General features: G+C 57.5%; 45 protein-coding genes and 6 pseudogenes (1 of these 51 running past the window's edge). 24 read left to right on the forward strand and 27 right to left on the reverse strand.

The genetic code is table 11. The features are described from left to right. The 7 genes and pseudogenes from C492_RS08340 to C492_RS08365 all read right to left on the reverse strand — a co-directional run. Positions 1–608, reverse strand: a pseudogene (locus tag C492_RS08340) (IS630 family transposase); the annotation flags it as partial. A gap of 618 nt (positions 609–1,226) precedes the next feature. Then, positions 1,227–2,504, reverse strand: a complete 1,278-nt coding sequence (locus C492_RS23600; RefSeq protein ID WP_152424848.1) for a HEPN domain-containing protein — start codon at positions 2,502–2,504, stop codon at positions 1,227–1,229. Positions 2,505–2,618: 114 nt separating this feature from the next. Beyond that, positions 2,619–3,008 carry a hypothetical protein gene (locus C492_RS08345; RefSeq protein WP_008422370.1) on the reverse strand — a complete coding sequence of 130 codons (390 nt, stop codon included), beginning with the start codon at positions 3,006–3,008 and terminating at the stop codon, positions 2,619–2,621. Positions 3,009–3,038: 30 nt separating this feature from the next. Then, positions 3,039–3,410 carry a Rid family detoxifying hydrolase gene (locus C492_RS08350; RefSeq protein WP_049892875.1) on the reverse strand — a complete coding sequence of 124 codons (372 nt, stop codon included), beginning with the start codon at positions 3,408–3,410 and terminating at the stop codon, positions 3,039–3,041. Between the two features lie 126 nt (positions 3,411–3,536). Continuing rightward, the gene (locus C492_RS08355) at positions 3,537–4,346 is read right to left on the reverse strand and encodes a creatininase family protein (protein ID WP_049892876.1); all 810 of its coding nucleotides are present in this window, start codon (positions 4,344–4,346) and stop codon (positions 3,537–3,539) included. Next, a complete protein-coding gene (locus C492_RS08360) occupies positions 4,343–5,506 on the reverse strand; it encodes a mandelate racemase/muconate lactonizing enzyme family protein (protein WP_049892877.1) in 1,164 nt (387 codons plus the stop codon). The genes C492_RS08355 and C492_RS08360 overlap by 4 nt, the downstream gene beginning before the upstream one ends. A gap of 102 nt (positions 5,507–5,608) precedes the next feature. After that, a complete protein-coding gene (locus C492_RS08365) occupies positions 5,609–6,976 on the reverse strand; it encodes a GntP family permease (RefSeq protein ID WP_049892883.1) in 1,368 nt (455 codons plus the stop codon). Between the two features lie 461 nt (positions 6,977–7,437). Here C492_RS08365 and C492_RS08370 point away from each other — a divergent pair, with 461 nt between their 5' ends. Continuing rightward, on the forward strand, positions 7,438–8,199 hold the full coding sequence (locus tag C492_RS08370; protein WP_049892884.1) for an IclR family transcriptional regulator: 762 nt from the start codon (positions 7,438–7,440) through the stop codon (positions 8,197–8,199). 1,883 nt (positions 8,200–10,082) lie between these two features. Here the strand turns inward: C492_RS08370 and C492_RS08380 are convergent. The 3 genes from C492_RS08380 to C492_RS08390 form a co-directional block, all read right to left on the reverse strand. After that, a complete protein-coding gene (locus C492_RS08380; RefSeq protein WP_008422384.1) occupies positions 10,083–11,066 on the reverse strand; it encodes an ornithine cyclodeaminase family protein in 984 nt (327 codons plus the stop codon). Positions 11,067–11,157: 91 nt separating this feature from the next. Further along, complete coding sequence (locus C492_RS08385) at positions 11,158–12,606, reverse strand: aldehyde dehydrogenase family protein (protein ID WP_049892878.1); 1,449 nt, start codon at positions 12,604–12,606, stop codon at positions 11,158–11,160. A 216-nt stretch (positions 12,607–12,822) separates the two neighbouring features. Beyond that, positions 12,823–14,445, reverse strand: coding sequence for a BCCT family transporter (locus C492_RS08390; protein ID WP_008422388.1), 1,623 nt, complete (start codon positions 14,443–14,445; stop codon positions 12,823–12,825). Positions 14,446–14,669: 224 nt separating this feature from the next. Between C492_RS08390 and C492_RS08395 the strand changes: the two genes are divergently transcribed. Further along, complete coding sequence (locus C492_RS08395) at positions 14,670–15,806, forward strand: dipeptidase (protein ID WP_049892879.1); 1,137 nt, start codon at positions 14,670–14,672, stop codon at positions 15,804–15,806. 106 nt (positions 15,807–15,912) lie between these two features. Here C492_RS08395 and C492_RS08400 read toward each other — a convergent pair whose 3' ends face one another. Beyond that, positions 15,913–16,887: a hypothetical protein gene (locus tag C492_RS08400; RefSeq protein WP_152424849.1), complete on the reverse strand. Its 975-nt coding sequence runs from the start codon at positions 16,885–16,887 to the stop codon at positions 15,913–15,915. After that, the gene (locus C492_RS08405) at positions 16,887–18,593 is read right to left on the reverse strand and encodes a hypothetical protein (protein WP_008422391.1); all 1,707 of its coding nucleotides are present in this window, start codon (positions 18,591–18,593) and stop codon (positions 16,887–16,889) included. Before C492_RS08405 ends, C492_RS08400 begins: the two co-directional genes overlap by 1 nt. Positions 18,594–18,871: 278 nt before the next feature. On the opposite strand from C492_RS08405, the gene C492_RS08410 reads away from it, so the two are divergent. Continuing rightward, on the forward strand, positions 18,872–19,639 hold the full coding sequence (locus tag C492_RS08410) for an IclR family transcriptional regulator (protein WP_049892885.1): 768 nt from the start codon (positions 18,872–18,874) through the stop codon (positions 19,637–19,639). A 519-nt stretch (positions 19,640–20,158) separates the two neighbouring features. Here the strand turns inward: C492_RS08410 and C492_RS25545 are convergent. Both C492_RS25545 and C492_RS25550 read right to left on the reverse strand, forming a co-directional pair. After that, positions 20,159–20,815, reverse strand: coding sequence for an IS630 family transposase (locus tag C492_RS25545; protein ID WP_152424850.1), 657 nt, complete (start codon positions 20,813–20,815; stop codon positions 20,159–20,161). Further along, positions 20,715–21,275 (reverse strand): IS630 family transposase, encoded by a 561-nt coding sequence (locus tag C492_RS25550; RefSeq protein ID WP_152424851.1) that lies wholly within the window; start codon positions 21,273–21,275, stop codon positions 20,715–20,717. The genes C492_RS25545 and C492_RS25550 overlap by 101 nt, the downstream gene beginning before the upstream one ends. A 59-nt stretch (positions 21,276–21,334) precedes the next feature. Between C492_RS25550 and C492_RS25235 the strand changes: the two are divergent. After that, a pseudogene (locus C492_RS25235) lies at positions 21,335–21,463 on the forward strand (IS1595 family transposase); the annotation flags it as partial. A 163-nt stretch (positions 21,464–21,626) separates the two neighbouring features. Here the strand turns inward: C492_RS25235 and C492_RS08420 are convergent. Beyond that, complete coding sequence (locus C492_RS08420) at positions 21,627–22,394, reverse strand: IclR family transcriptional regulator (protein WP_008422394.1); 768 nt, start codon at positions 22,392–22,394, stop codon at positions 21,627–21,629. A gap of 164 nt (positions 22,395–22,558) precedes the next feature. On the opposite strand from C492_RS08420, the gene C492_RS08425 reads away from it, so the two are divergent. The 6 genes from C492_RS08425 to C492_RS08455 all read left to right on the forward strand — a co-directional run bounded on the left by C492_RS08425 (position 22,559) and on the right by C492_RS08455 (position 28,675). Next, positions 22,559–23,278: a metallophosphoesterase family protein gene (locus C492_RS08425; protein WP_008422395.1), complete on the forward strand. Its 720-nt coding sequence runs from the start codon at positions 22,559–22,561 to the stop codon at positions 23,276–23,278. Between the two features lie 193 nt (positions 23,279–23,471). Beyond that, positions 23,472–24,566 carry an alcohol dehydrogenase catalytic domain-containing protein gene (locus C492_RS08430; RefSeq protein ID WP_008422397.1) on the forward strand — a complete coding sequence of 365 codons (1,095 nt, stop codon included), beginning with the start codon at positions 23,472–23,474 and terminating at the stop codon, positions 24,564–24,566. Between the two features lie 156 nt (positions 24,567–24,722). Continuing rightward, on the forward strand, positions 24,723–26,150 hold the full coding sequence (locus tag C492_RS22610; RefSeq protein WP_083898800.1) for an aldehyde dehydrogenase family protein: 1,428 nt from the start codon (positions 24,723–24,725) through the stop codon (positions 26,148–26,150). Positions 26,151–26,239: 89 nt separating this feature from the next. Beyond that, a complete protein-coding gene (locus C492_RS08445; protein ID WP_152424853.1) occupies positions 26,240–27,685 on the forward strand; it encodes an aromatic ring-hydroxylating oxygenase subunit alpha in 1,446 nt (481 codons plus the stop codon). Between the two features lies 1 nt (position 27,686). Next, on the forward strand, positions 27,687–28,214 hold the full coding sequence (locus C492_RS08450) for an aromatic-ring-hydroxylating dioxygenase subunit beta (RefSeq protein WP_160166976.1): 528 nt from the start codon (positions 27,687–27,689) through the stop codon (positions 28,212–28,214). Continuing rightward, on the forward strand, positions 28,211–28,675 hold the full coding sequence (locus C492_RS08455) for a hypothetical protein (RefSeq protein WP_008422407.1): 465 nt from the start codon (positions 28,211–28,213) through the stop codon (positions 28,673–28,675). The genes C492_RS08450 and C492_RS08455 overlap by 4 nt, the downstream gene beginning before the upstream one ends. A gap of 31 nt (positions 28,676–28,706) precedes the next feature. Here the strand turns inward: C492_RS08455 and C492_RS08460 are convergent, their stop codons facing one another. Beyond that, on the reverse strand, positions 28,707–29,138 hold the full coding sequence (locus tag C492_RS08460) for an NUDIX hydrolase (protein ID WP_008422409.1): 432 nt from the start codon (positions 29,136–29,138) through the stop codon (positions 28,707–28,709). A gap of 246 nt (positions 29,139–29,384) precedes the next feature. Here C492_RS08460 and C492_RS08465 point away from each other — a divergent pair. The 7 genes and pseudogenes from C492_RS08465 to C492_RS08485 all read left to right on the forward strand — a co-directional run. Next, positions 29,385–29,750: pseudogene (locus tag C492_RS08465) on the forward strand (transposase); the annotation flags it as partial. Between the two features lie 289 nt (positions 29,751–30,039). Next, on the forward strand, positions 30,040–31,911 hold the full coding sequence (locus C492_RS08470; RefSeq protein WP_008422411.1) for a PEP-utilizing enzyme: 1,872 nt from the start codon (positions 30,040–30,042) through the stop codon (positions 31,909–31,911). Positions 31,912–31,913: 2 nt separating this feature from the next. Then, on the forward strand, positions 31,914–33,017 hold the full coding sequence (locus C492_RS08475) for a PEP/pyruvate-binding domain-containing protein (protein ID WP_008422412.1): 1,104 nt from the start codon (positions 31,914–31,916) through the stop codon (positions 33,015–33,017). Positions 33,018–33,345: 328 nt separating this feature from the next. Further along, positions 33,346–34,095, forward strand: a complete 750-nt coding sequence (locus C492_RS23610; protein ID WP_152424854.1) for a hypothetical protein — start codon at positions 33,346–33,348, stop codon at positions 34,093–34,095. Next, the gene (locus C492_RS23615; protein ID WP_152424855.1) at positions 34,095–34,967 is read left to right on the forward strand and encodes a metallophosphoesterase family protein; all 873 of its coding nucleotides are present in this window, start codon (positions 34,095–34,097) and stop codon (positions 34,965–34,967) included. The genes C492_RS23610 and C492_RS23615 overlap by 1 nt, the downstream gene beginning before the upstream one ends. Before the next feature lie 89 nt (positions 34,968–35,056). Next, positions 35,057–36,230: pseudogene (locus C492_RS08480) on the forward strand (IS701 family transposase). A 328-nt stretch (positions 36,231–36,558) separates the two neighbouring features. Continuing rightward, positions 36,559–37,953: an SLC13 family permease gene (locus C492_RS08485; RefSeq protein WP_008422415.1), complete on the forward strand. Its 1,395-nt coding sequence runs from the start codon at positions 36,559–36,561 to the stop codon at positions 37,951–37,953. Positions 37,954–38,018: 65 nt separating this feature from the next. On the opposite strand, the gene C492_RS08490 is transcribed toward C492_RS08485, so the two are convergent. The 4 genes and pseudogenes from C492_RS08490 to C492_RS08505 all read right to left on the reverse strand — a co-directional run. Beyond that, positions 38,019–39,353, reverse strand: a complete 1,335-nt coding sequence (locus C492_RS08490) for a CoA-binding protein (RefSeq protein WP_008422416.1) — start codon at positions 39,351–39,353, stop codon at positions 38,019–38,021. A gap of 92 nt (positions 39,354–39,445) precedes the next feature. Further along, a pseudogene (locus C492_RS08495) lies at positions 39,446–39,760 on the reverse strand (helix-turn-helix domain-containing protein); the annotation flags it as partial. Positions 39,761–39,768: 8 nt separating this feature from the next. Then, positions 39,769–40,446 carry an IS6 family transposase gene (locus C492_RS08500; protein ID WP_008422418.1) on the reverse strand — a complete coding sequence of 226 codons (678 nt, stop codon included), beginning with the start codon at positions 40,444–40,446 and terminating at the stop codon, positions 39,769–39,771. Between the two features lie 58 nt (positions 40,447–40,504). After that, positions 40,505–40,744, reverse strand: a pseudogene (locus tag C492_RS08505) (helix-turn-helix domain-containing protein); the annotation flags it as partial. Positions 40,745–41,233: 489 nt separating this feature from the next. On the opposite strand from C492_RS08505, the gene C492_RS08510 reads away from it, so the two are divergent. The 3 genes from C492_RS08510 (at position 41,234) to C492_RS08520 (ending at position 43,785) form a co-directional block, all read left to right on the forward strand. Further along, positions 41,234–42,007 carry an IclR family transcriptional regulator gene (locus tag C492_RS08510; RefSeq protein WP_049892881.1) on the forward strand — a complete coding sequence of 258 codons (774 nt, stop codon included), beginning with the start codon at positions 41,234–41,236 and terminating at the stop codon, positions 42,005–42,007. 277 nt (positions 42,008–42,284) lie between these two features. Further along, positions 42,285–43,418, forward strand: a complete 1,134-nt coding sequence (locus C492_RS08515; RefSeq protein ID WP_008422422.1) for an amidohydrolase family protein — start codon at positions 42,285–42,287, stop codon at positions 43,416–43,418. A 4-nt stretch (positions 43,419–43,422) separates the two neighbouring features. Next, positions 43,423–43,785 (forward strand): Rieske (2Fe-2S) protein, encoded by a 363-nt coding sequence (locus C492_RS08520; RefSeq protein WP_008422423.1) that lies wholly within the window; start codon positions 43,423–43,425, stop codon positions 43,783–43,785. Between the two features lie 177 nt (positions 43,786–43,962). Here C492_RS08520 and C492_RS08525 read toward each other — a convergent pair whose 3' ends face one another. Next, positions 43,963–47,043 carry an FAD-binding and (Fe-S)-binding domain-containing protein gene (locus C492_RS08525; RefSeq protein WP_008422424.1) on the reverse strand — a complete coding sequence of 1,027 codons (3,081 nt, stop codon included), beginning with the start codon at positions 47,041–47,043 and terminating at the stop codon, positions 43,963–43,965. 283 nt (positions 47,044–47,326) lie between these two features. Here C492_RS08525 and C492_RS08530 point away from each other — a divergent pair, with 283 nt between their 5' ends. Together C492_RS08530 and C492_RS08535 are read left to right on the forward strand one after the other, a co-directional pair. Next, positions 47,327–47,737, forward strand: a complete 411-nt coding sequence (locus C492_RS08530; RefSeq protein WP_008422425.1) for an acyl-CoA thioesterase — start codon at positions 47,327–47,329, stop codon at positions 47,735–47,737. A gap of 618 nt (positions 47,738–48,355) precedes the next feature. Next, a complete protein-coding gene (locus C492_RS08535; RefSeq protein WP_008422426.1) occupies positions 48,356–49,816 on the forward strand; it encodes a YjiH family protein in 1,461 nt (486 codons plus the stop codon). A 356-nt stretch (positions 49,817–50,172) separates the two neighbouring features. Here the strand turns inward: C492_RS08535 and C492_RS08540 are convergent, their stop codons facing one another. From C492_RS08540 to C492_RS08550, 3 genes are all read right to left on the reverse strand, one after another. After that, positions 50,173–50,550, reverse strand: coding sequence for a Rieske (2Fe-2S) protein (locus C492_RS08540; RefSeq protein WP_008422427.1), 378 nt, complete (start codon positions 50,548–50,550; stop codon positions 50,173–50,175). Then, the gene (locus tag C492_RS08545) at positions 50,547–51,665 is read right to left on the reverse strand and encodes an amidohydrolase family protein (protein ID WP_008422428.1); all 1,119 of its coding nucleotides are present in this window, start codon (positions 51,663–51,665) and stop codon (positions 50,547–50,549) included. The genes C492_RS08540 and C492_RS08545 overlap by 4 nt, the downstream gene beginning before the upstream one ends. Positions 51,666–51,900: 235 nt before the next feature. Further along, positions 51,901–52,704 (reverse strand): IclR family transcriptional regulator, encoded by an 804-nt coding sequence (locus tag C492_RS08550; protein WP_008422429.1) that lies wholly within the window; start codon positions 52,702–52,704, stop codon positions 51,901–51,903. Between the two features lie 1,104 nt (positions 52,705–53,808). On the opposite strand from C492_RS08550, the gene C492_RS08555 reads away from it, so the two are divergent. Further along, a complete protein-coding gene (locus tag C492_RS08555) occupies positions 53,809–55,044 on the forward strand; it encodes an FAD-dependent monooxygenase (RefSeq protein WP_083898801.1) in 1,236 nt (411 codons plus the stop codon). Positions 55,045–55,191: 147 nt separating this feature from the next. On the opposite strand, the gene C492_RS08560 is transcribed toward C492_RS08555, so the two are convergent. From C492_RS08560 to C492_RS08570, 3 genes are all read right to left on the reverse strand, one after another. Then, positions 55,192–55,515: a hypothetical protein gene (locus C492_RS08560; protein ID WP_008422433.1), complete on the reverse strand. Its 324-nt coding sequence runs from the start codon at positions 55,513–55,515 to the stop codon at positions 55,192–55,194. A 331-nt stretch (positions 55,516–55,846) separates the two neighbouring features. After that, positions 55,847–56,032, reverse strand: a complete 186-nt coding sequence (locus C492_RS08565; protein WP_008422435.1) for a hypothetical protein — start codon at positions 56,030–56,032, stop codon at positions 55,847–55,849. 92 nt (positions 56,033–56,124) lie between these two features. After that, entirely contained in the window at positions 56,125–57,204 is a 1,080-nt protein-coding gene (locus C492_RS08570; RefSeq protein WP_049892882.1) for a cupin domain-containing protein, read from the reverse strand. A 182-nt stretch (positions 57,205–57,386) separates the two neighbouring features. Between C492_RS08570 and C492_RS08575 the strand changes: the two genes are divergently transcribed. After that, positions 57,387–57,671, forward strand: partial view of a fumarylacetoacetate hydrolase family protein gene (locus tag C492_RS08575; RefSeq protein ID WP_008422439.1) — the 5' end (the start) only. 591 nt of this gene lie beyond the right edge of the window; 285 of the gene's 876 nt are visible here — the first part of the coding sequence; the start codon lies at positions 57,387–57,389; the stop codon falls past the right edge of the window.

A 57,671-nucleotide genomic window follows, 5' to 3' on the forward strand; every position in this document is an offset into this window, starting at 1 on the left:
AACAGACACGTCCAGTCGCGTTGCCCAGACAGTTCGACGGACGGCCGCGTGCCGCGCGGAAACCACGCGGCACGCGGCTCAACTTGGACAGATTTCTTGGTTTGATCGATACAGACTACTGTGGCGTCCATCTCCCGCCGCTTTTTTGAGTTCTTCGCGGAACGTTTCTTGGTCCTCAGCATCTGATTCGGCGGCTGTAGGACGTGGTTTTTGATAGCTCAATCCCGCTTNTACTCGACATCGTAGGTCTCGTCAAGATACTGCTGGACGAGCGCCGGCGTCCACGCCGGCGCGTCTACCCCAACTTCCTCGGGAGATCCGTGGACTGTGTCTTCGAACTCTTGCTGCTCTTTTTCTGAGAGTTTTCGCTTTCTCCCAGATCGGTGAGCATCAGTGACAGCCTGCTCAAGCGACTCGTCAGTGTCGAGTCGCTTGAGCCAGCTGTAGATTGTTCGCCGGCCGGTGTTATGCCACTCGGCTAGTTCAGTCTGCGTAACGCCGTTTTTGTACGCAATTGCCGCTAACAGTCGCTGTGTCGGCTTTCTCCCCTCGATGTTGTCGAGTGCGTCGTGAAGTTCTTCGACGGAGATTTCGTCGAGATGATCCATTAGAAGCTGCAACAACCTATGGGTGGAAAATTCTAANTCGTGAAGTTCTTCGACGGAGATTTCGTCGAGATGATCCATTAGAAGCTGCAACAACCTATGGGTGGAAAATTCTAACGGTTACTATAGACAGTGCCAAGTAAAGCAATCAATCGAATTTCATAGGCTTGATTAGTACTGTCGGGGATCGGCACTACAATTTTTTCTTGCCTCAGTGTTCCGGAGACGGGGGAGAGAAGATAGAGAGGGCGAGAGATGGCAAAGAACAGTGGGTCTGTGACTGAACAGAGCAGTGAACAAGATGAGTTGAAGGTCTGAAGCCCAACACCCTACCCTCACTGAGTTAGGGTGGTCACACCACCCCCACCCTAACTCAGTGAGGGTAGGGTGGGGGTTGCTGGTGACCAGCAACCTCCTTTGCTGTCTTGGGTCCCAGTAACCGCACTTACAGCTGTTCTATCACCTGTGTATCTTGCTGATCTTTGTACACCACTCTTTCAGAGAGACACTAAAAAAATCTTTCAGCAGATTCTGGAAATAGACACGACCGGGTTTCTTCCGACCGAGGACACTGAGACACTGTTCAATGGAGTCATTCCATAGCCTATTCACATAATTTCCCTAATCTCCGTCCTCAACCAACTCGTCCAAGATATCTATTTCTCGTTCTATTTTTTCTCGATTTAACATTCTTGCTTCTTTTTGTTGCTGAATACGTTCTTCCTTTCCAACTTCGCACTTATGTAGCACAAATTTTATGTCAGACTTACTCCACTCTCCTCTTTTATACACATAATGGCTGATAAGTGATTCATGTAGATTTTTTAATAGATTTAAATCTGCTTGAGAAACGTCAATATCGGTGTTCCCGTGTACCAGTCCATTACGAATATCGACTATCCTATCAATGTGCTTTCTGAAAAATTCCTCATCGTCAGGTCGAATTACTGTAGCCGCTCTATTTGTAATGTCACTGGATGAATCTCCAGGCTCAGATAAGGTTAGAGTTTCTAATCCGCGCCAGAAATCAAGAAACGAACTAATTCTATCTGGGTTTGTTATACCGTCGAAAAAGAAATGTAGACCTGATATTAATTGCTCATCTATTTCGTAGTCTTCATCACAAAACCTAGGAAGATTATCTATTTCGTCCAGTACCCATTGATCAATTATGACTGGGTTTCTGGGACGAGAATCCTCTGAAAATTCTGCCACGACAAATTCTTCGTTACGGAATACTAAAATACAAAAGGGAAAAATGATATCACTCCAACTCTTTGGCCACGGACCTGAACTTGTATTTTCATAATTTATCACAGTTTCTTTATGATGCAGATAGTTCAACTCTGCTAAGAATGTATTTAATATGAATTCCGCTCTCTCTATCGCAAAATATGGATCATTCGAGGGAATATTGATCTTCCAAAATGTGCTTTCTGTAGATACTTCATAGGGAGAGTCCTGGAAACCGGACCCAAATGATATGTCCTTTTGTGCTGTTTCTAAGAGGTCTATCCCCCTCTCATCCTCTATTTGTTTGATAGTTGCTCCATGAAATTCAAACTTATATTTATTAATACTAGATGTTTTTATTGGTAATGGGAATATAACGGAGTATTTCTCTTCTTCACTAGTTCCAAGTTTCCGCTTTAGTTCGTTAATTGATTCCTGAAATTTCGATTCAATGTCTTCCTCTGGATCGATTTGTCCAATTATATTTCTCATCTCATGTTCAAACCTTTTCCCAGATATACCATATCTTCTACGCGGAAAATGCAATTTTTCAATTATAAAAGCGAGTAGTTTTTCAATCCTATTGGAATTCTCAAATGAAGTACGTCCGTTTTCATCTAATACCTCTGCTGCTTCTCTGATGAGTATCTTCAGTTCCTCATCCATACCGACATCAAGAAAATCCTTCTATAAATTCTTTACAAGATTCATAGGACGGTCCAATTTCTCAGTGGCATTCCTGTCTCTTCCTCTGGAGTTTCGGTATATTATAAGCCATCTTCAACGAACCTTTCCAGTCGCCTCGCGATTGATACCGATCCAGTCTCCGAACTCTGGACCCAGCTGTTCGACCAGCAGTCGATCCGTGACCGATTCATCCGTGCCGTCCGCCGGTTCGCTGACGGCCGCACCGTCCCCGAGTGTTACGAGGCCCTCGAGAACCTCGAGGTTGAGAATTGCAGTCTGGTAGATTACGAGTGCACGAGTCTCGTCGATATCAAGATACTGGATGTTGCAGGCCTCGAGCGTCGACAAGAGGTCAACCGGGGATGGAAAGGTTTGCTCTCGAGACGACTCCGAGTCGCTTGACATTAGGTTTTCATTTCTGGTCTGTTCCAATAGCCTCTTCTCTTCGTCCCCGGAGCTGCGAACATTGGACCTCTGCAGCACAACGACGCGGCGTGCTCCGCGTGTTGATCGCTACTCCGCTATCGCCTCGATCTCGACGTCGATCGGGACCGGTAGCGACGTCACTTCGACGGCGCTTCGAGCCGGGAACGGAGCCGTCATGTACTCGGCGTACACCTCGTTGACCGCCTCATAATCGGCCATGTCCGTCACGAACACGGTCGTCTTAACGACATCATCGAGAGAACGGTCGGCGGCGTCGAGTACGGCTGCGACGTTTTCGAGCGTCCGTCTTGCCTGTTTTCGAACATCACCATCGATGACATCTCCCGACGAGGGGTCGACCGGTCCCTGTCCAGAGACGTAGACGTTCGAGTCGGTCACGATACCTTGGGAGAACGGTCCGATACTGTCCGGTGCTGCTGTCGTCGAAATTTCGTCCATAGTGGTGTTGCTGTGATTTGCTGTGGAATCGTCAGATTGATTGGCTATACATGAACCGTCACCGGCGAGGCGATGGATCGCGACCATCGTCTCGAAACGGCAGACGGCGTCCGTCGAGGGAGGAACTCAGTCGGCGTTCTGTTCGTGCACCTCTACGAGGAGTTCTGCAAAGGCCTCCGTCGTCGCCTCGAAGAGTTGTTCGCCGGTGGTCTCGTCCGCGACGTTCGGATCGCCGATCGCACCGCTGTCGGAGTATTCCTCGAACTGGCGATACACCGACAGCGGACCGCCGCTGACGAGGTCGTCCCCACCGAGGTCGTACTGCTCGTCCCAGTAGGTCGCAGGCATCGCGTCGGTGTCGACGAGTTCCGGGTGAAGATACATCATCAGCGATGTCTCGAACTCCCCGCCGTGGGCCATCCCGCCCGTGTCGCTGTCGCGCACTTCGTCTACGAAATCGGTCACCAGCTCGAAGTACGTGACTCCGAGAATCTCGGTCTCCGGGTGTTCGCGTCCAAGTTCCGACACGGCAGCGCCGATGAGCGGAGTGTTCCCGCCGTGGCCGTTCACCAGCAACAGCGCGTCAAAACCGTTTTCAAGCCCGGAATCGGCAGTGTCACGGACGAAATTGAGGAGCGTCTCGAACCCTGCCGAAAGCGTCCCGCCGAGCGAGAGATGATGCGGGGAGTAACCGGGTCTGATCGGTGGTGCGACCAGAACGGGCACATCCTCAGCCGCGTGTTTTGCGCCCGCTGTCGCGACACCGTTCGCCAGCAGCGTATCGGTCATGACCGGGAGATGCTCCCCGTGTTGCTCAATGCTGCCGACTGGAACGACGAGCACGGAGCCGTCGGTCTCGCCGACGCTCGCGATATCGCTCGCGGATTGTGCACCAAGCGAGACCACGTCGTCGAATCTGGCAGTTGGGCACGTCATGCGATGCGGTACTCCTCAATGCTGTCTCGATCGACTTCGACGCCCAGTCCGGGACCTTCCGGCACAGACAGCGCCCCATCAGAGATCTCGAACGGGTCACGGATAACGTCGTCTTCCCAGCCGTAGTAGACCGAATCTGGCGGGAGCGAGAAACCAGGGACGCCATGGACGGAGTGCAGGATCGCGGCCGTCCGGACGCCGAGATCGAACGCGCAATGGTGAGCGGCCGGGATCCCTGCGTCCTCTGCGATAGCCGCCTGCTGGCGGAGCCCCGCGATACCGCCCGCCGGCGTCAGATCGAGGACCGCGACATCGACGGCACCAGCGTCGATGAGCCGGCGCAGGTTGTGCGGGATGTATGTGTCTTCATTCGGTCCCATCGGTTGCCCAGTCTGGTTTTTCAGGCTGGCCATCGATCTATGTGCGTCGACTCGGATCGGCTGTTCCATGTACTGGAGGTAGATCCCGGCATCGGCGAGTTGCGAGCCGACGCGGATCGCCTGATCAATCGTCCAGCCCTGATTGGGATCGAGTCGGAACTCCAGTTCGCCATCGACTTCGTCGTGCATCGCTTTGATGCGGGCGACATCTTCTCTCCAGTCGCGACCGGCTTTTGTCTTCAGCACGGAGTAGCCCGCATCAAGCACCTCGGCGGCACGCCGCCTAGACTGGTCGGTCGGGAGAATACCGAGACAGTACGCCACGTCGATCTCTCGAGCGTCGCCATAGTCGTCCTGATGGTCGCGGTGTCTCACGTCCGTCTGGCTTGGCGTCGTCCAGCCCCCGAGGAGTTCGTACACTGGCTTATCGAGCGACTTGCCCACGATGTCCCAGCACGCTACTTCGACCGGTGCAAAGAACATGTCGGCGTTAGCGTATTCGATGAACACTTGTCGTCGAAGCTTCTCCAGTTCGAACGGCGACTGGCCGACGACGAGCGGGCGGATTCCATCTTCGATGATGGAGACGGTCGCCTCCGGCGTGAGGAAGACGCGGACTTCTCCCCAGCCGGAGACCCCCTCGTCGGTGTCGACCCGGACCAGGACACGGTCCATGTCATCGAGCGAGTTGTGATTCGTTACGTACGGTCCAATGCCTCCGTCTTCGAACGGAACGAGTGGAACGTTGACCGCGAACGCTTGGATATCTGTAATTTTCATGGGTATCTCTGTCAGGTGATTAGCTGTCGAATCGAGTCATAACCGTCGCGCACGGCGACCGTATCGGTGGACTGCATGTGCCCAAATCGGAGTATTCGTCCGTCATGCGAGGGGCATCACCGTTGAAATGGTGAGAGTGAAGACGAGTCCGAAGACCGCTATCAGGGTCGTGACGACCGTCCACGTTTTGAGCGCCTCCGCCTGTGTCAGCCCGCCAATCTCGGTGATGATCCAGAACCCACCGTCGTTGTACCACGAAAGGATGTTGCCGCCCGCACCGATGGCCATTACGAGGTACGCCGGATGAACCGTCAATTGTCCGATGAGGGGCGCTACGATTCCGGCAGTCGTAAGCATCGCGACGGTTGCGGATCCCTGCGCGATACGAACTGCGGCGGCGATGATCCACGCGGTGATGATGAGACCAAGTCCGAGTTCCTGGAGCGCGCTGGAGATGTACCCGCCGACGCCGGCCGCAGCAAGCATCCCGCCGAACGCCCCGCCCGCCCCGACGATAGCGGCGATGTTTCCACCTTCCTTTAGTGCCTCGGTCAGTTCGTCCGCCCACGTCTCCAGGTCGTCCGTGTTCATTCGGTAGAACGTGATGGCCGAAACGAGCGCGGCGACGGTCAGCGCGAAATTCGGATTCCCTACGAATGCAAAGAGCGCGACGAACCAGTCGCCGGACGAGAAGAACGTGTTGGTGATGGTCTGTGCACCTACCAGCACGATGGCGAGCAGGATTGGCAGAGACGCCTCCAGCACGCCCGGGAGGTTCGACGCGGGCTGCTGTGAAATGTCTTTGAGCTCCTCTGTCGTCGTCCCCATTGTGTCGCGGAGTGGAATGTCGATCCGCTTCGCGATGAATTTACCGTAAACCAGCCCCGAGAGCACCGCCGTCGGGAAGCCGACCAGCATCCCGACGAGCATCGTCGTGCCGAGATTCGCCTCGACCTCGGACGCGACGGCGAGCGGGCCGGGAGTGGGAGGAACGAAGACGTGCGTCGTCGCGGCGGCAGCGCAGATGACGACGATAAACAGCGAATAGCTGTGTCCGACTCGTGCCCGCATCGAGCGAGCGAGCGGCGCAAGCAGGTAGAACACGTTGCCGAAGAAGACAGGAATCGCGAGGACGAACCCGCTCCCAAACAACGCGTACTCGCCGTTATCCTCGCCCGTGATCGCCGTAAACGAGCGGATAATGCGCTCAGCAGCACCGCTTTCCAGCATCGTCTTTCCGATCACTGCCGCCATCAGGATGGGGATCCCTACCCCCGCGAACGTATCACCGAACGCTGTCGCGGTTTCGGACGCGATGTCTCCGAGCGGGACCTGGGGCGCTACCGTCCCGACGGCGAACGTCGAAATTATCAGACCGATGAACGCCGGCAATTTGAGTTTCACCAGGAGTAGTACTGTCATCATCAAACCGATTCCAAATGCTACCAGCGGGGCATGTTCGAATGCCATACCCTGGCACATGTATTGAACAAACATAAATTTATTCCCCCAGTTAGACTTATTTTCAGAACTTTTTGACAGAAACGCTTCCGATTGTGCCAAAAACACAGTCCGGGGCCGTGGATTAGGGGATCGCAAGAGGGCGACGCCGTCGGCGGCAAAACTACGTTGTGCAGCCGCTCCGACCGTTTCATCGCAGTGGAACGTCTCCTATTTGAGTACTGCTTTTGCACGTTCCCTGTGGGATCTTCCGATCATGCCGAAAAAGTTTCCGAAGATAGGAAGGAAACCGACTCGATACGTCGCTTGAGCGTTCAGACTGCAGAAGTCGGCAGAACTCCTTAGCAAGCATTGGGTTACCTGTAAAGGTATCCCTGTCGCCGGCCTCAGTTTTGTCTTTTCGACAGAGTCGGAAATCTAGTCGACGATGCAGAAGAGGTTTTTTGCTCATGAACAAACGAGACGGCAGCATGGCTGATGACTGCTCACAGAAGACGATCACCGCGGTCGAGACTTCGTTCGATATTCTGGAGACGCTCGATGATCTGGAACCAGCAGGGGTTTCAGCGATCGCGGAGCAACTCAAAATGTCCACGAGTACCGTTTTCAACCATCTAAACACATTACTCCAACGGGGATACGTAGTGAAAGAAGGTACCGAGTATCGCCGGTCGCTTCAGTTTCTAGCCGACGGCGGGACTGTCAGACAGCGGCGTGACGCGGCATCGTTACTCAAAGAGAAAGTCGAAGCGCTAGCCGGTTCGACGGGCGAAATCGCGGGTGCGGCGGTAGAAGAACGGGGTCAGCGGGTTATTATCGCCCGCAGCTCCGGTGATATGGCCACCGCCGACAAGATCCCGATTGGGAATCACTCGACTATGCACTGGACGTCGCTGGGCAAAGCCATCCTAGCGTGTCTATCCCCTGCTAGGCGCGCCGAGATTATCGACCGTCACGGGCTCCCGCGTGGGACCGAACGAACGCTCACAGAGCGGGACGAACTCGAGGACGCACTCGAAGAGATACGTCGGCAGGGGTACGCGATCGATGATGAAGAGCACCTGCGAGGCGTGAGAGGAATCGCAGTGCCGGTTCTCGACGACGATCAAAATGTCATCGCCTCGATTGGCATTACGGGCCCGCAGAGCAGGTTTCGCTCCTCGTATCTCGCTGATCTCCTCGACTCGCTGGAGTACGCGAAAAACGAAATCGAAGTAAGGACCCGCTATTAGACCTTAGTGCTGTCAGGAACCGATTGATAATGTCTACGAGGATCGAAATTCCGTGTTCGCGGTATTGCTCTACAATATCTGGCGACTCACCGGCTTCCTGCTGAAGGGTGGCATCGATGGCGAGATGGACTACACGTCAGTACTGACAACAGACGAGTGTGTGGAGCTAATCGTGTCAGCGTTGATTCCGCCTGACTGAGGGACTGTACTCTCGCCGGGATTGCTTGCTCAAGAGTGGCGACGCTCTTTGAGGTCGTCTGAATCCACGCAATTTCTCACGGTCACGTGATCCTTTCTTCGCGCGGGCTCTAGATCGAGGTCAACCTTGAGAAGAAATTTCTGTATATCAATATTACCTTTATGAGGGGAGATATGTCATTGGCCCTGGTTTTACAGACCTCGAGATGGCTGTAAGCGGTAATTCATCACTGAGACGAGCGTACTTTTGATTAGTAGTCACAAGTAGCTTTACTAATGGCGACGCCCTCTGCCGAGCCAAGTCGATAGAAATCAACGATTCAGCGGCTACACCCCGGGAACGTCCCTCGAGGACGCCCTTACGGAGTGCCTCGAGTTCAAGCAGGACAAGTCACCGAACTATCGGTAGAATCTCGAGCGCGTCGTCGAGGATTGGATCGACTTCTGCGAGGCGCGGCTGGACGTAACGACCGTCGAAGATGTCGCGAAACACCACATGAGCCGGTACGCCAGCCATCTCGCCCGCCGGATCGAAGCCGGCGATGCTGGCGACAGCGAGATCTCGGCAACGATGGCGTAGACGTACTACGACTACATCTCGGCGTTCCTCGCGTGGACCGTCAAGTCGGACTACCGTGGGGAGAACCCGGCTGAGAAGCCCGAACCCCGTGAATCGCTTTCTGACCACCCCTCGAGCGACGAGTACGAGCGGCAGTTCTGGAACTCAAAGCAGCGCTAGACCATCCTCAATTACGTTCGCTGGCGCGTCGATAGCGCTTACCAAGAGTCGATCGCACCGATGCCGATCTTGCACCAGCGCCTGCGCGATCGCCTATTCTGGGTCTGGGGTGAGGTACTGAAAGATCCGGCCGACATCGGCGCCGCGGCCTCCGGTGGGCTGACGTCGACCTCGATGACGGCATCGCGACGATTCTCGAGACGATCCTTCCCTGCGAGGACCTGCGGATACGCTCCGATTCGAAAATCACGTACAGCGGCCGATTCGACGGCCGCCAAATCGTTTTTAACAGACATACAGGGTGTCATAGAATACGTCTCACACCCGCTATTTGATGATTATAGCAGTCTCATTCTACGCTTCCACCAGCGTTTGAGCTGCTCTCGTGTTTTATCCATCCTACCTGACCGAGAATAATGTTGCTTGAGAACTATTGTATGACACCCTCGACATAATATATTCTAATCAGACAGGAAGATCTGCCATACTCGCGACCGCTGATTCGAATGGAAGAGGAGAAACACCGTCACGAGAGTAGCTAGTTAATTTGAATATTACTAATCTCTATCGAGCTTTTCACACAGTATTTACTTCTATCGACCAATATACGGGAATATATGATTAAGGTGAACTAAAGCCCGACAAGTATTCGAAAGAATTTTTCCAGAAGGCAGAAACGAACGAAGTCGACCGAAGCCGACATAAGATGAGCTATGAGACGAAATATTTCCATAGGGCAAACGACGGCGTTCCTACTCGGACAGTGGCTACAACCCGCTGTTTGGATCAGTTAACAATCGTCAAGATCATAGAGGAACTGATAATTTCCTAAAATCTTCGGCATTCATATACACTGAGATGCCGCCGGACTGCAATCGCGAGCGCTGACGTCCCGTCCTCAGGATGCGACAGCCGATTCCCAAGGACGGAGCTGCCTGGCGACGGCTCAAACGAACGCGAACTCGCCGATCGACCCCCGAGGCACCGACGCAGCATACACCTGCTCGGCAAGCGCGACGTCGACGGCTCCCACGCCTATCGGGACGAACAGCGTTCGGTCGTCGGCCTGGATCACGCCGCTGTACTCGCCGTCGAGGATCTCCCCGATCGTCGCGTCCAGATCCGTTCGCCCAAGGGCGTCCCGCTCGGCCATCGATGCCAGCGCGCCCCGATTCAAACACTGTTGGGCATGATCGACGATCACGTGATCGGCTTCGAGGATCGTCTTGTCCGCGAGTTCTTGGTACGACCCCAGCGCGACGACGAGGTCGGTTTCCTCGAGCCACCGGTCGTCGACGACGGGACTCTGTGCGTTCGTGGCGGTGATGACCGCGTCGCTGCGGGCGGCCGCCCGGGGCCGGTCGGCGACAACAAGGTCGACTCCAAGCTCCGGATCTAGCTCTCGGACGAACGCTTCACCGGTCGCCCGGTCGGTGTCAAACACGCGGATCTCCGCGACATCGAGCAATTCGTCAATCACCGCGACCTGGAACCGGGCCTGAAAGCCGGCACCGAATAGCCCCACGGACGCGGGCGGCGAAGGAGCGAGCCGATCCAATCCGACGACCGACTGCAGGGCCGTGCGAACGCCGGTCAGATACATCCCCTCCATCACGGCCTTAAACACGCCGTCCTCGACGTCGAACAGGAGAATCAGCGAGCTAATCGGGCGATCGGTGTCCCCGTCCCAGGTCGCGACGGCCCACTTCAGCCCGGCGACCTTGAGCCAGTCGACATAGGCGGGCATGTCGATTGCGAACGCGTTCAACTCCGGCCACTCGCCATCGTCGCCCATGTGCATCCCCAGCTTCGGCGGGTTCAACACCCGGTCACGGGCGGCCTCGACGTAGGTCTGTGTTACCGTCTCGAGACTCTCGGCGAAATCGATGCGACGCTCGACGTCGTCCTCGGCAAACAGCTTGGTAGTCATTCCCTGCCAGCAGTTCGTAGGAGCCCCCAATAACGGTTTCGGCTCCCGGCAACGCGGCCACGTCGGAACGGGCGCACAGGCGCTCGATCCGCTATGGATCCGACCGGTAGATTGCCTTCTCGTGGGTGTAGAACTCGTAGGCGTGCTGGCCGAGCTCCTTCTGGGTCTCCGAGGACGACGCCTTCATCCCGCCAAACGGCATCTGGACGTGCGAACCGGTCGTCGTGCCGTTGATTTTGACGACGCCAGCTTCGATCTGTTTGGTGAACGATCGCGATTTGGCCATATTGGTTGTGAAGATACTGGCCGAGAGCCCGTAGTTGACGTCGTTCGCGACGCGCACAGCTTCGTCGAAGTCAGCGACCTCGATGACGCCAAGTACGGGTCCAAACACCTCTTCCTGGGCGATTCGCATCCCAGGCTCGACGTCGGTAAAGACCGTCGGCTCGACGAAGTAGCCTGCCTCGGGCGTAGCCGGCTGGCCACCGCCAGTCTGCAGCGTGGCACCTTCTTTCTCGGCGACCTCGATATACTCGAGGTTCGTTTCATTTTCGCCGGCGGAGACGGCCGGCCCTATATCGGGATCGTCCAGTCCCGGGCCGATCGACAGCGCCTCGGCACGTTCGACGACAGCCGCGGTCAGCTCATCAGCGACGTCCTCGTGGACGATTAACCGGCTGGTGGCGGTACAGGCCTGGCCGCAGCCTCCGAACGCGCCGCTAATCGCGGCGTCGGCAGCAGCCTCCAGGTCGGCGTCGGGAAGCACGACCTGTGGGTTCTTCCCGCCCATCTCGGTCTGGATCGGGATCCCCCGGGTAGCCACCGTCTCGGCGATGTGCTGACCGGTCTCCGTCGACCCGGTAAAAGAGACGCCGTCGACGCGCTCGTCGGTCGTCAGCGCGTCGCCGACCGTCGACCCGGAGCCGACGACGAGGTTGACGACTCCATTGGGCACCCCGACCTCCGCGAGGAGTTCGACGAGTTGCTTTGCGATCATCGGCGTCTCAGAGGAGGGTTTCAGTACCACCGTGTTCCCCGTTGCGAGCGCCGTGGCGAGTTTCCAGCTCGGCGTCGCGATCGGGAAGTTCCAGGGTGTGATCAGCGTTACAACGCCGAGCGGTTCCCGAACGGTGTATGTCAGCGTCTCCGGGTCGCTCGAGGGAATCGTCTCCCCGGTAGCGCTGCGAGCGTAGCTCGCGAAAAACCGGAAGATCTCTGCAGCTCGGCTCACCTCGCCCCGACCCGAGGAGATCGGTTTCCCCTCCTCGCGAGTGAGCGTTTCCGCGAGTGCGTCGCGGTTTGCATCGATGCGTTCCGCGACCTCATAGAGGATCGTGTCCCGATCGTCGGGCGTCGTCGCCGCCCAGTTGTCGCTTGCTGCCGCAGCCGCGCTTACCGCCTCTTCGGCCTGGGTCTCGCTTGCACCGGAAAACGCGACGATCGGGTCTTCGGGAGCGGCGGGATCGCGAACCGTGATCTCGTCGGTGCTATCGCCGTCGGTCCACACGCCGTCGATGTACTGGTAATGTGTCTCAGTCATGGGTAGGTGGGCCGTCGCGTCACCGCTGGCTAGCCAACACGACGCTCGGTTGACCGTCCGAACTGGACCGGCCGTCGGTGCCTACACGGTACCTAAGCTATCGTTTGGCGAACCCGCGGCTTACGCTGAGGCCAGGTAACATATCTGCCACACAACCCCCTAAAGATTGCGAAATCCCGAAAAAGACGCGAAATGAGGACGGATCGGTACGCGTCGCTAATCGTCGGCCGCCGGTTCCTGTGACGCTGACGTCTCCTCGGAGCGACTCGGCTGGCGAACCCAGTTCGCGTCCTCTTGGAAGAGGGAGCTCCCGTGTCTGTCGCCGAGATGGGAAATAAACACGAAGATCGACAGCAGACAGATGACGGCGAACGGGACTCCGGTGATGATCACTGACGAGCGAAGCGCGGCCGCACCGCCGAGGACGACGAGGATCGAGGCGATAATCCCCTGCAGAACTCCCCAGAACAATCGGTTGATTCGGGACGGACGGGCCTTCCCGCCGGTGGTCAACATTGCGACCGCTAGCGTCGATGAATCGGCCGACGTCGCGAAGAACGTGACCACGAGGATGAAAAACAGCCCTATCCAGATCTCGCCAAGCGGGAGGGCACCGAACAGAATAAAGCCAGCGACGCCGTCGCCGTACTCGCCGATCGGACTGAGCAGGTTCGCTGCCCCGCCGTGTTCGAGCAGGACCGAGGTCCCGCCGACGACGGAGAACCAGACGATCGAGACGGACGTCATCGCGACGTATGCCGTAAAGATCACTTCCCGAATCGTCCGCCCTTCCGAGATGCGCGCAAGGAAGAGGCCGACGAAGGGTGCCCAGGCAAGCCACCATGACCAGTAAAAAACGGTCCAGAAGGAGGCCCATGCCGTACCCCCCTCGGTGCCGCTGCCCGAGAACAACATCATCGAAAAGAAGTTGTTCACATAGGTGCCGACTGCCGCCACACCGGTATTGAGCACGCCAAGGGTCGGGCCAAGCACCAGGGCGACGACGAGCAAGATGCCCATAATGCCCAGGTTGAAATCCGAAAGCCGACGAATTCCCCGATCGACACCCACGAGCAACGAGGCGACGAAGACGATCGTGATTCCGACGATGATGATCAGCGTTTCGACGTTCCCAAACGTGGCACCGGTCTGGAACTCGATGCCGGCCAACAGCTGGGTCGCGATAAATCCGAGCCCCGTCGCGATCCCACCAAGGGTGGCGACGACGGCCAAGGTGTCGATCGTCTTGCCAACGACGCCGTCCAGTCCGTCCTTTCCGACGATGGGGTACAGTACCGTCGAGGTACGGAAGGGCGCGCCTTCTCGGTAGACGTAGTAGGCTACAGGGATCCCGATCGCTAGGTATCCCGCCCACGCACTAATACCGTAGTGGAAGATGGCGTACGCGATCGCCGGCACGATCGCCGCATCGGTTTCGGCCTCGACGCCCTCGAACAGCGGCGACGGCGCCGCGTAGTGGGTCAGTGCCTCAACGGGCCCGAAAAAGACGATGCCGGCCGACAGTCCCGCGGAAAAGAACATCGCGAAGTACGAGAAGTAGCTGTAATCGGGATCGCCATCGCCCAGCTTGATCTTCCCGTACTTGCTGCACATGAGCCAGATACCGACCATCGTGATGAGAAACACCGAGCCGAGGTACAGCCAGGCGAGTCCCTCGCCGAACACCTGGAACGCCGTGTCGACCTGTGTTTGGATCCACTCCGTCCGGAGCGCCGCGAGCGCGATAAACGCGAGCGTTAGCGATGTCCCGAGGATGAACGGAATGGGATCGATCTCTTCAACGAAGACTCTAAACGCACTCGTATCCTCATCAACCATATGTGTGTCTTGCTATCACAGTAGCACCCGAGCTGTATATAATTTACTATCATCGGCTATCAGCGCACAACAGCATCGATTCTCCCTATACTACATGGGACATGGCCCGACACTGAGGACGATCGATCGCCGGTATTCGGGGTATCGCGCCTTCTCGGCCCGCTCACTGCTGTCCTCGTTGAACAATGCCAACAACTAATACGGTTCGCTATCTGCTGGAGTATATGGCCGATGAGCAGCCTGTTTTCGACTACGCGGCGTCGGCACCGTGGGAGCAAGTCATCACCGCGTACGGCGACCGTGAGGAACTGAATCGTCATATCAGGGAGATGGTCGCCGCGGGCCACTCCAAGGACGAGTGCTGGGAGACGATCTGGGATTACGAGGTTCGTCAGTTCGAGACGAGCCAACGGTTCCGGACCGAAGTAAAGGACCGGTACGACGACGCAGGCGTGGATCTGCTCAGTGTAACGCCGTGGGTTCACGAGACCGGCGTCTCCGAACGCGACGGTCAGCGCCGGGATCTGTCCCGCTGGCAGGCGCGATTCGACGCGGCCGACTGGCTGCGGAAGGTAACCGCTCCCGCGGAGGCGCGTCGTGTAGCGGCCAGCGACGAGGTCGGGATTGTCCTGAACACCCAGAACGTCGGTGCGGCGATCGAGGGCTCGGTCAACGAGGTCGACGTCCTCTACAACGAGGGTGTGCGGATATTCCAGCTCACTTATAATTACCAGAACGGGGTTGGCACCGGCTGTAACGACCATTCGGAGGGTGGCCTCTCCACGTTCGGCAGGGACGTCGTCGATCGGATCACCGAACTGGGTGGGGTCGTCGACGTCTCCCATTGTGGAAAGCAAACGACGCTCGATACGATCGCGTACGCCGACGCGCCCGTGGCGGTGACCCACGCCGGCTGTCAGGCGGTCGCCGACCACTACCGAGGAAAGTCTGACGAGGAGATCGAGGCGCTGGCCGAAGCCGACGGGTACATGGGGATCGTCGGCCTGCCTTGGTTCATCGCTCCTGGCGTCGACGACCCCACGTTGGACGTGTTTTTCGAGCACCTCGAGCACGCCCGGTCGATTCTCGGAACCGACAGCGTCGGTATCGCGACGGACTTCTACCCCGCCGATACGCAGTTCCCGAGCGAGCTGCTGGCCTATTACAAGGAACACATCATCGGGCTTGGCTTCGACCGGGAGAACGTCGAGCAGCGCACGATCGCCGACGGGCTCGGCATGTTCGAGACGTACACCGACTGGCCTGTCATTCGCGGCGAACTGGAGAACCGGTTCGAGCCGGCGGAGGCCGCGGGGATCCTCGGCGGAAACTTCCTCGAGTACTGGGAACGCGCACGATAATCTCTAATCGGAACGGTTACTCAGTGATCGACAGGCGTCAAGCCAACTTTTGTTTTGATGAGCTGCTGTCGTCGACCCACCGACTCGTCAGATCGACCGAACGGGGTTACTGATCGAGGGAGTTCAAGCCGAATCCAGCTCCCTTCTCGGAGCCCTCGAACGAGGGCGCGAGGATACCGGTACCAAACTCGAAGAGATCACGCCAAACGCGGTGCTCCACCTCGACCCCCTCGGAGATCAGCATTCCGACGGTGTCCTGGACTGCTTGTGGCTCGAACACCGTCATGGACGGTTTCGCGGCACCCTCGTGCTCGCGGATGAACCGCTCGACGACCTGACGAACGCCCTGCGAGTAGCGCGGGTGAACAGGATCGATACAGAGTACGGTCACTCCCGGCTCGATCTCGTCCGTCGCGTCCGGGCGTGGGGTCGTAACCCCCTGGAGCAACCGGTCGAATAGCCGAGCGTCCGCGGCCCCGTCCCGTTCACTCCCGTCGGCCGTAAAGAACGCCTGCGTCAGCGGTGCGTCCCGCTGGTGGTAGCGTCCAGTGCGGACAATGCTAGCGAACTTGCGCGCGCTCTCGGCGGGTGCCTCCAGTGCGACCTCGGCGAGAAGCGGATAGGGTTGTTCGGGCGTGCCCGCGACCGCGGTCGTTGCGCCGTCGCCGTCGGTAGAAAGCACGAGCGCCAGGAACTCTCGCTCGGCCGCCTTGTACGCGAGATGGCCGAGTACGGGGGCACTGTCGTTTCGGTCGCGCGTGTGTGCGTGGACGACCCCGAGGCCCTGCCGGTCGGCGCGAGCACAGGCCAGATCCAGCACCGGGACGCTCGCGACGATCGCCGGCTGGTCCCGCCCCTCGACGACCGACAGTCGCGCACTCCGATCGTCAAGCGACAACGCTGTCGGATCCAGCTCTGGCAGCTCGTCCAGGAGGGTATGTAGCGTCGTCAGTCCCGTTCCCCGGTACGCCTCCGTCCACCAGATTGATTCGGCGTGTGCCCGCGCAGTCCCTTCAGGGAATCCAGCAGCGCCGAAACACCGATCAGCGAGGTCAAGAACCTCCCTAACGCTGACGTGCATCACTGCTCACCCCACTCGTCGGCTCGGTCCGGTTTCTCGGGATACAGCCAGTCCGGATCGGCCCCGTCCTCAAGCTCGGTGGGCAGCGGCGCGCCCTGGAAGAACGTCCCTTTCACCCAACCTTTAGACTTCGGGTGGGCCTTCTGGATTCCCCAGATGGCCTTCAGACACGAGATGAAATGCAGCGGAACGAAGTCGACGTCCAGTGGGTTGGCGCGAATCTCTGCGTAGGAGAGCCCGTGGACGCTCTGGATGCGTTCGACGATGTAGCGATGCTCGGGGTTATGAAACAAAAACTCCGCGACGGTATCCGTACCGGCGAATCGATGGAGATCAGCCTCGAGCTGCTGGACTTGGAGGGCGACGTCGACGGGAAGGGCGTAGTCCTCGTAGCCGCTCTCGCCGCTGATCCCGAGGCGGGGTTCCTCGTTTTCGATCGACCGGTACCAGAAGTGATGCCGGGCGCCGTCTTCGTAGAGATCGATGTCAAGCGCCCACTCGTAGCTCGAGTCGATGATCGAGCGGAGCGTCGAGAGCGGCATCTCGGGGACAACGTCGGTCTTCTCGGAGGTTGTCAACGACGATGCCAAACCCTCACTCACCTGCGGATGCGTATCGATCAGCAGCGAGTGCAGCACCTCCTGAGTTTCCATCGCCAGGTTCGCCTCGGCCCACTCGCAGAGGTCCGCCCAGCGGAACGTCCCGTCGGCGTCCGCGAGTCGCTCGTCGATTCGGGTTAGGCCGCGGGCGATCGTATCTTTCGAGGCGAAAAACCGGTTCGTCTCACTCTCGTCTTCCGCGAACCACCGCGTCGCGTCGGTCAGGATGTCCTTGAACCGCTCGCGATCCGCCGCCGTCGGTTCGATCGCCTTGGCCCGCGCCAGCGCGATCTCCCTGGCCCGAAGCCAGGTGTGGAGCTGCTTCGGATGGTTGACCACGTACATGACGATACCGACTCCAGAGGAGTTCCCCGTCCCCAGGTACCGCTTGATATCGCGATCCAGATCGGGTGCGTCCGGGTTACGCGCTGTCGCCATCCGTTCGATCAGGTCGTAGCCGACGGTCCGCAGCATGTACGCCGAGAGCATTTGAGCCATGTACGGCCGCTTCAACGGGTGGTCACCGTCCATGGCTTTGAACACTTTTGTGCCGTTGAGGCCGTTGCCGTAGTAGCCGGAGGAGCGCATCAGGTACCCTCCTGTAGAGAGATAGTTGATGTCGGGCTGGTGGCCGGCTGCCAACGACTCCACGATGTGGTCGAAAAATCGGGAGCTCCGATTCGCTCGCGTCCAGATCAGTATCTCGGGCGTCGCACGCCCCTCCATGACCTTCGGCAGCTCCTCGTACTGTGCATCCATCAGCTCGGGCGTCGCCTCCCCCTCACATAGAAACGCCCACATGTCCCACTCCTCGGCGATGATTCGGTCTGTGTTCTCGCCCTCGGAGGACTGCCTGGAGAACACGCCGAACGAAAACCGCTTGGAGGGGGTCTCAATCCGGTAGACGATTCGTCCGACCCCCTGGGGATCAAGATCGATACGATCGATCTTGATCCGCCACTCTTCGCGAACCATCTTATCTACCAGCAACCGCGCGAAACTCAGGCGTGTTTGCTTGAGCGCTCCCAACCGCTCCGGCTGCATCAGCTTCGACGGCTCACGGAGCGGCTCGGGTTCGAACTGCTTGGCCCGCTGTTCAGTAACCATCGTTCATGTGATACACACTCGGTAACGAACTAATTTCTTCCGATTCGGTGAACCCACCCCGGCCCTTGGGAGAGGCAACAGTACAGAACCGAATCGACAGGCAACGAACGCGCTACAGCGTCATCGAGACCCACTCGAGTATCGAGCGCTGTCTCCCCTGTCCACAGGACTGGTATCGAAGTCGATAGCTCTGCAAATACCGAATCGAGGTATTGCTCCAGAACCCTACGGCGAGCCTTCTACAAACATATATGATGGTTCGGCGACTGAGTCAGAGTATGGGGCTGGACAAACCGCCGAAACGGTCCGTGAAAACCGCGGACACGATATTCGGAATCATCGAATATCTCCTGGAGACGGGAGGGACAGGAGTGACGGAGATCGCGGCGAGCCAAGACCTAGCAGAGAGCACCGTCCACAGCCACCTGGCGACGCTGCTGAACCACGAGTACGTGGTAAAGGAGGGGACGACCTATCGGATGAGCCTCAAACACCTCGACCACGGGATCCGCACCCGAGAGGAACTCCTGCTTACGCAAGCCGGGCGGCCGGTGATCGACGAACTCTCGAATGATACCGGTGAGGTGGCGTGGGTGTTGGTCGAAGAGCACGGCAAGGCGGTCTATCTGCTGAAAAGTACCGGCGAGAAAGCCGTCCGGACGCGGGGTCGGATCGGGAAGCGGACGTCGATGCACGATATTGCGGCCGGCAAAGCGATGCTCGCGCACCTCCCAGAGTCGACCGTTGAGGACATCATCGGTGAGTTCGGACTCCCGGAACGAACGGAGAACACGATTACCGAACGGGACGAACTCTATGAGGAACTCGAGACAGTCCGGGAACGAGGCTATGCAGTGAACAGGGGTGAGACGATCCGAAAGGTCCGGGCGGTGGCCAGCCCCATCATCTGGGAGGACGACGTCTGCGGTGCGGTCGGGGTCGCGGGACCCAAACACCGCATGAGCGGCGACAGGTTCACTGAGACGCTGCCAAAGAAGGTACTGGAAGCCGCGGATACGATCGAACTGGAGCTCGAATACCGATAACCCGGTTCGGTCGCCGCGTTTGGCGGGTGAGCCACCCCGTGAAACGCGACGCTACACTAGATTATTCGATAACTGCATAGTGGTATCGGATCAGATACGATTACAGCTGTACAGGTGTAAGATTTGTTACGCTCCGCGTTCAGAAGGTTGCGGTCGAGGGCCAGTCGAAAGGCAACCGACAATGGTATTGATGTGACAGCAGTCGGTCGTGCGATGGCTGCCGGCCTCTAATGAAGTCCTTCGAACCGTCAAAAACGCGTTCCACGGAAGTTCGATTGCCACCCGAAAGGTCCACACGCTATGCGGAGAAATTCAGCCCTCCCGGTGATAGTCCCCACCCATATATCGGCAGCCGCTGGTTCCACTCTTCTGGCACTGTCTAGTTATTTGAGGAACAAGCAGGTCGTTGAGCATCCGTGTTCGGTTAAGGAGCCAAACCGACAGACGCCAGCGTCTTGATGAGCTTATTTTCAGAAACCGCGTAGAGAGAGGTTGTGCTACCTAAACTCTCTCCAACACTTATACGCCACCGACTGACTTCTCTCTTCCCGTAGACCTCGTCGGAGGCATCGCGCACGAGTGATCAGCGCAACCTTTGAACATCTGGAAGGAATGTCTCGATCCAACGAAACTCAGCCGATGGCTCAACCGGAGAAATGTCTCGGTGAGGAACGCGCTGAAATGGTCTCGGTCCGCGAAGATCTCTGGCGAGATCTCGCGTTTCAGGTCTTTCCACAGCGGTTCGATGGCGTTCAACGTCGATGAATACGGCGGGATGAAGGCGAACTCGATGTCGAGTTCGTCGGCCCGTTGTTGGGTGAGGTTTGCGTGATGAGAGCCGTAGTTGTCGGCTACGAGCAGAATCCGTCCGACCGGATTCTGCTCGCGGATCTCTTCGAGTGCCTCAATGATCGTCTCTTTGACCAACCGTTCTTTGAACGTGATCACGCTTTGGCCAGTGAGTGCGTAGAACCCGATCGACCGCCGAGGAAACGTTACCAGCGGCTTCTCGATCGTCACTGGCCGATCAAACGACCACATTCGCTGAGAATTGTCGAACGGTTGGGGCCACGCTTCATCGAAAGAATCCGAACACGACCAGTTCTTCTTCTTCCCGTTCCTCGGGGTCCTCGCCGAGCGCCTTGACCAGGCGCTCGGCGAGAATCTCTTCAGCATCGTCGGGTCGTCGTGGATCCATCGGTCGCGGTTTGGCGTAGTTCATGCCTACTTTTCGAAGTTTTCGGCTGAGGTGGGCCGGATGGTACGTGACGTTGTAACGATCTTGGATAAGCGCGTGAATCTCCTTGGGAGTCCATGGTTGCCCCTCTTTGAGAACATCACAGAGTTCGTTCCACTGTTGGGGAGTGAGCTTCGGCGGCTGGCCGCCGCCGAAGCGTGGGCAGAGCCCCTTTACGCCACTATCAGTCCACGCCAGTGCCCATCGACGCGTCGTGGATCGAGAGATCCCGACGCGTCGACCTGCTTGCTCACGCGTGTCTCCCTGATAGAGGTTCTTGATGAAACACAGTCGCCGGACGAGACGGGTCTCGTCCGCCTCCTGAGCCGATTCAATTGCTTGATCGAGTTCTTCCTCAGACAGATGCCGCACCAACAAACCACGCTGACGGTTGTTCATCGAGAAAGATATGCTTCCAAAGGGGTCAACGCTTTCGCAGACCACTCATGCGACGCGTGGCTCTCGCCCACCGAGGCATCTCGAAGGACAAGCTCACACAGTATCTCAGAGCATTCCAACTCTAGCGAGAGCTATACCGAAAATCGGGACGAGACGCCCTCAAACACGCTGCTCAAGCGACACTCTGAAAACAACAATGTCCTACGCAAGAGCGTTGGTGGATACTACAGCGGTAGTCCGAGATCATATGACCCCTCGAGTGACACCGGTTCGATCACAGTTACTCGCCCTGTGTTTACAACTGTACTTGTGTAATAGATGGCCGAGATCAGCAATAGAATAAGACCGTCGTCACGAATACAGTCGGTCGAGTCTGATCTCGTTCGTAACACTTCGCACCTGGTTCGGCAGTTCTTCCTCGAACCACTCTCCGTGCAGTCGGTGTTCCGGGCCGCCGATACTGATCGCACCGAACACCTCTCCTTCGATAACGATGGGTGAACTCACCGCTCTCGTCCCCTCGAGTTGCTCGCTATCGTTTTGTGCGTACCCCTGATCGCGAATCTGCTCGAGTTCTTCGAGGAGTCGCGAGCGGGAAGTGATCGTGTTTTCCGTCATCGCCGGAAGTCCATGGGTATTAATGATTTTATTTACTCGGTCTGCAGGTAAATGTGCGAGAATTGCTTTTCCGCCGGCGTGACAGTGCAAGTGTGATTGCCCGCCGATAGAGTGCGCTGTTTTGATGGATTGATCCCCCGCAGCGTGCTCCAGATAGACGCCCAGCCCGTATTCTTCGATGAGAAACCACACTGTCTCGCCAGTGTCCTCAGCTAATCGCTCCAAATAGGGCGTTACGACACCGGTGAGGGGAATCACCTGCTTCGAACTCGTTCCGAGTCGCACGAATTTCGACCCGAGACGATATTCTCTATCCTCTTTTATTATGTATTGTACTCCCTCTAACGTCTTGAGGTACTCGTATAACGTACTCGTGGCGATCCCCGTTTCGTCTGCGATCTCGGTGAGCGTCGCTTCCTGTAACGCTTCGATCGCTTCGACTACGTCGAAAAGTCTTCGAACGGACTTCAACGGGCCCGAATCCCCTCTGGTGTCCTCCATACCCAATTCTATGGTGCGAGCGTATTAAATCACCCGTACGATATTGTTCCGGTAATCCCGGAATCCGTCTTCGCTTCCTGTCTCTACTTCGGGACGGTACTCGAGTCGATATACGCTCTCAGAACACTCACAAGAGCCAAATACTTCGAAAGAGAAGATTGCGTATGAAGATCGGTTTGATCAGTGATGTACACGGGAACCAACCCGCGTTAACGACTGTGCTTTCGGACATGCCCGCTGTCGATCAGATATACCACTTGGGCGATATCGTCGGTTACAACCCCTTCCCAGGGGAGGTATTACGGACGTTCGAAAAGCGCGGTATCCGTTCGATTCAGGGGAATCACGATCGAAATATCGGCGGCGACATCGACGCGATCGGGTCTGCACCCGAACCGGATACCGAGGATTCTAACACGACCGTTCGACCAAGTGATATCGCTCGTGCTGCCGGTAAATGGACCGTTCGGCGGCTTACCGACGAGCAACGCAGATACATTAGCACGCTACCGGAAGAGCGCACGCTCCGGGGAGGGATCGTCAAATTGGTCCACGGGAAACCGGGCGAACAGGACGGGAGGCTGTATCCGGACGAATACGGTCCGCATCTGTTCGCTGGCGAACGAATACTCGCCCACGGACACACGCACGTTCAACACGCCGAGCGATTCGATGAGAAGATACTCGCTAACCCCGGAAGCGTCGGTCAACCGCGAGACGGTGACCCTCGAGCGGCGTACGCCGTGCTCGATCTCGATTCGAACTCGGTTCAGCTTCACCGCGTCGCGTACCCCATCGAGGAGGTCACGGACGCGATACGCCAAACGTCGATCCCGGACGAACTCTGTTCGTGGCTAGAGCGGGGTGAGATCGTCACGGAATAGCAGTCTCGACTGGCAGGGCGTCGAGTCCCGTGAGGGTGGGTAGTTCGCGGAAGTCGAGTTCGGGCCCAGAACTCGGGTGGGTGCTGTATTTCGACCACCTCACGTGTGAACCGGCCTGTCGGGCGTGTTTCCGGACGGACCCAACCATTTTAGTCAACAGGCGAAAAAGACGGACTGAGTAGTTACAAACCCCATGACGGAAATAACTGCAGCGGTCCTCGAGGGGCCGCGAGACCTGTCGATCGAGTCGATCGAGCTCGCCGAACCGAAGGCTGACGAAGTCCGGGTCGATCTCAAAGCAACCGGCGTTTGCCACACAGATCACCATCGGTACGTCGGCACGTCGGACGCACCGTATCCCATTGTTCTGGGACACGAAGGCGCTGGCGTGGTCGATGCGGTCGGCGAAAACGTCACGTCGGTCGAACCGGGAGATCACGTTGTCCTGTGGGTCCTCCCGTTCTGTCGGGAATGCGCGTTCTGCGAGCGCGGCGACCCCCACCTCTGTTCGCGTCGGTCGGCCGTCAAAGGAGGGACGCTTCTGGACGGCACACGGCGACTCTCGAGGGGCGAGGAGAAAGTGAACCACTTCTACGGGCAATCGTCGTTCGCTTCACACTGTGTCGTCGCCGAGCAGACGGCGGTGAAAATACCCGAATCGCTGCCGTTCCCCGAGGCGTCGCTACTCGGGTGTGGCGCGATAACCGGACTCGGGGCGGTGGTGAACACAGCCGACGTTTCGATAGGAGAACCCGCCGCAGTATTCGGCTGCGGTGGCGTCGGTTCGAGCGCGATTCTCGGTGCGTCGCTGGCCGGTGCGAATCCGATCATCGCGGTTGATATCGAGGACGAAACGCTCGCAACGGTGGCGGATCTGGGAGCGACCCACACTATCAACTCGAGCGAGACTGATCCCGTTCGGGAGATCAGCCGCCTTACAGACGGGGGAGTGAAATACGCTTTCGAGTGTACGAGTATCCCCGGCGTAATCGAGCAGGCCGTCGAAGCGGTCCAACCGGGCGGAACGGTCGTCGCGACGACGACAAGTTCGGCCGATCCCCTGCAAATCGCCCCGGGGGAGTTGACCTACGGAAAGCGGATCGTCGGTAACGTCGGTGGGTCGGCCCAGCCCTCGATCGACATTCCCCGGTTCGCGACGCTCGCGCAGTCGGGTCGGCTCCCATTAGAGAAGCTGGTCAGCCAAACGTACTCGCTAGATCAACTTGACGAAGCGTTTGAAGCGATAGAGAACGGGAACGGTATCCGTGGGGTCGTAACATACGAATAGACGTTTCGACGACTCACTGAGTCCGTGAAGTTCTAAAGCCTGTTCCTGAAGTCGTGCGGTCGATATCAGTTAGCTACCGAGGGACGAGCAGTATCTGGTCGCCGCCCGAAATCGACTGAACAATTATAACGTGGGAGTGCAAACCATCACACGCTGATGAGAGAATACGATCTACTAGTCGGTGGAGAGTCGCCATCGGCCGCTGAACAGACCACCGTAAAAGACCCCGCATCGAATCAGCCAGTATCCCATGTTACGCGTGCTGACGAGACCGATGTCGCTTCCGCAGTCGAATCCGCCAGTGAAGCCTTCGAAACGTGGCGAGAAGTGGATCCAACCACTCGGAGTCAGTACCTCATGGACATCGCCGAGGGGCTGCGAAACAAACAGGACCACATCGCGCAACGTCATACCGAAGAGACCGGTCGGTCAGTGACTGATTCCAAACGAAGCGTCGAGTTCGCAGCGGAGTACTTCGAGTACTACGCAGGACTAACTCACCAGATCAAAGGAGAGACCGTCCCGCTGTCGACCGGCGAGTTCGATTTCACAAAGCGTGAACCGCTCGGCGTTACTGGGCATATTATTCCGTGGAACTCACCGCTCCTATTGGCATCTCGCAGTATCGCTCCAGCGCTGGCGTGTGGAAACACAGTCGTCGCAAAGCCCGCGGAGTTGGCTCCGATGGCGGTTATGGAACTCGGGAAGGTTGCCCACGATGCGGGTCTTCCTGACGGCGTTCTCAATATGGTCCCCGGAGAGGGGACGATCGCGGGCGAAGCGTTAGTCACGGACAAGCACGTGAACGAACTCACCTTCACCGGATCGAAGGAAGTCGGCTTTCACATTCGAGAGACGGTATCCGACCGGTTGATCCCCCTCAATCTGGAACTTGGGGGGAAGAGTCCGAACATCGTCTTCGACGACGCTGACCTAGAGGCTGCCGCCGAGGGCGCGGTCAAACTCTTCAACAATGCCGGACAGAGCTGTTACGCCGGGACTCGTCTGTTCGTCGCGGACGAAATCTACGACGCGTTTATCGAACGCGTGGTCGATCGCATCGAGCGCATGACGGTCGCGAAAGATCCAAACGAGACGGACGTGTCGGCGCTCATTTCGCCCTCGGCCCAGTCCGAGGTCGACGCGTATGTCGAGTCGGCACTCGAGGCTGGAGCGACGGTAACGACGGGCGGGTGTATCCCCTTCGAGGATGGGAATTTCTACGAGCCGACGCTGATCGAAGACGCACCCGACGATGCGGCGGTCTCGTGCGAGGAGATATTCGGTCCCGTCCTGACCGCGTACCGCTTCGAATCCGAACGGGAGGTCGTCGAACGGGCAAACGACACGGAGTACGGGCTGTACGCGGGCGTGTGGACGACTGATCTCGAGAGAGCGAATCGAATCGCAGGACATATCGAAGCCGGAACCGTCACGGTGAACAACTACGCCTCGCCGATCCCTCAGGCGCCGTTCCCCGCGTACAAACAGAGCGGGGCCGGATCGGAGTACGCGACCGCGGCCTTGCGCCATTACACGAAGGTAAAGAACGTCCGAATGGCGGTCGACAAGACGCTTCGCTGAGGGATCACGGGCGAGGAGTGGAGCCGAGATTGAGCCGCAGACCGAAAGGACCGAAACGAATAAATGGACCTATGCTAAACTTGGAATGCATGTCAACCCCAACCGAGGAAGTGTCATCTGAGAATTACAATTCCGCGGAGCACAGCCCACTCCTCTCGGAGATCGAGGCGTCTCTCGAGGACGGGAAACTTCCGCTGAAGGCGTTCAATGACGAGACAGTCCACGAGCTAGAGTTAGAACGGCTGTTTAGTCGAGAGTGGATCTTCATCGGCCACGAGTCGGAAGTTCCCGAGGAAGGTGACTATGCGCGGCGCTACATCGCGGGCGATCCGTTCATCTTCATTCGGGACATGAACGGCGAAATCCAGGTGCTGTTCGATAGCTGCCGCCACCGCGGCACGAAGCTGTGTCGCGCCGAACAGGGGAATACGTCTCACTTCCGATGTCCGTACCACGGGTGGACGTACAAGAACGACGGTGAACTTGTCGGCGTCCCGCAGAAAGAGGTCGCGTTCAAGAATCTCGATCAATCCGAACACGGGCTACACAGCGCCCCTCGAGTGGACAGCTATGCCGGGCTCGTGTTCGCGTCCCTGTCGGACGCCGGGGAAAGTCTCGAAGAGCATCTCGGAGAGTTTACGTGGTACCTCGACATCCAGTTCAAACTTCCCGACGGCGGGATGGAGGTGATCGGCGAACCCCACCGCTGGGTCGCGGAAACGAACTGGAAAACCGGCGCGGACAACTTCGCGGGCGATAGCTATCACACTGGGTTCGCACACCACTCCATCAAACAACTCGGGCTTGGCGGAGACGATACCGTCGGTGTCGCCGGTGCGGGAGAGACCAAAGACCGACACATCCACTGCAACGGTCACACAACCAGTACTCGGATGGTTGAGGGCGAAGACGTGTTCATGACCTACCCCGACGAAATCGTGGATCTATTCAATCCGGATAACGTAACGTCGGAGCAGTACACTGCTGCGAAGGAGGCGCTCTCGTTCACCGGGAGCGTGTTTCCGAATCTGGCGTTTCTCAACTTCGGCGATATCACTGACGACCCGAACAAGGACGTTACCGGCTTCCTCGGCCTCCGGAAGTGGCGACCGCTGGGGCCGAACAAGACGGAGATCTGGAGTTGGGCGCTCGCGCCGAAGCGAGCGTCCGAGGAAACCAAAGAGCGGATCTACAAGGTGTATATGTCTAACTTCGGTCCGACTGGCAACTTCGAACAGGATGACGTCTCGATCTGGAACGGGATCACCGACGTGGCCGACTCGACATTCGCGAGCCAGCACAATCTGGAACTGAACTATCAGATGGGAACGGAGCAGATGAGCGAGGTGGCGTACGACGAGCAGTGGCCCGGTCCGGGCACCGTCTACGCCATCAACCTAGAAGAGGTCGGCATGCAGAAGTTCCACGATCAGTGGTTCGACCATCTTTCGACGCCGCTTGAGACGAGCAGGCGGCCAGAGAGAAGTGAATGTGCGGGATCCAGTGAATGCGAACTGCCCGAGGATGGTGAATAGCATGGCTGTGAACGAAGAGCAAACGGCGGAAATAGAGCAGTTCCTCTGCAAGGAACGTGTCGAACGGTTTCTCTACGAGGAAGCGGCCCTACTAGATCGACGTGAGCAGAAGGCGTGGCTCTCACTGCTCGACGAAGATATCGAGTACAAAGCGCCGCTTCGGATCACTCGAGAGCACACGAACGATAACTTCAGTTCATCGGCGTATTACTTTGACGAAGACTATGGATCGCTGAAGGCACGGGTGCAGCGGTTCGAGTCAGAGTACGCGTGGTCCGAGCGACCGCCGTCTCGAACGCGTCGATTCGTCTCGAACGTTCGCGCCAGTAAGAGAGACGACGGTACCGTCGAAGCGAAGAGTTACCTGCTCCTCTACTATGGGCAGGGCGACTCGGAGTCGTATACGTTCCTCGCTGGTCGGCGAAAGGACGTTCTCCGTCCGGACGGCGAGACGTTCACTATCGCGAAGCGCGACGTGTACCTCGATCACGCGGTTCCGAAAATCGACAAAATTTCCGTGTTCCTATGAACGCACGAACCACCATTGCGTCGGAGTTCGACGTAGGCGACGGCCCCGAGGCGGTCACCGTTCGGAAGCTGCTAACGCCACGAGGCCAACTCGTCGAGATAGAATCGGACAGTGAGACGGGGGAAACAGCGACGCAGATTCGAATCGATGCGCTCGGTCTCGAGAGTCTCTCCTGGCAGACGGAGCCAAACATCGTCGATCGGCTCGATTGTGATTCCTCCGTTCGCGACAAGGGGGAGATCGCGTCGGACTCCGGTGAGTCGTTCGAGATCAGCAACGAGTACGCTGACGTTGAGGTTTCGAAAATACGGACCCCAGCGGGTGAGCAACTTCTCGTGCGGTCGCTCGTCAAAAAAACGGCGCTCCAATTGACTCCTGAGATGCTCAGCGCGCTCTCTCTCCACGAAACCAAGTTGGTTTCGGAGTTCCTGGAGACCCCGCACGGACCGCACGATCACTGACTGAAACGACGATCACTGATCGAAACAAGGGCTATTCTACGACCGACCGAACGACATCTAGGGGGAGTGTCCGTTCGCTGGCATCGGCCACTGCACGGCGCACGTAGGGAGATCGCAGCGTTAACCCGGCGAAGTCTTTCGGATTGACCCACTCGACCGCTTCGACGGTATCCGTGGGAACCGTCCGCGGCTCCCCCGACAGCTCGCCTCGATACGTGACCGCGATAAACGGCCCGTCGACGAACACATCGCTGCCGATGTACGCGCCGACGAATCCGAGCAAATCCACATCAGCACCCACTTCCTCCCCAACTTCTCTCACTGCCGTCTTTGTCGGATCCTCGCCCGCTTCGACCCGTCCGCCGGGCAAATTCCACGTGCCTCGCACCGCTTCTTTCCCTTCTTCTACGAGGAGAACGTCGTTACCAGCCCGAATTACGACCGAAGCGACCAGCGTGTGCATACGAATAATACAGAATTCATGTACTAAGTCTTACTGCTAACGGCAGGGGATCGCCTCGAGCAAAGCAAAAATAGGCTCAGTACTTCACAAAGCCGTTTGGAGTTCCGCGAGATAGTGCTCAAATGTGCCGTCTATAATCTTCGCCGAACAATAGTTATCCGTAGGATCAACCGCTGTATATTGGTTTCTTACCGGCGGCTGGATCAGTGACCACACCGAAATCAAGCCTTGGCTAGCGATCCTACGGAGCAGATTGAACTGGTCGAGACCGGCGAAACGTTTCGGCAGATCGTGTTTGATGACGTGGACGGAGAGGAGATAGCGTATCTAACGGCGCTATCTCCAAAGGAATACGATCCTGTGGACGTGATGAACATCTACACGCTTCGGACATTAATCGAGATTCTGTTTCATGACCTAAAGCAGTATACGAACATCGAGAACTTCCACTCACAATCGGTGAACGGCGTCTTATTCGAATTGCTCTGTACGTTAATTGGCTACGTGCTGGTCGAGTGGTTCTGGCACTGCCACCCACTACGGGGTGGCGTGCCGGAAGCGATCCGCATAATCCGAACACGGTGGAACCCATCATTGCGCTCGTACGGATGAGTTCACCTCAAGCCCGTGGGATCGCCATCGCTTACAGCGGCGGCTCTCTCCACTCTACCGTCTCAGCTTCGAATGACAGAGAAATATGGAGATAGGGAGAGTTTGAGATCATCTTCTCGGTGGCAGGCTGTAGTCACTGGCTCAGAATTCTATTCACCAGTGCCTTCTGCGTCTTACTTGCTCGGTAGCCTTGTCACGTCGAAACGGGACAGCAATGTGCTACGTAAGAGCATCCCAAAAATATAATAGGGAACGGGTACGCTACATATGTAGGGTGTTATAGACAATCATGTCGAATGCCAGCACCAACGAACTAGAGGACCGATTCCCGTGGCCGGACGCCGTTGAAGTGCCCGAGGAGTGTGAGGGCTGGGAAGAAATGTATCCCCGGTACTTCCGGTTCGGGGAATCACCGGAGCGATCGGAACTGGAACGAGATCGATTCTGGTTCTGGGACCAGAAGGATAGTCCAACGCCGCTGTGTCCGTGGGATATCACGCTCTGTGTCGAATCGATTGCGATGCAACTGTCGCAGGCCCAGAGCCGGGTATTCGCAGTTCCGCCGGCGATGGGGATCGACCTTCGAATCATCGCTGGCTACTCATACGCCACGCCCGTCCCGTGTACGGATCCAGACCTGCTCGAGGAACGGGAGTCGGTGTTCGGTGAAAGAAGCGAGTACATCTACAATAACTTCGAAGCGCTCTATGAGGACGAGTGGCTTCCCGCGGTCAAAGAGATTGGACAGGAGATCCGCGATCTCGAGGTCCCCGACCGATTCCCCGAGTACGCCCCCGAGGAGGTTGTCTTCGAATCAAAGGGGCTCCACTCGGAAACTGTCGACGTCCAGAGTAATTACAATCGATTACAGGAGCTGACGCTGCGAGGCTGGCAGCGACACTTTGAGTACCTCAATCTCGTGTATCTGGCGTACCTCTCCTTCAAGCGGACGTGCGACGAACTCTTCCCCGATATTAGTGACAACGCAATCGGAGAGATGGTTACCGGTCTCGAGACCGACTTGTTCCTCGCCGATACGGTTTTGAACGATCTCGCCCATCAGGCGGTAGAACTGGGTGAGGAGGTCCCGGAGATTCTCACTTCAGCGGCCGATCCTGACGAAAAACTCGACCGTCTCGAGGAGACCGACGCGGGTCGCGAGTTCCTCGAGGCCTTCAAGGACGCGAAGGACCCCTGGTTCCATATCACTGTCAGCCGCGGCTATCACAGTGAAGAGGGGTCGTGGCTTGATACCCTCGAGCAACCGTTCGAACACCTAGATAAGAAGGTGCAGGCACTCCAAGAGAACGAAGAAATCCGACGCGATCTCGATGCGCTCCAAGAAGACCGCCAGCGGGTTGTCGACGAGTACCGGGGGTACCTCGACGAGGAGGAACGCGCGCAGTTCGACCAGGCACACCAACTGGTGCTCGACGTCTACAATTACGCCGAGGACCACCAATTCTGGATCGAAAACTGGCTTCACACGATCATCTTCGAGAAGCTCGACGAGTTTGGTGAACTCCTGGTGAACCACGGCCTCCTTGAGACGCCTCGGGATATCACACTGTTCGGTCGGAACGAGGTGCCGGAGCTCCTCGCGGACCTCGCTCTCGTCTGGTCGCAGGGAAAAGGCGCACACATACCGGAGTACTGGGCGGAGGAAGCCGAGAAACGAAAGCGGATCCTCGACGCCGCCAAGGAGTGGTCGCCGCCACCGGCGCTCGGTGAACCGCCCGAAGAGGTCACGGATCCAATGGTAGTCATGCTCTGGGGGATTACGACCGAAACCGTTCAAAACTGGCTCGGTTCCACGCAGGAGGAAGACAGCAATGAGATAGATGGCTTCGCCTCCTCGTCGGGTACGGCCGAGGGGAGGGCGCGAGTGGTCAAGTCCGGAAGCGAACTGAGCGAGGTGAAACGCGACGAGATACTCGTCTCTCCGCTTACGAATCCGGACTGGACGCCGGTCTTCTCCAAAGTGGCCGGAGCCGTTACGGATAACGGGGGCGCGACGAGTCACACCGCGATCGTCTGTCGTGAATACGGGCTCCCGGCTGTTACAGGAACCGGTGCGGCGACGTCGAATATTCAGACGGGCGATCGAATCCGCGTCGACGGGAATACGGGAGAGGTCGAAATCCTCGAGCGAGCGGAATAGGTATGAGACGACTGAACGGCCATTACCAACAAACAATGACTGACCCAACGTACACGCTCCATTTTGACTCCGAGGAGTGCACGAAAGATAATATCGACCTCGTCGGAGGGAAAAACGCTTCTCTGGGAGAACTGATGGATATCGGCAAAGACGTGCAAGTTCCGCCAGGATTCGCCGTCACGACTGACTTCTACGAGGCGTTTATCGACGAACAGGGACTCAGAGGATACATCACTGACCGGCTGTCCGAAATCGATGTCGACGACGAAGGCACCGCAGCCGAAGCGAGCGAGGACATTCGTAAGCGCATCAAAGACGTTGCGTTTCCGGACTTTCTCGTCGAAGAACTCGAGGAGTCGTGGGACCGGCTCCGATCGGATGTGAGTACGAGCGACCTGCGAGTCGCAGTTCGCTCCTCGGCGACGGCAGAGGATCTTCCGGATAGCAGTTTTGCCGGACAGCAGGACACCTACCTCAACGTACGGGACGTAGAATCGATCCTACAACGCACAAAAGCGTGCATGGCCAGCCTGTTTACCACTCGAGCGATCGTCTACCGCGAGGAGAACGGATTCGATCACGACGAGGTCCTCATCAGCGTTGGCATCCAGAAGATGGTCGACGCCCGGACGTCTGGCGTGATGTTCACGCTCAATCCGGCGAATGGCGATCTGTCGAAAGTCCGAATTGAGGCAAACTGGGGGCTCGGCGAGGCCGTCGTAAGCGGTCGGGTCACGCCGGACAGTTTCCTCGTCGACAAACCCGTCTACAAGATCGTCGATCGCGACATCCAGCAGAAAAGCATGATGATCACGCCGACTGACAACGGAATCGAGGAGGCAACCGTCGAAGACGACAAACAGGACGTGCCCTCGTTGACGGCCAACGAAATTATCGACCTGACCGACCTGGCGAAGTCCATCGAAAAATACTATGACGAACCACAGGACATCGAGTGGGCGATTGAAGAGCAGGACGACGACAACCAGGTCTTCATCTTACAGAGTCGGCCGGAGACTGCGTGGAAACAGGAAGACGGACAGCAGAGTACCGACAGCGAACCCGATACGAGCAATGCGGCGCATCAGGTTCTCGACAATCTCTAGTCAGTAGCATGAATCACTATAGTAGAATCTGGAAGTCTTTGCAGTACAAACGACCAGACTCAACTGCTATCTGCCGACGTCCACTGGCTCATCGGTATCCGTGACCAGAAACTTCTGAGGATTACTATAGCTCTTCGAACTGCTCGTTCCTTATCTAGACAGTGCCCTAACCGGCTTTGTGATGTACTGATGATAAATTAGCCGAGAAAACTGGCATATTCCGAGGATATGCAACTAACTTCGGACATCTGCGGTTCAGTACAACTCACGGAGCAATACCTGAAACCACCAAAAATTATTTAATACTAGTCATTGAAGAGTTAGTGCCATGCCAGACAATACCAATAGAAAGAAAACCATCGCTACCCCCTCATTTACGAGAAGATCGACCATGATCGGTCTAAGCTCGCTGTTCGGTGCTACCAGTGTCTCAGGCAAATCTGGTAGGTTAGAGAAGGAAAACACTTCAAGTACTATCACTAGCCAAGATGGATCTATGAAATCCTCTATACAGATTGACGAAGTTCTTCCTGGAGATAAATTCGGTAAAATAGATATTGGTCCGTATTCTCACTCTTTGCAGATAAGTGGGACGAGGCAACCTGCGTGGATGATCCAACCATTCAATAAGGATACAACGGTAGATACTACATCATACAAGGAAACCGGATCAAACATTGGATATGGATCGATTCCGTTTGCACCCGGTCAAGTTCCTATCCTCCGCACTGTCGTTCACTTTGAGGCCGAGCCCTCGTCTACTACAAGTCTTCGTCTTTCTATTGCGAATAAACCGGGTAACGTAGCTGAGTCCGGTGAATTCGTTCCTCTTGACAAAGATCAGTCATCTACAGAGACGATTATCGAATTATCAGGAAAAGGGACGACACAGATATACGACGAAGTGTATCTGACGGAGTTCGAAGATGTTGTTTCGGGTAGTCCGGCGGGAGAAGGTGCCAACGACTCCGAATATCCAATAAATACATTCATTATAGAGGCAAAAACCGACGATCCGAAGACGGCATCAACGATCAAAGGTGCGACTACTGTATCATTAGAACTGGAGGCGCTCTAATGGTTCGAATTGGCTGGCTATCCGATAGTCATGTTGATCCTTTTTCTTCATCTAACGTGGGACGGACTGACCTACCAGGTGCGGGAGAGTGCCTTACAGAAGACATCGTTTCACTCTTTGAAACGTACGGAATAGAAGATCTATTCTTCAACGGAGACGCTGTCTTTCAGAGCGATGCATTTTGGGACAGTGAATATGAACATTCGTGGCCGGCGTTTTATGATCGATTCTGGGAGCTAGTCGATAATAGCGGATATGGTGATAACGTCGTCTGTACGCCTGGTAATCATGATGTTCCGCTACAGTATTTCCTAGAATCTGATGAGCGTGCTCACCTTAAATATAAAAAAGAATATGATGACGTTACAGTGTTGATGGTGAATACTGCCGGAAACGGCTGGGTTAGTGGATCTCCGGAGATGGGTTACGGATGGACGAGCGGCTATGTCCCTTACAAGGACTTACAGTGGCTTGACCGTGAGCTCTCACGGGCGGGAGACAATGCTAAGATCGTCTACTTCCATCATCACGCTTGGTTCACTCCTGGAGATCCCAACGCGTCATCGGAGACAGATAGTCAGAGCGCATCTGAACTCTACTGGGTCTGCCGGAACCACCGAGCGATACACGATATTCTCTCGTCATACGATAAAGTGATTTGTCCGCAAGGCCATACCTCACAGACTCAAACGGAGGGTTCTTCGAACGTAGATGGTGTTGAATACCTATACAAGAAACACTACCACCACGTCTATGACGGAGGCGTAACGACGTACGCGTATCTAGATGTAGACTCGACTGGCGCTATAGTCACTACGGTCGATCATGATACAGGAAAAGAAAACACAATTTTGAACAAAACTTTCGACTGAGGCCGACACTATACGAAGGTAGGCACTGTCTAGTTACTTGACTTCGCACGTTATCTCGTTAGAGCCCGTAGAGAGCGTGTGAAACGTGGATGCTGCCAATAACGTCTTTCCTGTCGTGTACTGAGCCAATCGACCAGTTCGAGTGTTTCTCGACGCGGCAGAAACACCACGCCAAAACCTACGTGACAGGTCTTGTTGCGGCCAGCAACAAGACCGTCCAAGGCATCTCGAATATTGTTCTTCCGGCCAAGAGCGAACGTGCTTTGAACAAGTTCCTCACCGAGTACGACTGGGACGAAGATCAGCTCAACAGAGAACGTCTCGCACTCCTCCAACAAACCGATGACACGAGATGGAGCAGTGAAGGTGTCGTCATTATCGACGACACCTTCACGCACAAAACGGGCAAGAAAATCCCTCAGGCAGGGATAATACTACGACCACGGTATCCACAGCTACATCTGGGGACAGAACATCGTCTACGCACTCTACGCCGACGAGAAAACCACCTACCCACTCGGCTTTCGCCTCTACAAGAAAAACGACAAACGCCGCGTTGAACTCGCTATCGAACTTGTTGACGAACTCATCGAGATAGGTGTCCGCTGGGACACCTATCTCTTCGATATGTTCTACAGTACCGAGGAGTTCGTCACTCATCTCGAAGGATACGGGAAAGAGTGGGTTTCAGCCGTCAAGAGCGATACACGTGTCACCTATGGCGGTGATCGAAACCGTGTCGATGCGCTCAGCCAGTGCATCGACACGGTTCCGCGAACCGTCAATGACGATACCTACCACATCTGGATACAGAAACGTGAGGTCGGTCGTCTTGGGGAGGTAAAACTCCTGATCACCAAGAAAGAATCAAGCGACGAAGACGAGGAACCGAACGTGAAGTGTATCGTGTCGAATAAGATCGACGCGCCAGCAAGCCATCTCATCGAGTTGTACGCGATGAGATGGCGAGTAGAGACGTTCTTCAGGGACACCAAGCAGGATCTTGGTTTTGGCGACTGCGAGTTACGGCACGCCGCAGGTGCCAGTCGGCACTGGCACCTGCTGATGCTGGCCTACAGTCTCCTCAAGTTCGGTGCTGCACACAGCGCCCTTGGAACGATCCTCGGACATGCGAGTTCACTCCGCAACGACATCAAGCGATCCTTCCGCGAAAGCGTTCAGAACCTTCTCCCATGGGCACTAACCAGTCCAGACCGCAGTATCGACGAGCTAATGCACCAGATCGACGGGATGTTCGTCTAACGTGCGAAGTCAAGTAGTTAAGCACTTCTGGTGTAGAACGGCGTTTCAGAGGCTGTCGAAGCGTCCTTATTGAAAGATGAGAGGATCACTTACCTTGGGAAGTGTGTTGAAGTAGTCGAATCTTCGCTGCTCACCGCTCGAGTCTCACTTGTGTTAAAGGGTAGATGGTGGTACGGGCTTCGCTACACATTCACCGTATCGACGTCTTGTGGTTTTCCTTATATAGACAGTGCCACGCCAGCTGAAGTGCTGAACTAGACCGTGCCCAAACGGGAAATATTTCCGTATCCCGATAGATTTAACCTAGCGTTGTGTGAGGGTATCAGTGATGAATCGTCGGACACTGATCGAAAAGGCGCGAGACCCACCGATCGCATTCTTCGTCGCCGTTATCGTTGCCGCGTCGATCTGGGGACTATTCGCCGAAATGGCCGGAATTGCGTGGATGCTTTCGATCACGCTGTTCTGTATCGTCCTCTGGATTCTCACGCCGATACCGCCTGCCTATACGGGGCTGATCGGAATCGGTCTCATCGCCATCGTATTCTCGACCGACCTCGCGCTGACCGGATTCCAAAAGCCGGCGACATGGCTTATCGGCTTCGGGCTACTGATGGGCGAGGCGGCTCGCAAAAGTGGCCTCGCCAATTGGGTCGGGACCAGTATCACGGCTCGGACAGTCTCCGAATCAGCCAGCGCGCGACCGATTTGGACCTACCGCCGACTGCTACTCGCGCTTTCGATCGGGGGCCACGCTCTCGCCTTTTTTATTCCTTCGGCTCTCGTGCGCATCCTCATCATCGCGCCAATCCTCAAGGAGACCGGCGATCTCTTCTCGGATCGCTCGGCGCGGGTCGGACTCTTCCTCGGACCCGCGTTCGCCACGTTCTACGGGTCTTCAGGCATCCTCACTGCTGATCTTCCGAACATCATGATCACCGGTTTCGGCGGATCGATCGCGGACCATCACGTCTCATGGACAGAGTGGTTATTCCACATGTACCCCGTTATGGGTCTGACGCGAGTATTGCTCGTCTGTGGAGTCGTCTATTATCTGTTTCGGCCCGATTCCGACTCGAGGATTGACATACCGGAACTGAACCGGAACGGTGCCACGAGTACTGAAAAACGCATGCTTGCCTTTCTCCTCGTGGGAACGGGGATCTGGGCGACCGACTTCGTTCACGGCATCCACCCGGTCGTCGGCGCGGTCGTTGTCGTCGCGCTTGCTTTCCTGCCGCGGATTGGTGTCGCCGACTTCCAGAACGTCGGCGAGACTGACTTCTCGATCCTGTTTTTCATTGCCGCCGTGTTCGCCATCGGCGATGGACTAACACAGACGGGATTCACCGACGAGGCAGCCGACTACCTGCTTGCGCTGGTACCGACAGAAGCATCGCTAGCGATCATCTTCGCAGTCGTCTTCGGAATCACGTTCCTACTTGCGTTTCTGATGGAAGGATTGGCCGTTGCAAGCGTCCTCACGCCCGTCCTCATCCCATACGCGGAAGCCGCAGGGTTACCGCTGACGCCGGTGCTGATGTCGGAAGCTCTGGCGCTGAGTTCGTACTTCTTCCCCTACCAGTCGGCGGTTCTCGTGGTTATTTTGGCAGAAGGAACCGCCGATACCGGGGAAGTCGTTCGAACGACGGTGGCTTGCTCGCTCGCAACGATCGTCGTCTTGCTCCCGCTGCAGTTCGCGTTCTTCACGCTCCTCTACTGAGTTTCCATTCTATCGAATTCCTCGAGAAGCGAAGGCCGATTCGGTAACCAAGCCGTCAGCCGAACTTACGTGTCGTCGATCGAATCAATCAGTGCCGTAACGGCGTGAGCGCCTCGTTCCGGTCCATAGAACGTCGTGATTCCGAACTCCTCCATCCGAAGGCGTTCATCCTCAAGCGACGACACCGGTCCGGCGACCGTAAAGAAGATTGGCTTGTCGACTTCCTCAGCGAGGGCCTCCAGTTCCTCGAGCGGGTATCCCAGCGAGTCCTCGTAGATCTCGTAGACGACGACAATGTCGACGCTGTCGTCACGAGCAACAGCATCAATGACCTGTCCAAATTCAGGTAGTGGTCGCCCGGTATCGACCGGGTTCTTCGTATAGGTAATCCCCTCTAGAACGTCATCGACCCGCTGCTGGGTCTCGCTTGCGAGGTCGGGGAACTTGGCGCCGCCTTCGTCGAGTTCGTCCGCAATGATAATTCCAGGGCCAGCCTGGGCCGTGACGACGCCGACGTTTCGACCATCCGGAACCGGCGAGTTGGCGATAGCGCGGCTGGCATCCAAGAGTTCGGTAATCGAATCGACGAACACGACACCCTCCTCAGCGAGTGCGTCCTCGTACACCTCACGTCCTTGAATCGGGGCGGCGGTGTGCGACCGAACGAATTCGCTGATGTCCTCGCTACCGACCTTGTACGCGACGATCGGCGTCTCCGCGTTCCGACAGGCCTCGAGCGTGGCCTCTACGTCTTCAGTCCCCTCGATATGGATAGCGACCGCGTCGGTTCGAGGGTCATCGTCAAGTACCGGAATGAGATCCGCAAAGCCGGTATTCGCCCGGTTTCCGAGTCCGAACATGGACGAGACACCGTACGCTTCACTATCCAGCTGAAAGGACGACGTGATCCCGACACCACCGCTCTGGACGAGGAGGGCGACGTTGCCCGTCTCAACCTCGCGGATCTGCGGAACGAACGAACCGTAAAGATCGAGATGCGGAATGCAGTAGCCAGCCGTGTTCGGCCCGAGGACCGTGATGTCGTACTCGTCGGCGATCCGGATGACTTCATCCTCGAGTTCCTGCCCCTCGTCGTCGACTTCCGCGAAACCGCCAGCGAGGATTACCGCCGCACCAACGCCGGCTTCGCCACACTCTTCGAGAACCTCCGGAACGACCGGGCTGGGCACGCAACACAGCGCGAGATCGGCGTCGGCGTCGTGGATAGAGTCGACGAACTCGTGGCCGTAGACGCTTCCTGAACTCGAGGGATTGACCGGATAGACGTCCCCGTCGTACGAACGAATATTCGTCATCGCGTCGTTACCCATCTTCCCGGGGGTCTTTGACGCTCCGATGACGGCGATTCCGTCCGGATCGAAGAAATCGGTTACTCCCATACCGTGAGATTGCCGAACAATGTAATAGATATTACGGAATGCGGATATCGAGAGACGGAAACTATGGGGTTATTCATGTATCTGTAATTCTATCACTCGTCGTGCTCGAGATACTGTCGTCCCTCTGCCGTTTCGGCGAGAATGTTGTCGAAGACGGCCGCTTCGGTTTTGAACTTGTGAACGCTGTGCAGCATCGTATTATGGAACTGTGAGATGAGTTCGCCGTGATCGACGAAGAAATCGTGCACCCAGTTCTCCATCCGGCTATCCGTCCGGAACTGTGCGATGATATGCCACTGGTAGTCGCTGTCCGCGGTAAAGAACATTAGCACATGCGGATCGTTCTGAAGAGCGTCGTAACACTCGTACCAGTTGTCCTCGAAGTTCGGAAAATTAAACGAGACCCGGGCACTGTCTAGTTCAGCACCTCCTCAGCTGGCGTTTGTCCATCGAGCGATTGATGCGGTCTTTGATGATTGTAGTAATGCACGAACTGTTCAATCCATTCGCGTGCGCTCTCCCGACTGCCCACCCACGAATTATGAAAACGGTCGACTCGAATTTTGAAGGTATGAAACCACTTTTCGACGAGGTTTCGGTCGGTATAGTTCACCCGACCGTTCAACCCTAATCGAGCAAGGGCAGTCCGATAGCCAAATTGATCGACGAGAAACTCAGCCTCGGAGAGATCGTGTTTCTCACGGAGTCCATGCAGAAATGCAGCTGCCGGATCAGTGCCATGCCGACTAAATAACGCGACGTCGAGAATCAATTTTGTATCGATGTCTATTGCAGCGTACAACCAAGACCACTCGCCATTGATCTTGACAGCGGTTTCGTCGACAGCGACCCGCGACGGCGTCGCCGTCGGCGGGTCGCGTTCGCTGTCAGCCAGCCGATGTACCCAGTTCCAGACAGCTCCATGAGAGCGCTCAACGCCTAATTCAGCGAGAATCGTTGTTGTCTCTCGGAGAGAACAACCGGCCTGATGGAGGCGGACGGCGAACGCCCTGACGGGCGTCGCCGTCCGCTCATTCTCCCAAGATTCTTCTAAATCCGTGTCGTAGCTCTCGCTGAGCAGGTCTGCGAGCATTTGATCCAACGAACTCAACGACCTGCTCACTTCTCAAACTGGCTCAACTAGACAGTGCCGAGACCCGGAACAGGTAATGGCGAAAGATCTCCCGGTTCGGAAGGATCATTTCGCGGAAAGTCTCCTCTTCGGACATCGTTCGGAGAATCTCGTTGATTCGATTGTGTGACAGCGAGATTCCGTACTCTTCCTCGAGGATCTGACTGAGTTCTCGCGTTGACGACGTCGGATTGTCGACTCGCGCTTTCAAAATCGCTATATCGCGAGGAGAGACGTCGAAGGATTGCTCGTCGTTCATCCTGGTTGGGTCTGCGAAACGCTACATAAAAAACTTAACCCAGCCTCCTGCTGATAATGGCTGCAATCGGTGCTTCAAGCGTCGTTCGTCAAATTCCGTGAGAATTTTTCATATCGCCGCCGAGGTTCGTGAATGCGATCGACTTCTCGCCCTCGAGTTGCACAGCCAGACTTCCCCGGTCGCGATTGGGGTACTCGAGGCGATCGAAACCGCCGTTACCGAGACCGTTCGTCCCTTGCTGCCTCGCTGGTACAGAAACGAATCGCGTATCGAGTGTCCGGACCTGCCTCGAGGCCGTGAGGGAATAATCGTCTCAAACAAGAGTGAAGTTGCACTTGATAGTGCTTTCACCTCGCCCCAAGGCGCTGGTCCAGAGCCGACCGCGACGCTGGACAATCTCTACGTTCTCTACGTAGGAATTTGTCGTTCGCTACGTCCAGAAACACGCTTCTCCGAAAACATTTTGTCTCTCGTAGGCATCCAACGGATATGACAACGGGTGATGACCCCAAACGACGGGTCAAGACGACCGACACAGTGTTGGAGATTCTCAATGCGTTACAGTCGCTCAATGGGGCGACACTAGCTGAACTGACCGGCGAACTCGAGTTCGCCAAAAGTACGATTCACAGTCACCTCGCAACGCTCGAGAGCAACGAATACGTACTCCGAAGCGGCGACGAATACGAACTCAGCCTCAAGTTTCTCGAGCATGGTATGTTCGTCAAGAACAACCGCGCGATCGGTCGGATGGGTGGGCCGATCCTCGAAGAATTAGCGGCCGAGACCGGGGAAGTCGCGTGGATCATCGTCGAAGAACACGGGAAGGCTGTCTATCTAGACAAGGCGATGGGTGAACGAGCGGTCCAGACCCACGCGAGCGTCGGCGGTCGAGCGCGGCTCCACCACCTCGCGACCGGAAAACTCATTTTGGCGTATCTCTCGGAGGAACGCGTCGAGGAGATCATCGACCGACACGGGCTGCCCAAACTGACACCCAACACGATCACCGACCCCAACAAGTTGCGAGCCGAGCTCGACCGGATCCGGGAGGAGGGTATCGCACTCAACAATAAAGAGACGGTCGACGGGGTTCGAGCGATCGGCGCGCCCGTGCTGGGCCAGGAAACGATCCACGGCGCGATCAGCGTGTCCGGCCCCGCCAATCGACTCACCGTCGATCGTTGTCACGAGGAGATCAAACCAACCTTGCTCGAAGCAGCGAACGAACTCGAATTGAAGCTACAGTATCCACAGAACTGAGGATCGGCTTGTCACGCTCGTTGGTCGTCGATGCGGGTTCGGCTCTATCATGCCGTTCGGTGATGCCGAACGGTCCCTGATTAACGAACAACCATATGGTTGTAAACCCATATGGAGAACCTAGATCGACAGACGCCTCATCTAGCAGTTGGATAATATTAGTCCACTTCATTCGGAATTGCCGAACGCATACTAGTAAATATACCACTTCTGATCAGTGAAACGCTTGTGTACTAACCAGAAGCTTGATTATTGATGGTTGGGTATACCGGTTCGTATGGAGTCATCAGTCAAGCGTCTCGACCGGGATGCTGAGGTTCCGGAAGAGGCGTTCGAGGACGAGATCGTCGATCTCGACTTTCACGTCAATCCGCTCGAAGACGAACTGTTAACGTACGTTGAAGACGACCGTGCGCTGGACAAGTTGACGACGGAGTTCGGGCCGACGCCCGTAATGGGCAAGTGGGACGCCGCATACGGGATCAAAGAGGGACAAGAAGGTTTGTTCACTCAGGGTCGCGCTAAGTACGCGGAAGACGTCCACGAGGCCTGTGAAAACATCGCCGTAGACGAACCGATCGTCAACGCGGGGATCAACAACCTCAATCTACAACACCATCCCGTTCTGAAGAACGCAGTCTGTCAGGCGGCGAACGACTACATGCTCGATCACTTCGCGGACGAAGGCATGTATACGTCGGCAATGATCCCGAAGTGGGATCCCGACTACGCCGTTGAGGAGATCGAACGGATGGCCGACGAGGACAACATCGTCGCGGCGTACTCCTGGTTCGATCCAAAAGTGCCGTGGGGCAATGAGCAGTTCGATCCCGTCTTCGAGACGTTAGTCGAGAACGACATGCCGCTGTTGCTCCACGGATCGCTGGCCTACTGGCCCCAGCACTCCTACATCGGCGACGACATGCTCACCTGGACCGAAGTATTGGGTTTCGACTGGCCGATCCACGCAATGGTCACCGTCGTCAATATGATCATGCGCGGCGTTTTCGACAAGTATCCCGACCTGAACGTGGTCATTCAGGAGGGCGGTCACTGGTGGGTTCCGTTCCTCCGCTACCGGATGGACGAGTTCTACGAGATGCACCCCGAAGACGTCCAGATCACGCCTCGGAAGATGGATTCGGGCGAGACCTATCTCGAGCGGGCCCCGAGCGACTACCTCCGCGATAACTTCTATCTCTGTACGCAGCCGTTCGCGCTGCCACGCAGAGCGGGTGACGCGGAGAACTTGCTTGATCTCTCCCTCGCCGACGAGATGTTCATCTATTCGAGCGATTGGCCACACCAGACGCTGGATCCGCCGACGTGGTTCTACACTTCGCGTGCGTTCGACGAACATACGCGCGAACGGATTCTGAGCGGTAACGCCAGAGAGATCCTCGACATCTAAATCAATGACTGACGATAACTTCACCAAGGTCGCAGAGGTTGGCGATATTCCCGAAGGAGAGGGCGAAGGATACGAGATCGACGGCATCGAGATCGCCGTTTTCAACACCGGAGACGACTACTACGCGATCAGCAATCGGTGCTCCCACCAACGCGCCCCACTCTGTAAAGCCGGCGACGAGAAGATCAACGCCGAGGATACCTGGACGGGTGAACGTGGTGGGCTCAACGCCGAAGCGTGTACTGTTTCCTGTCCTTGGCACCTCTGGGAGTGGGACCTCGAGACCGGCGAGCACGAGGCCTCCGGACAGCGAATCGGAACGTTCGACTGTACCGTTGACGGCGAAGATATTCTCGTTCGCATCTGAACGGCCGCATCCCGACCTACAATTCTACTTGGTACTAGATCGGTTACACATGGGCGGATAATTACATTCAAACATACGACGAACGGTAAATTGTCGCACCAACCGACTGCGCTTCGCATCCTAGTGGTATTGCGCCTCTGAGGTATGCCTCCAACGAAAGCGGGGGACGGCCGAGCGTTACTGAACTGCGTAGGCGAGTAGTTCGATCGGTGTCGGCGGTTCGTCGTCGTCGAGGGCGCTGCCCGCGAGCGAGCTATCGGCCGGAACCGGTTCGAGGCGCTTGTCTCCGAGTTGGGTCCGGCAGGATGTCCCGGGCGCAGTGACGACGGTCGCATCGCTATCGTCGATCTGGTCGACAAGGATGTCGCCGATCGACTGACTCAGCGAGTAGTGTTCGGCCTCGTAACCGAAGGCGCCAGCCATGCCACAACAGCCCGAGTCGAGCGGATCGACGGCGTAGCCGGCGCGTCGGAGGACACCAACGGCATGGTGGTCCTTTTTTGTCGCCTTCTGGTGGCAGTGGCCGTGGTATGCTAACGACTCCGCGGGCGTGTTCCAGTCGACATTCGCGTCGAGCCGGAACGCATCGAGGTACTCACAGATACCGTACGAGTTCGCCGCGACCGATTCGACGGCTCGCCCGCCAAGCAGATCGAGCGCATCGGACTGGAACATCACCGCATCGGAGGGTTCTGCGAGGACGACGTCCCACCCGTCGTCAACGCGGGGCGCGAGTTCGGCAACGTTCGAACGCATCGTCTCACGGGCCGTATCGATGAACCCCTTCGAGAGCGCTGGCCGGCCGCTATCGGTTCGTTTCGCGACGTCGACGTGGACGCCGGCAGCCTCGAGGACACGGACCGTCGCCTTGCCGACCGAAGGATGGCTGTAGTTGCTGTAGCTGTCGACGAAGAAGACGGCCTTCCGCGTTGCGTCGCTCTCCGGGATCTGCGACCCGCCGCGATCCTCAAACCACTCCTTGACGGTTTCGCGATGGAACTCCGGAAGCGACCGCTCGCGCGCGATGCCGACAGTCTTCTCGGTGATCGTTCCGACCCCGGGGAATTCCTGAGCGAGGTTCGAGAGCGGTGCGAGGGCGCTTCCCAGGGGTGCGAGCCGATCGAAGTTGGCGAACAGCTTGTCCCGGAGGCTCGAGCCGTGTTCCTGGTGACGCGCGTGCTTGACTTCCGTCTTGAGCTTGGCCATATCGACCTCGCTGGGACAGTCACGTGCACAGCCCTTGCAGCCGATACAGAGATCGAGGACTTCCTCGACGAACTCGTCGTCAGTTGGATCGTCAGGAAGATTGCCACTCATCGCGTCTCGGAGGAGATTTGCTCGGCCCCGGGTTGCGGTGATTTCCTCATCGGCAGCACGGTAGGTCGGACACATCACGCCACCGGTCGTCTCTTGTTCGCCTCGACACCCGCCACAGCCGTGACAGAGTTCGACCATCCCCTGCATCCCGTTCTCATTCTCCCAGTTTAGAGCAGGATCGAAACCCGCATCGTGGCTGTATTCATCGTCGTACCGAAGGTTCTCGGTCATGTTATGGTCGCCACAGACGTTGCCGGGGTTGAGTAACCAGTTCGGATCGAACGCCGTCTTCAGGTCGCGGAAAGTCTTCCACAGCTCCTCGCCGTAGAGTTTGCGGTTCCACTGGGTACGGGCGTGACCGTCGCCGTGTTCACCCGAGACAGAACCGCCAAATTCGACGACCATGTCGGTTACTTCGTCGGCGATCTCGACCATATCCTCGCGATCGGCAGCCGCCTTCGTGTTCACCAGCGGACGAACGTGGAGAACTCCCGGGCCGGCATGAGCGTAGAATGCCGCGTCGACGTCGCGGTTCTTCTCGACGAGCAGCGACTGGAACCGCTCGACGAATTCGGGGAGGTGTTCGGGTGGGATCGCACAGTCCTCGATGAAGCTGATGTGTTTCTCGTCGGAGGTCCGCGACAGCAGAATCGGCAGGCCGGCCTTGCGGAGCTTCCAAAACTGGTCGCGCTCGTCCGCAGCGTGTGCCTCGAGTCCCTCGAAGGCGTTGACCTCGTCGGTCTCCGGTCGGTCCGTCGGCGGAGCCGCCTCGCTGTCGCTCCCGGGGACGCGGTCGGCGAGGAGACCCGCGGTTCGTTTCCGTCCGTGATCGTCGTCCTCGGCGTAGAACTCGACCAGCAGAGCCGCCTGGGCGTTCTCGGGAGCCAGCGCCGCGATGTCCTCGAACTCGGCCGTGTTCCGGGCCAGCCCGAGGAGTACGTCATCGATGAGTTCGACCGCGGCCGGATCGTGCTCGAGGACGTGCTGGACGTCCGTCACGGCCTCGAGGACGCTCTGGTAAAACAACAAGGAGACCGCCTTCGTTTCCGGAACGGGTTCGAGGGCAACCTCGGCCTCGGTGATGACGGCCAGCGTTCCTTCGCTACCAGCCAGTAGATGTGCGAGGTTCACGGTGCCCGTCTCGGCCTCCTCGACAAGCACGTCGAGATTGTAGCCGGAGACGTTGCGTTTCAGGTCGGGGAACCGCTCGCGGACCGCGTCGGCATCCTCGTCGATAATCCGGACGACCTCGGCGGAGACGCGCTCGAGGAGGTCCCCGTTGGGGTCGGCCCGCTCGCGCAACTCCTCGACTTCGACGTCGCCGAGCGTGGCGACCGTCCCATCAGCTAGGACGGCCTCGCACTCCTCGACGTAGGCGTCCGTCTTCCCGTAGATCAGCGAGTGGGCCCCGGTCGAGTTGTTCCCGATCGCACCGCCGATAACGCTGCGGTTGCCGGCGGCGGGGTCGGGTGCGAACTTCAGCCCGTGGGTAGCGAGCGCGTCGTTGAGTTCCTCGAGGACGACTCCCGACTGGACGCTCGCGCGTCGATCGTCCGGGGTGATCGAGAGGACGTCGTCCATGTAACGGGTGAAATCGAGGACGACCGCCTCGTTGATCGCCTGACCCGCGAGGCTCGTCCCGCCGCCCCGCGGCAAGACGGGAATCTCACGGTCGGCGCAGTAGGAGACGACGCTCGCGACGTCGGCAGTTGAGGTCGGGAAAATGACGCCGATCGGCGTCTCCCGGTACGCACTCGCGTCGGTCGCGTACAGCTGGCGGGTGTAGGTGTCGAACCGAACGTCGCCGTCGATCCGATCGCGGAGGTCGGCGACCAGATCCGGGCGGTCAACGCCGTCCGAGACGTAGTCGTAGTCGGCCCGTTCGTCGGTCGCCGGCTCGGCGTCGATGTCGTCGAGCGCTGTATCAGGACTCGCAGTCATAGTCAGTTGCCGATTACGGGCGGATCCCCGCGATTCTCGCGGCGGGAATGCGTTCGATCGCGCGTCGATCCATCCCTGTGGTATCGCGTCACGAGTATTCGTTTTACAACCGAGCAAGTAACGTTGACGTTTTCGTCCGCGGATCCAGGCAATACTTGCACCCGTCTTCTGGAACGAGAGCCGATATCCGGGGGGCTGCGACCCCTCGGTTTGTGATCGAGTGGACTCGAGCCGGTTCGACAGTAGATTTATCAGGACCGCAGTCCGTCTTCGAATCGATCGTATGAGTTACACACGGACCTGGACCGTTCGCTTCTCGGATACGGATCCGTTCGGTATCGCCCACTATCCGCGGATGATCGACGCAGTCCACGAGACGTCGGATATGTTCATGGAGGAGATCGGGTGGCCCTACTGGGAACTCCACGAGCGACACGAACTGGGTCTCCCCCTCGTCTCGATGGACTTCGACTTCCAGGGACAGGTCGAGGGCGGCGATGAAGTCGAGATCGAGATCAATGCGACCGTCGGAAAGTCTAGCGTCGAGTTCGACTATCGGGCGACTCACGCCGACGAGACCGTCTTCACCGGGACTGAACACCGCGTCTGCGTACCCGTCGATGGCGACGGCGGTATTACAGTCCCCGACGATCTGCGCGACGCGCTTGAAAACGGCGCTTCTAGCGACGACTGAACCGGTCGGGACGTCGAACAACCGACCAGGAGCTACTCTTGATGCGTCTCCCCGTCGAGCTCCTCGAACGATCGGTGGTCCGTCGGGAGTATCGGTTCTCCAGCCGTATGCGGAATTTCGAGAGACTTCCAGCAAACCGAACCGCTTCCGATCTCGGGGCTACTCGGAACTTTGATCAGCCGTAGAACGGTACACCGACTGCGTGTCAGCCACCCACCCCCCAGTTTTTCATCCGTCTCACGACGCGATAGTTGACATGGGGGGAAATCGTCGGATCCAGCATCGGCGGCCGCTACACGACACGGATCGGACGAACGCAGGAAGTAACCGATCACACCCTACTTCGCTCGCCCTTATGGGCTGGCTCGTTAAGGAAGGGGGCTCCGCGCTACCGTTTGACTGAAACACGGTAACTGCAAGACGTCCGATCGTAGCTAGTTACTTCGGCACGCTTGGTCGAATTCAACGTCTCGGGCCCGTCAGTGGATGCTATAAATTAGTCTGCTAGATTATTTCTACAGAAACGCCTTAATCGCATGTATCCAATCATAGTTACAATAGAACTTATCCCGACATATGATCGGTGTTTTTATGACACATGCCAGGATTTGTCGCAATATGCTTGGTAGCCAGAGCTGGGAGGACGACGATCACGTTTCGGGAGAGTCGGTGAAACCCGACACGAAGTCGATAAGCGACGTTACTCTCGTCGAGAAACGACTCAGACCGACGTTGAAGTTTATCGTCGCGTTCACGGCTGGAGCGTTTTTCTTCCTCCTTCCGGTACAACACAACGGGCAGACGACGATTCCGCTCGACGTTTTGATGACCTGGATTACGGAAACGTCGATGCTCACCGTCGAACTATTCATCATGGGAGTACTGTTTGCCGGCGGGATTCTGACGACGATCACGATGCTGCACTACCAGGGTGCGATCACGCTCGAGGAACGGACGCAAAAGTGGCTCCAAATCGATTACTGGCAGACGTCGAAACCGTTCTGGGCGTTCCGCGTGATAGCGATGTTCCTCGGGGTCGCGATGTTTTTCGGCGTCGGTCCTGAGTGGTTGCTCGCCGACAATATCACCGGAATAGCCTGGGAGGTCCTCATGGTCACGGTCGCGCTCGTGATTCCCCTCGGCGGCATCTTCGTCAATCTGCTCGCCGAACTCGGCGGCCTCCAGTTCATCGGAACGCTAGCCCAGCCGATCATGCGACCGCTGTTCAACCTTCCCGGCCGCTCGGCCCTCGATAGTGCCGCCTCGTGGCTCGGATCGTTCAGCGTTGGCTACTATCTCACCCGAAACGTCTTCGATCGCGGCGGGTACAACAAGCGCGAGGTGTTCGTAATCTGTACGTGTTTCGCCACCGCCAACCTCGGAACGGTCGGCGCGGTCGCCGCCGTGCTCGAGATCCTCCACATCTTCCCGCTTCTCGTCGCGCTGTACATGATTGCGACTCTCATCGTCGCAGCGGTCCTCGTCCGAATTCCACCACTCTCAACGGTGCCCGAGGAGTACATCGCCGAACCCGATCCCGAGCCGATGTTCACCGGCTCCGTTGTCGACTACTTCCGGTTCGCCTTCAGCGAAGGCGTGAAAACCGCAGAGAAGGGCGAATCGATTCCCCGTGCGGCGATCAACGGTTTCGTCGACGGGACGAAACTCACCGCGATGATCATCGGTACCGTGTTGACGATCGGGACCGGCGTTCTCCTGCTCGAGGCGTACACGCCGTTTTTCGAGTACCTTGCGGCACCGCTCGTCCCACTAATGACCGTCCTCGGCATTCCTGACCCGGAAATGGCGGCCACGGGAATCATTGGTGGCACGGCCGAGTACTTTATCGGTGCGACGCTCGTCGTCGGAACGGATCTGGTGACGAAAGTGTTCGTCGTGATCATTACGAGCGCACAGGCGATCTTCTTCGCCGCGTCGGCCCCCATGATGGTCGATATGTTCGACGACGTCCCGATGCGGTTCCGCGATCTCACTCTTATTCTGATACTCCGTACGGCGCTGCTGATTCCCATCGCCGCTGTACTAACCCACGGCGTCGCAGCTCTGGGGCTCATCTGAGGAGGATGTTATCGACCTAACGCGTTCGGATAGGTCTCAGAATCTGGCACGCCCGGTCCCCCGGTAGATGGCCCGGGCCCCGTTACAAGCGCTCGCTTTCGATAGCAGTTCGTTTTCGATGCGCTGGCCTCGATACTGCAGGTGCGAGTTCGTTCGATGTCTCGAGAACAAGCCGCAACTCCGGAGTGCCAGGATATCCGAGCCACATACAGGTCTCGGCGGCTACCAGGACACTCGTCGGCGGAGAGGGATCAGACGAGCCCTCGGGTGGACATTCGGGAGGCCACCACTGCCTTTCTCGACGCTTCGGGAACGACGGTACGCGCTCGAGAGTACCTATATAAAATAGAGCCGAGTTACTGACAGTCGACGTAAACGACGCCGTCGTCGACGACGACGTCGTACGTCGGCAAGACGATGTCATCGTCGGCGAGCTGTTCGCCGGACTCGAGGTCGTACGACCAGCCGTGCCACGGACAGGAGATGATCGGCTCATCGTCATCGTATTCCTTCTCTACGCGTTTCCCGGGCTCGACGAACTCGCCGACGAGTTTCTTTCCGATTGCACCCTCGGCGACTGGTCCGCAGTCGTGGAGACACTGATTCCTGACCGCGTAGTACTCCCCGTCGACGCGAAGTACGCCGACTTCGACGCCGTTTACCTCGACCAGTTCCCGGTCACCATCTTCGAACTTCGCGTCGGGTTTGACTTCGATCAATTCCGTCGTGCTCATAGGCCGAATACCTCCTTAGCGTTCTCCGACAGGATCTGTTTCTTCTCGTCCTCCGAGAGGAACGGCAGATCAGTGACCGTCGTCGGACGGTCGTAGTCCCAGTGCGGGTAGTCCGAGGCGAACATCAGGCTGTCCGCGCCGACCAGATCGAAACACTTCTCGAGGTACTCGGTCTCGGCGGAAACCTCCAGCGGCTGCGTGCCGTAGTAGAAGTCAGTAATGTACTCGCCTGGCTTCTTCTCAAGCAGCGGAGCTTCTTCGGGACGCTTGAGGTACTCCTCGTCGAGACGCGCCATCAGGCCGGGAAGATAGGTGATCCCCGACTCCATAAAGACGATGTCCAGGTCGGGGAACTTCTCGGGGACGCCCTGGACAACGAGGCTGACGATCTGAGACATGTTCGACTCGAGGAATCCGAGGGTGTGAGTCTCAAGCATCTCCTGATAGCCCGCTCGGACGTACTCGTCGAGTCCGGCACCGCCCGTGTGGAACACGGCTGGGAGACCGAGCTCCTCGCAGCGCTCGTAGAGCGGATCGTACTTGCGGTTGCCGAGCGGCGGCGTCGCGCCGGCGGTGACGAAACAGGCGCCAACGTAGGCGTCCTCACCCTCGATCCGGTCGAGGATTTCGAGCGACGCGTCGACGTCGCTGTACGGAATCGGAGCGAGCCCGTGGATTCCGTCGCCGGGATCAAGCACTTCTTCGAGCATGTACTCGACGTAGGCTTTCGCGAACGCGGTCTGTCGGTCGTCGTCGGCGGTGGTTCCGGCGCCGGAGAGGATGAGATGCGAGATCAACAGCGTCTCGTCGACACCGATCGACTTCATCCCATCTCGAATGCGCTCGGGAGTCTCGGGTTCGTCGGGGTACGAGGAGTGTTCGCGGGTAATCTTTCCGTGCGCCTGTCGATCACCGGTCGAGAAGGGGAAGAACGAGCTGAGGTTCTGCTTGGCCCCTTTCTCGTCGAAGTTGCTGCCCTCGAACTTCGTCTTCCACGGCTCCTCCATGTACTCGGCGACATCGTGGAACGACTCCATGTAGTGGCAGTCGCCGTCGATGACGTAGTACTCGTCTAACGTTTCTTGTCTCGGCTGGGTTTCGTCGGACTCCAGCATTGGTTGTACAACGTATACCCTGACATATATTCCCGCGTTCAGGGGAACCGATTTCCCGTACCAGCACCTAATTATAGGCGTCCGTGCCGTTCTCGGCTCGTTTTTGATGATGTCAAAACCGTTCTCAGACGTTCCACGGATCCCCTGATAGGTCCGTTCATCAGAGATGTGTCGAGTACTCGGCGTCTAGTCGGTCAGACGAGCGGTCGAGACGTAGCGTTCTCCGCCAGGTGTCTCAATCAGGGCTGATCCCCTCATCAGGTTCCGAATGGAGGTTCACCTCGATGGCGTTTGCGGCCCGCATAACCTTTTCCGGCAGGTCCCGGCGGAACCGGTCGCCGCTCCAGTTACTCGCCGCTCCCGAGAGGCTGACTGCACCGAGGACCCGATCCCCGTCGTAGCGAATCGGTGCACCGACTGCTCGAATGCCGTGCATCTGTTCCTGATCGTTCAGTGCGAACCCGCGGTCCCGTACGGTCTCGAGTTCGGCGACAAGTTCGGCCTCGTCCGTAATCGTTGACGACGTATAGGACGCGAGACCCTGGTCCTCAATAACCCGGGCGACTCGGTAGTCCGGCAAATGAGCAAGAATCGCCTTTCCGGCGGACGTACAGTGAAGGTGCGTCTGAGGCCGTTCTCGCTTGCGCGGATGGTACTCCGTCCCGATCGCGTTCTCGCCGAACGCCTCGTGCAACACGATCAACCGACCCTCGTATTCGGTCATGAGGTGTGCGGTAGCGTCGCTATCGTGTGCAAGACGATGCAGCTCCGCTTTGGCGGCTTGATAGAGATTGTTCTGAAGGCGGACGTGTTCTCCGTAAGGTAGGAGTGCGAGGCCGAGTTGGTACTTCCCATCCCGCTTCCGCACGAACCCGCGCGATTCGAGTGTCGCAAGATACGTGTGGGCCGTCCCTGGTGACAGCCCGACGGCGTCGGCCACTTCCGAGACCGTCGTCTGATCCCCGTCCCGCAAGTACTCGAGGATATCACAGACCCTGTCTGCAGACTGAATCCGCCGTGGTTCGTCGTCCGTGGTCATAGAACGAGAGACGTACTCGAGCAGCAATACGTTTTTGCTAATATCAAAAGGAGAGACGGGCAGTAACACGCGAGTACGACTATGGAACGGGTCTCCAGAAGATGGGCATCTCGAAAGCTGGTGGCTACGAATTCGAAGCAGTTTGGGCGAACTGACAGTACAATATAGAGAACACGTAGACAGCCACACCTCTGTAAATTCTGCACGTGCGTTGTGTATTCTGGAATAATAGCTAGATAGATCTATAAATAGTTGGGTATATTGCCCATTTCACAATTTATTCGTTAAGGAGGTAGATGTGAGATGTTATCTAACCGTATCGCAGTTTGTAACGAGAAGGGGGTCGGCAACAGTCGCAATCAGCAATGTTTCGTCACGGGACCAGCGGTACGATCGCGAAACGAGACCAGATCATAAACCGACCTTCACGAGGAGCCAGCTCAAATATCTACGGTTGAGACGATCACAAACCTCGGACAGCATCTTGACGTTCCCTCGTACCTGAGGACGCAGGAATTCCGAGCAGTGGAGCTCTGGGTTCACAACCGTGATTCTGCCACTTCACGGGAACTCGTTTAATTCCGTCGTCGTGGTCGGTGGCTGACAGGCCATGCCAAGTGGCTCGGTACTCCTATTCTCGGTGTCGGTGACTCCTATCTGTTATTTTTGCCAGCAGAGAGTCGCTAACACTTCAGCGGATGCAGAGTTTTCGTCGGGCTTGCCGACAGGCACGAGACGAACCCTTCGAGGATTCGCGTCCGCCGCGTCGGCGCTCGGATACCGTCTCATCGGAATTCTACGAGAAGGTGATTCAGCGTGACCAACATCAATCGACCCGACCTCGACATGGCGCTAATGTTGGGAGAATCGATCATCATGGTCGCCGAACACGAGAAAGCGGTGACTCCCGTTGTGTCACCCGGTCCAGTCTCCGACCCGTCGAACGAACTGTTGCTTTCGATTCGACACTCGTGGTCCGAAGACTTGCGAGTGGCTTCGTTGAATGTAATTCGGGCCGAGTATAAATCGATTATCGTCATCTACAAGAGGGGTTGCAGTGGACAACCACAACTACTATCACACCGCGTTGCGTCACTGCTCAGCATGAGCGGTGAAACGACCGACGTACCAGTGCTGGTTGCAGGTGCTGGACCAGTCGGTATGACGGCCGCACTCGCATTGCACGCACGCGGAATCGAGACGGCGATCCTCGAGGCAGAGCCCGAGGACCGGGATCGGTCCGGGAGCCGTGCTATCTACGTGCACGGCACGACGCTTCGGACCCTCGAGCGGATCCACCCGGGACTAGGTACCGACCTCGTCGATGAAGGACTCGTCTGGCCGACGCGGCGGACGCTGTTCCGCGGCAAGGAGGTTTTCAACCGGACGTACGACTCGGCCGGCGGTTCCGGCGATATCCCGCACTTTACCAGCGTTCCGCAGGTGGTGACCGAACGGTACATGCACGAGGCACTGGACCAAATCGGTATCGATATCCATTGGGAGTCCGAGGTCGTCTCGGTGGATTCCTCGTCCGAGGGCGTTCGCGTCGAAACGGCCGACGATCAAGAGTGGTGGACGGAGTACCTAATCGGGGCCGACGGCGGCGGTTCGACCGTCCGCAAAGAGATCGGGTCGGACTTCGAAGGCGACCAGTCCGAGAACGCCTTCATCATCGCCGATATCGAGGACGAAGAGATCGAGGACGGGCATCCGGATCTCGAGCGAATGTTCCACTACGACGCTCCCGAGACAGACGGTCGGAACGTTCTGCTGGTTCCCTTCACCGGTGGGTGGCGTCTGGACATTCAGTGTATCGAGGGCGATGACCCCGAGGAACTCAGCAGTGAGGAGCAGATGCGGGAGTTCGTCCGCGACATCATGGGCGAGGAATACACGGACGGTCTGAAGTGGATCTCGACCTACCACTTCCTGCAGGTAATGGCGGACTCGTTCGTCGACGATCAGCGCCGCGTGCTGCTGGCCGGCGAGGCCGCACACCTGCTGGCCCCCTTCGGTGCTCGCGGAATGAACTCCGGCGTCGCCGATGCGGACGAAGCCGCCTCCGCTATTGCCGTGGCACTGAATGCGCGCACCGACGCGGTCGCACGCGACGAAGTCGAACTCTACGCGGCACGTCGTGAGAAGGCGGCCGAGTACAACCTCGGAGCGGCCGGTCAGGCCCTCGAGTACCTCCAGGGCGACGATCCGGTGACGGTGCTTCGGAAGGAAGTGGCCGCCGAGATGTCTGACTACTTCGAGACCGCCGGCGAGTGGCTCGACGACGCGCCGTACGGACCCCACGGCTCGCCGCCGATCGTCTCGACCGGCAACTACTGAACGACGACCGGTATCGGTTTCTTTTCTCCGAGAAGGAGCGAATCGACACTTGATTACGGCGTAACGAGACGCTCGAGTGTAGGATCGACACGATTCGAGCGAGTTCTCACGACAAGATGTCGATCGGAGACGTGAACCCTAACCTCCTCAGACCAGATCAAGCCGCTTGGCGACCCAGTGATCGCGGGCGGCCAGCACGAACGACTCTTCGTTTTCGAACTCGGTCGTCTCGGCGACGAACTCGTTCCACTCGCCGTGGGGAACCGTCTCGAGCGTTGCTGCGGAGTCAGCCTCGCTGGGGCTGGCTGCGACCAGTTCGTCGAATGACTCGAAGTCGGTCCGTTTCCGGACGAACGCGTCGTCGAACACGTCCTCGACGGGAATCTCCTCGTCTTCGTCGTACACTTCGTCGGCGTTCGGAAGGTCCTCTCGCTTCGCTGCGGCGTCCTCGATGCTCGTCTCGAGTACCATACTGGCAGTTAATTCCCCGGCCTATGTAAATCCATTCCATTCGCCGCGGTAACCGGTAAATTACGAACGTAGCGGGACGTGATGGCCGGCGACGAAATCCGAAGCAAAGTAGGTTGGGACTGACCCACCGAGGGTACGGGGACGATCGGTGCCGTCAATGAGGCATTTAAATATCGACATCACACCTATTGTCGCCATCACGGCCGCGTTCCTGTTGCTCGTCCTGTTCGTCGGCTACTGCGCCCCGAGTCGTGATCCGCGGTCTGCGCGGGGGCGTATGGAATCTACCTGGCTGTTGGCGTGATCGCGGCGCAGGTGCAACGGTGAAGTCTTACTCTGCGGGTCGTTCGATGGTGGCGTCGAAGACTCGCTCCGACCGGAAGACGCTTCGACAATCCTCACAGACCATTTGGCCCTGAATCGCGTACTCCCAGAGCTTCCCGCCGCAATCCAGACAGTCAAAGTGTGCTCGGACGAACGGATCCTCGTCGACGTACGGATTGTCGAACTCTGCCATGCAGAAACAGTGTCGATTGATCCATAAGAGTATTACCCATTCACGACTCTCTCGATCCCGCGCGAGAAGAGAGACGGGTTATTAGAAACGAGTCACTCGTCGACTGCAGCCTCGGCGTAGAAGTTCATCGACTCGAGGATTGGACGATCGGTCATGCCCAGCAGGATCGCTTCGTCGTCGGGTTCGTGGTGGTGCGGTGCGTCCGGCGGAACGACGAAAATGTCCCACTGTCCCCACTCTAGCGCTTCGCCGTCAACGTGGGTCGCGCCTTCGCCCTCGACGACGAAGTAGACCTCCGTGGAGTTGTGGAAGTGGGGGTCCGTCGGTCCGTCGTTGAGCAACTGTGCTCGGAACGACATGGTCGGAAACAGCGGCGGTTCCGCCGTGGCCGGGTTGACGTACGCGAGGCTGTACCCGTCGTGGGGATCGGGGTCGTCGTTGTCGGCGCGCTGGCGGAGCGACTCTAGCATGTCGTCCCAGCCGAAGCGATACGGTGGTGTCGGTTCCTTGTTCCCCTCGAACGGGCCGGGAATGGAACCGTCGCTCTTCTCGCTCTCGGGACGACCGCGTCCGTACTGGGAGTCCCAGTACCCCTGTGTCTTCGTGACCGGCTGGCGCTCGAGTTCGTGGTTCTCGAAGACGTGCGTGTTGTTCAGCGTGTCGAGGAATAGTGGGAGATCGAGGACGTCGAGCCATGCAGCCGTTTCGTCGGAGTCGTTAACGTGGTCGTGCCACTCCCACTGTGGCGTCGTGACGAGGTCGTTGTCCTTCATCGGGAACTCCTCGCCTGCAACGACCGTCTTCATGTCCTCGTGGCCGTCAATGGTGAACCGGAGGGCACTGGCGGCGTGGCGGTGGGCGGGGGCAGTCTCGCCCGGCGAAACCGTCTGCACGCCGACGTAGATCGTATTCGAGATCGCGTGTTCGGCGTTGATCGGAACCGCGACTCGTCGCTGGAACCCCGGCGGCAAGTCGGCGATCGGCACGTCTGCCTCGATACCGTCGATGGCGGCCTGAATGTCCTCCCACTTCCAGATGTCCGGTTCGAGGTCGTTGAGGAGATGTCCCATATCGTCTTCGACTTCCCAGAGCGGACGCAGGTTGTGCTTCTCGAGGGTGCTCCGAGTGTCGGAACTGAGCTCTAGGAGTTCCTCTGGCTCTTCTTGTGCCATAGCTAGGTGTTTGTGGAACGGTCCCATAAGTGTGTTGGAGGTCCGCGTTCGACGTGCTATACGGGACGGAACGTCCGCGAGTTCGTTCGCCGCGTAGGGTTACATCGAAACCCAATTATCGTTCGCCATCGTCCTCGACGGAGAAAGGATGATTTATGTGGGCGGCTGGCAGTGCACCTACTGTGCGACTCGTTAGATTCAACGACGATCGACTTGGACTGCTGACCGGCAGCGGCATCGTCGACGTCACGGACCGACTCGGCCTCGAGACGAACGACCCGCTCAAGGAGTACGCCCGGAAGGATCTCGACGCGAGCGAATACGAGGGTGAATCTCCCGACTACGACCGCGGGGAAGTCACCGTCGAATCGCCCGTTCGTCGCCCCGGGAAGGTGATCGCGGCGCCGCTGAACTACGAAAACCACGTCGAGGAGGCGCTAGCCGACAAGGACATCGTCACCGAAGAG

The organism is Natronococcus jeotgali DSM 18795 (assembly GCF_000337695.1).
In the GTDB taxonomy this organism is placed as follows: domain Archaea; phylum Halobacteriota; class Halobacteria; order Halobacteriales; family Natrialbaceae; genus Natronococcus; species Natronococcus jeotgali.

Excerpts from the sequence above, each read along its gene's own strand:
- C492_RS08560 (WP_008422433.1), bottom strand. The coding sequence starts at position 55,515 with ATGGTACTCGAGACGAGCATCGAGGACGCCGCAGCGAAGCGAGAGGAC.
- C492_RS08455 (WP_008422407.1), top strand. The coding sequence starts at position 28,211 with ATGAACGCACGAACCACCATTGCGTCGGAGTTCGACGTAGGCGACGGC.
- C492_RS08550 (WP_008422429.1), bottom strand. The coding sequence starts at position 52,704 with ATGACCACGGACGACGAACCACGGCGGATTCAGTCTGCAGACAGGGTC.
- C492_RS08515 (WP_008422422.1), top strand. The coding sequence starts at position 42,285 with ATGGAGTCATCAGTCAAGCGTCTCGACCGGGATGCTGAGGTTCCGGAA.
- C492_RS08475 (WP_008422412.1), top strand. The coding sequence starts at position 31,914 with ATGAGACGACTGAACGGCCATTACCAACAAACAATGACTGACCCAACG.
- C492_RS08365 (WP_049892883.1), bottom strand. The coding sequence starts at position 6,976 with ATGGCATTCGAACATGCCCCGCTGGTAGCATTTGGAATCGGTTTGATG.
- C492_RS08460 (WP_008422409.1), bottom strand. The coding sequence starts at position 29,138 with ATGCACACGCTGGTCGCTTCGGTCGTAATTCGGGCTGGTAACGACGTT.
- C492_RS08510 (WP_049892881.1), top strand. The coding sequence starts at position 41,234 with ATGACAACGGGTGATGACCCCAAACGACGGGTCAAGACGACCGACACA.
- C492_RS08425 (WP_008422395.1), top strand. The coding sequence starts at position 22,559 with ATGAAGATCGGTTTGATCAGTGATGTACACGGGAACCAACCCGCGTTA.
- C492_RS08400 (WP_152424849.1), bottom strand. The coding sequence starts at position 16,887 with ATGCACGTCAGCGTTAGGGAGGTTCTTGACCTCGCTGATCGGTGTTTC.
- C492_RS25545 (WP_152424850.1), bottom strand. The coding sequence starts at position 20,815 with ATGCTGAAGAGATTCTCGCCGAGCGCCTGGTCAAGGCGCTCGGCGAGG.
- C492_RS08485 (WP_008422415.1), top strand. The coding sequence starts at position 36,559 with ATGAATCGTCGGACACTGATCGAAAAGGCGCGAGACCCACCGATCGCA.
- C492_RS08390 (WP_008422388.1), bottom strand. The coding sequence starts at position 14,445 with ATGGTTGATGAGGATACGAGTGCGTTTAGAGTCTTCGTTGAAGAGATC.
- C492_RS08555 (WP_083898801.1), top strand. The coding sequence starts at position 53,809 with ATGAGCGGTGAAACGACCGACGTACCAGTGCTGGTTGCAGGTGCTGGA.
- C492_RS08520 (WP_008422423.1), top strand. The coding sequence starts at position 43,423 with ATGACTGACGATAACTTCACCAAGGTCGCAGAGGTTGGCGATATTCCC.
- C492_RS08370 (WP_049892884.1), top strand. The coding sequence starts at position 7,438 with ATGGCTGATGACTGCTCACAGAAGACGATCACCGCGGTCGAGACTTCG.
- C492_RS08565 (WP_008422435.1), bottom strand. The coding sequence starts at position 56,032 with ATGGCAGAGTTCGACAATCCGTACGTCGACGAGGATCCGTTCGTCCGA.
- C492_RS08380 (WP_008422384.1), bottom strand. The coding sequence starts at position 11,066 with ATGACTACCAAGCTGTTTGCCGAGGACGACGTCGAGCGTCGCATCGAT.
- C492_RS08445 (WP_152424853.1), top strand. The coding sequence starts at position 26,240 with ATGTCAACCCCAACCGAGGAAGTGTCATCTGAGAATTACAATTCCGCG.
- C492_RS08530 (WP_008422425.1), top strand. The coding sequence starts at position 47,327 with ATGAGTTACACACGGACCTGGACCGTTCGCTTCTCGGATACGGATCCG.
- C492_RS08570 (WP_049892882.1), bottom strand. The coding sequence starts at position 57,204 with ATGGCACAAGAAGAGCCAGAGGAACTCCTAGAGCTCAGTTCCGACACT.
- C492_RS08410 (WP_049892885.1), top strand. The coding sequence starts at position 18,872 with ATGGGGCTGGACAAACCGCCGAAACGGTCCGTGAAAACCGCGGACACG.
- C492_RS08490 (WP_008422416.1), bottom strand. The coding sequence starts at position 39,353 with ATGGGAGTAACCGATTTCTTCGATCCGGACGGAATCGCCGTCATCGGA.
- C492_RS08430 (WP_008422397.1), top strand. The coding sequence starts at position 23,472 with ATGACGGAAATAACTGCAGCGGTCCTCGAGGGGCCGCGAGACCTGTCG.
- C492_RS22610 (WP_083898800.1), top strand. The coding sequence starts at position 24,723 with ATGAGAGAATACGATCTACTAGTCGGTGGAGAGTCGCCATCGGCCGCT.
- C492_RS08545 (WP_008422428.1), bottom strand. The coding sequence starts at position 51,665 with ATGCTGGAGTCCGACGAAACCCAGCCGAGACAAGAAACGTTAGACGAG.
- C492_RS08535 (WP_008422426.1), top strand. The coding sequence starts at position 48,356 with ATGCTTGGTAGCCAGAGCTGGGAGGACGACGATCACGTTTCGGGAGAG.
- C492_RS08525 (WP_008422424.1), bottom strand. The coding sequence starts at position 47,043 with ATGACTGCGAGTCCTGATACAGCGCTCGACGACATCGACGCCGAGCCG.
- C492_RS08470 (WP_008422411.1), top strand. The coding sequence starts at position 30,040 with ATGTCGAATGCCAGCACCAACGAACTAGAGGACCGATTCCCGTGGCCG.
- C492_RS08355 (WP_049892876.1), bottom strand. The coding sequence starts at position 4,346 with ATGACGTGCCCAACTGCCAGATTCGACGACGTGGTCTCGCTTGGTGCA.
- C492_RS23600 (WP_152424848.1), bottom strand. The coding sequence starts at position 2,504 with ATGGATGAGGAACTGAAGATACTCATCAGAGAAGCAGCAGAGGTATTA.
- C492_RS08420 (WP_008422394.1), bottom strand. The coding sequence starts at position 22,394 with ATGGAGGACACCAGAGGGGATTCGGGCCCGTTGAAGTCCGTTCGAAGA.
- C492_RS23615 (WP_152424855.1), top strand. The coding sequence starts at position 34,095 with ATGGTTCGAATTGGCTGGCTATCCGATAGTCATGTTGATCCTTTTTCT.
- C492_RS25550 (WP_152424851.1), bottom strand. The coding sequence starts at position 21,275 with ATGAACAACCGTCAGCGTGGTTTGTTGGTGCGGCATCTGTCTGAGGAA.
- C492_RS08395 (WP_049892879.1), top strand. The coding sequence starts at position 14,670 with ATGGCCGATGAGCAGCCTGTTTTCGACTACGCGGCGTCGGCACCGTGG.
- C492_RS23610 (WP_152424854.1), top strand. The coding sequence starts at position 33,346 with ATGCCAGACAATACCAATAGAAAGAAAACCATCGCTACCCCCTCATTT.
- C492_RS08385 (WP_049892878.1), bottom strand. The coding sequence starts at position 12,606 with ATGACTGAGACACATTACCAGTACATCGACGGCGTGTGGACCGACGGC.
- C492_RS08450 (WP_160166976.1), top strand. The coding sequence starts at position 27,687 with ATGGCTGTGAACGAAGAGCAAACGGCGGAAATAGAGCAGTTCCTCTGC.
- C492_RS08540 (WP_008422427.1), bottom strand. The coding sequence starts at position 50,550 with ATGAGCACGACGGAATTGATCGAAGTCAAACCCGACGCGAAGTTCGAA.
- C492_RS08350 (WP_049892875.1), bottom strand. The coding sequence starts at position 3,410 with ATGGACGAAATTTCGACGACAGCAGCACCGGACAGTATCGGACCGTTC.
- C492_RS08405 (WP_008422391.1), bottom strand. The coding sequence starts at position 18,593 with ATGGTTACTGAACAGCGGGCCAAGCAGTTCGAACCCGAGCCGCTCCGT.
- C492_RS08360 (WP_049892877.1), bottom strand. The coding sequence starts at position 5,506 with ATGAAAATTACAGATATCCAAGCGTTCGCGGTCAACGTTCCACTCGTT.
- C492_RS08500 (WP_008422418.1), bottom strand. The coding sequence starts at position 40,446 with ATGCTCGCAGACCTGCTCAGCGAGAGCTACGACACGGATTTAGAAGAA.